Source organism: Deinococcus frigens DSM 12807 (assembly GCF_000701425.1).
GTDB classification, from domain to species: Bacteria; Deinococcota; Deinococci; order Deinococcales; family Deinococcaceae; genus Deinococcus; species Deinococcus frigens.
In genome coordinates this window covers 55,757-97,478 of the sequence record NZ_JNIW01000008.1, presented here as the reverse complement: position 1 = coordinate 97,478, position 41,722 = coordinate 55,757, and the positions used below count along the sequence as shown (strand labels likewise).

Here is a 41,722-nt window from a genome sequence, read left to right as displayed (position 1 = left end):
ACGTTTGTGGTGGAACTGATCAAGCCGATTGCCATGGAAGAGGGTCTGCGTTTCGCCATCCGTGAAGGTGGCCGCACCGTGGGCGCAGGCGTCGTCACCAAGGTTCTGGAGTAATAGCAATGGTTGCCCCGAAGATCCGTATCAAACTGCGTGGTTTCGACCACAAGGCGCTGGACCAGTCGGCGAGCAAGATCGTGGACACCGTCCGGCGCACCGGAGCGGACGTGAGCGGCCCAGTGCCGCTTCCGACCCGCATCCGCCGCTTCTGCGTGCTGCGCTCGCCCTTTGTCAACAAGGACAGCCGCGAGCACTTTGAAATCCGCACCCACAACCGTTTGGTGGACATCATGAACCCCACCAAGAAGACCATCGACTCCTTGATGACCCTGGACCTGCCCACCGGCGTGGACATTGAAATCAAGACGGTGGGAGGCCGCGCGTGAAGGGCCTGCTGGGAACCAAAATCGGCATGACCCAGATCTGGAAGGGCGACCGCGCCGTTCCGGTCACTGTGGTGCTGGCTGGCCCCTGCCCCGTCGTGCAGCGCAAGACCGCCCAGACCGACGGCTACGAGGCCGTGCAGATCGGCTTTGCCCCCAAGGCGGAGCGCAAGGTCAACCGCCCGGCGATGGGCCACTTCAAGAAGGCCGGGGTGTCCCCTGTGCGCTTCCTGCGTGAATTCCGCGACTTTGCCCCCGAGGGTGACACGGTCAGCGTGGACATCTTCGCCGAGGGCGAGAAGATCGACGCCACCGGCACCAGCAAGGGCAAGGGCTTTCAGGGCGTCATCAAGAGATGGCACTTTGCCGGTGGCCCCGGCAGCCACGGCACCAAGAAGTGGCACCGCCGTCCCGGCTCCATCGGCCAGCGCAAGACGCCAGGCCGCGTGTACAAGGGCAAGAAGATGGCCGGACACATGGGCATGGACCGCGTGACCGTCCAGAACCTGGAAGTGGTGGAAGTGCGCGCCGGTGAAAACCTGATCCTGGTCAAGGGCGCGATTCCCGGTGCCAACGGCGGCCTCGTGATCCTGCGCGGCGCTGTGAAGATGCGCACCTCCAAGGGAGGCAAGTAAACATGGCGCAGATTAACGTCGTCGGACAGAACGGTGGTCGTCAGATCAGCCTGGACCTGCCCGAAGCCAATAAGCACGTGCTGCACGAGGTGGTCACCTGGCAGCTCGCCAGCCGCCGCCGTGGCACGGCCAGCACCAAGACCCGCGCGCAGGTCAGTGCCACTGGCAAGAAGATGTACGGTCAGAAGGGAACGGGCAACGCCCGCCACGGCGACCGCACGGTTCCGACCTTTGTGGGCGGCGGCGTGGCCTTTGGCCCCAAGCCCCGCAACTACGGCTACACCCTGCCACGCAAGGTGCGTCAGCTCGGCCTGGCGATGGCCCTCTCGGACCGTGAGCAGGAAGGCATGCTCACCGCCGTGGACGGCTTTGGTCTGGACGGCAAGACCAAGGGCTTTATCGCCTGGGCGACTGACAACGGCATGAGCGGCAGCGAGAGCGTGCTGCTGGTGACCGACGACGCCGTGGCCCGTCAGGCCGCGCGCAACGTGCCGTGGGTGACCGTGCTGCCCGTCGCGGGTCTGAACGCCTACGACATCCTGCGCCATGACCGCCTGGTGATTGACGCTGTGGCGCTGGAGCCTGCGCAGGACGAGCAGACTGAAGGAGAGGGTGCCGCATGAGCTACTACGACATCATCCACCAGCCGGTGATCAGCGAGAAGGCCTACGCGGGCATGGAGCGCGGCGTCTACTCGTTCTGGGTCAGCCCCAAGGCCACCAAGACCGAGATCAAGAGCGCCATCCAGCGCGCCTTTGATGTGTCCATCGTGGGCATCAGCACCATGAACGTGCGCGGCAAGCAGAAGCGCGTGGGCAAGTTCATGGGAACCCGCAACGACCGCAAGAAGGCCGTGGTCCGTCTCGCCGAGGGTCAGCGCATCGAGCAACTCGAAGGCCAGGCCTAGGGAGAGATTGAATATGGCCGTTAAAAAGTACCGTCCGTATACCCCGTCGCGCCGTCAGATGACGACCGCCGACTTCAGTGGGCTGACCAAGAAGCGCCCCGAAAAAGCGCTGACCGAGGGCATTTCCAAGTCCGGTGGGCGCAACAACCGGGGCCGTATCACCAGCCGCTTTATCGGCGGCGGGCACAAGCGTCTGTACCGCATCATCGACTTCAAGCGCCGCGACAAGTCCGGTGTGGTCGCCGTGGTCGCCGCGATTGAGTACGATCCCAACCGCAGCGCCCGCATCGCCCTGCTGCACTACGCCGACGGCGAGAAGCGCTACATCCTGGCCCCCGAGGGCCTGAAGGTGGGCGCAAAGGTCAACGCTGGCCCCGAGGCCGAACCCAAGCTGGGCCACGCCCTGCCGCTGCGTTTCGTGCCAGTCGGCGCGGTGGTGCACAGCGTGGAACTGGTTCCCGGCAAGGGCGCTCAGATGGCCCGCAGCGCAGGCACCAGCATTCAGGTGCAGGGCAAGGAAAGCGACTACGTGATCCTGCGTCTGCCCAGCGGCGAGCTGCGCCGCGTGCACAGCGAGTGCTACGCCACCATCGGCACCGTGGGCAACGCCGAACACAAGAACATCAACCTCGGCAAGGCCGGACGCAGCCGTTGGCTGGGCCGCAAGCCGCACCAGCGAGGCAGCGCCATGAACCCGGTGGATCACCCACACGGCGGTGGTGAGGGCCGCACCGGCGCAGGCCGCGTGCCCGTCTCCCCCTGGGGCCAGCCCAGCAAGGGCCTGAAGACCCGCCGCAAGCGCAAGGTCTCTGACCGCTTCATCATCACCCGCCGCGGCGGGAAGTAAGGAGGGCGAACCTTATGCCCCGTAGCCTCAAGAAAGGCCCGTTCGTGGACGGCCACCTGCTGCAAAAGGTGGACGCCCAGAACGAGAAGAAAGACAAGCGCGTGATTAAAACGTGGTCACGCCGCTCCACCGTGGTTCCCGAGATGATCGGCCACACCATCGCCGTGCATAACGGCAGGCAGCACATCCCGGTGTTCGTCAACGAGCAGATGATCGGCCACAAGCTCGGCGAGTTCTCGCCCACCCGCAGCTACCGGGGCCACGGCTCCGAGAAGAGCAGCAAGGGGAGCAAGAAGAAATGACCGCTGCCACCTCTTCCACTACTGCTCCCGAGCAGACCTACCGCAACAAGAAAGAGCGCAAGCAGCTCGTCAAGCTGCGCCGTCCCGGTTACGCCGTGGCCAAGTACGTCCGCATCAGCCCCCGCAAGGTGCGCCTGGTCGTCGACGTGATCCGGGGCAAGAGCGTGCGTGACGCCGAGGACCTGCTGCGCTTCATTCCGCGCGCGGCCTCCGAGCCGGTCAGCAAGGCCCTGAACAGCGCCAAGCACAACGCGCTGCACAACGATGAGATGCTCGAGGACCGTCTGGTCATCACGGCGGCCTACGTGGACGCAGGACCGACCCTCAAGCGGTTGATCCCCCGTGCACGCGGCAGCGCCAACATCCTCAAGAAGCGCACCAGCCACATCACCATCATCGTGGGCGAGGCCGAAACGGGCCGCACTGGAAACAAGGGGCGCAACTAATATGGGCAATAAAATCAACCCGAACGGCTTCCGCCTGGGCATCACCCGTGGCTGGAACAGCCGCTGGTACGCCGGCAAAAAGCAGTACGCCGGACTCTTGCGGGAAGACGAGAAGATCCGCAAGCTGATCGACAAGAAGCTGTCTGCCGCTGGCATCGCCCGCGTGGAGATCGAGCGCGCCGGTCAGCAGGTCAACGTGATCATCAGCGCCGCCAAACCCGGCATCGTGATCGGCAAGGGCGGGGACAGCATCAAGGGCCTGCGCGGCGACATCGAGCGTCTGGTCACTGCGGGCACGGTGGCAGTGAACGTCGCCGAGATCCCCAACCCCAACATCAGCGCGCCGCTGGTGGCCCTGCGGATCGCCGAGCAGATCGAGCGCCGTTTCGCCTTCCGCCGCGCCATGAAGCAGGCCGCACAGCGCGTGATGGAATCCGGCGCACGTGGCGTCAAGATCGTGCTCTCGGGCCGTCTGGGTGGGGCCGAGCAGGCGCGCACCGAGAAGGTCCTGGAAGGCCGTGTGCCGCTGCACACCCTGCGCGCCGACATCGACTACGGCACCGCGCTGGCCCGCACCTCATACGGCATCCTGGGCATCAAGGTACTGGTCTTCAACGGCGAGGTGATCGGGGGCAAGACCGAGACCCTGGCCCGCCCCAAGGGCCGCGATGACCGCCCCCGCCGCGAAGATGGGGACCGTCCCAACCGCCGCCGTCCCGCCGCAGGACGCCGCCGTCCCGGAGGTGAATGATGCTTCTTCCCAAGCGCACCAAGTACCGCAAGCAGCACCGTGGCCGGATGACCGGGGATGCCAAGGGCGGCGATTACGTGGCCTTTGGCGACTACGGCCTGATCGCCGTGGAACCCGCCTGGATCCGCAGCAACCAGATCGAGGCCTGCCGCATCGTCATGAGCCGTCATTTCCGGCGCGGCGGTAAGATCTACATCCGCATTTTCCCGGACAAGCCCGTCACCAAGAAGCCTGCCGAAACCCGAATGGGCAAGGGCAAGGGCGCAGTGGAGTTCTGGGTCAGCGTTGTGAAGCCGGGCCGCGTGATGTTCGAGGTCTCCGGCGTGACCGAGGCCCAGGCCAAGGAAGCCTTCCGTCTGGCCGGCCACAAGCTGCCCATCCAGACCAAGATGGTCAAGCGCGAGGTTTACGATGAAGTCCAGTGAGATGCGCGAGCTGGGGGCCACCCAATTCGCCTCCGAGATCGAGTCCCGCAAGAAAGAACTGATGGAGCTGCGCTTCCAGGCGGCCATGGGCAACCTGGAAAAGCCCCACCGCGTCACGCAGCTTCGCCGCGAAGTGGCCCAGCTCAATACCATCCGGCATCAGCAGGCCAGTAGCGGTGCCGCCAAGAGTGGGCAGGGAGAGCAGGCATGAAGAAGACCTTTACCGGCACCGTCGTCAGCGACAAGGCCGACAAGACGGTCAGCGTCAAGGTGGAGCGCCGCTTCGCCCACCCGCTGTACGGCAAGGTCGTTACGCGCAGCAACAAGTACGCCGCGCATGACGAGACCAACGAATACAAGCTAGGTGACCGCGTGGAGATCGTGGCGGTGCGCCCCATTTCCAAGACCAAGACCTGGAAGGTCACGCGCCTGATCGAGCGCCCGCGCGGCATTGAGACGACGGCTGTGGAAACCGAACTGGCCGGGGGTGAGGCATGATTCAGACCCAATCCCGTCTGGACGTGGCCGACAACAGCGGCGCGCGTGAAATCATGTGCATCCGCGTGCTGAATTCCAGCATCGGTGGCAAGGGCCTGACCACCGGCGGCGGCGGCAACAAGAAGTTTGCCAACGTCGGAGACATCATTGTCGCCAGCGTCAAGGACTCTGCGCCGCGCGGAGCCGTCAAGTCCGGCGACGTGGTGAAAGCCGTGATCGTCCGCACTGCGCACGCCATCAAGCGCGCCGACGGCAGCACCATCCGCTTCGACAAGAACGCTGCCGTCATCATCAACAACCAGGGCGAGCCTCGCGGCACCCGCGTCTTCGGGCCGGTGGCCCGTGAGCTGCGTGACCGCCGCTTTATGAAGATCGTATCCCTGGCCCCGGAGGTGCTGTAATGCCCCGCCCAAGCGCCGGAAGCCACCACAACGATAAGCTGCACGTCAAGAAGGGCGACAACGTTGTCGTCCTGAGCGGCAAGCACCGGGGCCAGACCGGCAAGGTTTTGTTGGCCCTGCCGCGTGACCAGAAGGTCGTCGTGGAAGGCGTGAACATGGTCACCAAGAACGTCAAGCCGAGTGCGGGCAACCCGAATGGTGGCCAGGAACAGCGCGAGCTGGCCCTGCACGCCAGCAAGGTGTCCATCGTGGACCCCGAAACCGGCAAGGCCACGCGCATTCGCCGCGCCATCGTGGACGGCAAGAAAGTCCGCGTGGCCGTGGCGAGCGGCAAGAACATCGACTGAATTCCAGGGTCACGCCACTGTGCGTGACCTGGGCGACCCGTCCGCCCGAAAGGTAGGCACATGCAACAGCTCAAAGCTAAATACAACGAAACGGTCAAGCCCGCGATGATGCAGCAGTTCAGCTACTCCTCCGTGATGGCCGTGCCGCGCATCGAGAAGATCGTGGTCAATGAGGGCCTGGGCAGCGCCAAGGAAGACAGCAAGGCCATCGACAAGGCGGCCAAGGAGCTGGGCCTGATCACGCTGCAAAAGCCGATTGTCACCAAGGCCAAAAAGAGCATCTCCAACTTCAAGCTGCGTCAGGGCATGCCGGTGGGCATCAAGGTCACGCTGCGCGGCGAGCGCATGTACGTGTTCCTGGAAAAGCTGATCAATATCGGCCTGCCCCGCATCCGCGATTTCCGTGGGATCAATCCCAACGCCTTCGATGGCCGGGGCAATTACAACCTGGGCATTAAAGAGCAACTGATTTTCCCCGAAATCACCTATGATATGGTCGACAAGGTGCGCGGCATGGACATCACTATTGTGACCTCCGCCAAGACCGACGAAGAAGCCCGCGCCCTGCTGCAAGGCATGGGCCTGCCCTTCCGCAAGTAAGGCGGGGGCAAAGGAAGTTATGGCGAATACCTCTAAAGTTGTCAAGGCGGCGCGCGGCCACAAGTTCAAAGTGCAGGATTACAGCCGCTGCTCGCGCTGTGGCCGTGCCCGCAGTTACTACCGCTTCTTCGGCATGTGCCGCATCTGCATCCGCGAGATGGCGCACAAGGGCGAGCTGCCCGGCGTGAAGAAAGCGAGCTGGTAATCAGCACCCACTATGAAGTAAAAAGAGACTCCCCGGTTGGGGGGTTTTTCTTTGGGCTTATTTCTGGGGTAGCTCCTGCGATTCAACCCGTCCGCCCCTCTGGGGCACCTCCCCTCAGAAGGGAGGCAAGGGATTTCTACGTAGCAGATGCATTGCGATTTCTGGCTCCCTTCAAGGGGAGTTGGCAGCGAAGTTGATTGAGTGGGGTCCGGCTTTCGGCTTGCTGCGCTTCCAATGCCTGAGTTTTTTTGCAGCCAGCGACTTGTGCCTGAGCGCCCACCATTGCCAACCCCCGCCCCCACCTGATACACTTCTTCCTTGCCGCACCCGTTGCGGTAATGTTCGTGCTGTACCCCTCTGGATACGAACCGTCCAATTTTGAATGGTGATCGTCCAGTGGAGGTTTCCCACCCAACAGAAGGATCGGCGGCAATTTTTCCGCCAAGCGTTCCAACGGGGAGAACCGCAGTCCATGTCATCTGACGTGGGCCGCACCTGCCGGGGCAGTGGCCAGCGCCGCGCCTCTGGAGGAGACACATGCTGAGTGATCCTATCGCTGACATGCTCACGCGCGTTCGCAACGCGACGCGCACATTTAAGGAGACCGTGGATATCCCGGCCTCCAAATTCAAGGAAGAACTGGCCAAGCTGCTGGTCAAGGAAGGCTACGTGGCTTCCTACGAGCGCCTGGTCCCCGAGGGCCAGAAGTTCGACGTGCTGCGCGTGACCCTCAAGTACGGTCAGAAGCGCGAGCAGGTCATCAAGCACATCGAGCGCATCTCGCGTCCGGGCCGCCGCGCCTACGTGAGCGCCGACAACCTGCCCCGCATCCAGCGCGGCCTGGGTGTGGCCGTGGTGTCGACATCCCGTGGTCTGTTGCCGGACCGGGAAGCCCGCAAGCAGGGCGTGGGCGGCGAAGTCGTCTGCGTTCTCTGGTGATCTGAGCTTTTTTAGCCTGAGCTGCTCGAAAACTGGTCAGGGGCCGCCCCCAAACCACAAATACCTGACCTCAGACTGAGATGCACTGCGTCCAGCACTGACTTAAGGCAAGGAGGACTTCATGTCCCGAATTGGTAAAACACCCATCCCCATGCCCAGCGGCGTGACCTACAGCGTCGATGGCGGCGTGTTCAAGGTCAAGGGGCCAAAAGGCGAACTCAGCGTTCCCTACAACACCGAGCTGACCATCAAGCAGGACGGCGATCAGATTCTGGTCGAGCGTCCCAGCGACGCCCAGCGCCACCGTGCGCTGCACGGCCTGACCCGCAGCCTGGTCTTTAACGCCGTCAAGGGCGTCAGCGACGGCTTCGTCATTAACCTGGAACTGCGTGGCGTCGGTTACCGCGCCAAGCTGGCCGGGCGGGCGCTGGAGATGACCATCGGTTATAGCCACCCCGTGGTGATTCAGCCGCCGGAGGGCGTGAGCTTCACCGTGCCCGAACCCACCAAGATCGACGTGAGCGGCATCGACAAGCAGCTCGTCGGCCAGGTGGCCGCCAACGTCCGCAAGGTCCGCAAGCCCGATGCCTACCACGGCAAGGGTGTGCGTTTCCTTGGCGAGAAGATTGCCCTGAAGGCCGGTAAAGCCGGTGCGACGGGCGGGAAAGGGAAGAAATAATGGCCGCTCAGAATACTGTCCGCCGCAAGCTGCGCGCGCGCCGCAAGGTCCGCGTTGCCGCCGGGGTACGCCCCCGCCTGAGCGTGTTCCGCTCCAGCAAGCACATCTACGCCCAGATCATCGACGACGCCAGTGGCACCACGCTGGCCGCCGCCAGCAGCGCCAAGCTGATGGGCGGCACCAAGTCCGAGACCGCCGCTGCCGTGGGCAAGGCCCTGGCCGAAGCTGCGTCCGAAAAGGGCGTCAAGCAGGTGGTTTTTGACCGTGGGCAGTACCGTTTCCACGGACGCGTGAAGGCGCTCGCAGACGCGGCGCGGGAGGGTGGCCTTGACTTTTAATCGTAGAAATGACCGCAACGCGGACCGCGAAAGCAGCGAATTTGAAGAAAAGATGCTGTTCGTCAACCGCACCTCCAAGACCTATCAGGGCGGACGCCGTTTCCGTTTTGCCGCGCTGGTGATTCTGGGTGACCGCAATGGCCGCGTGGGCATGGGCATCGGTAAGGCCAAGGAAGTGCCTGTGGCCATCGAGAAGGCCAAGAGCATCGCCAAGAAGAACATGATCATGGTGCCGGTCGAGAACGGCACCATTCCGCACGACATCGTGGGCGTCAACAGCACGTCTCAGGTGCTGCTCAAGCCCGCAGGCCCCGGTACGGGCGTGATCGCTGGGACCGTGCCGCGCTCGATTGCCGAACTCGCGGGCATCACGAACCTGCTGTCCAAGGAAATCGGCAGCCGCAACAAGATCAACGTGGCCTACGCCGTGTTTGACGGTCTGCGCAATCTGCGGACGGCCAAGCAGGTGCGTGCATTGCGCGGCACCGATGTGACCCGCACGGCCCAGCCCGTTCAGACCCCTGCTGCCCAGTCGGCCACCACCCAGGCGGGCGCGGCTGAAGCCGGAGGAGCGCAATAATGACTGTACAGCCAGAAGGTAAGGCCATCAGAATCACCCTGAGGCGCAGCGTGATCGGGCGTCCCCAGAATCAGGTAGACACCGTTAAGGCGCTGGGCCTCAGGCGCATCGGCGACAGCCGTGAGGTCAGCGACACCCCCGCCCTGCGCGGCATGGTACGCACCGTTCAGCACCTGCTGGAGGTGGAAGCATGAAGCTCCACGATCTGAAGCCCGCCGAGGGCAGCCGCAAGCCTAGGAAGCGCGTGGGCCGTGGCCCCGGCGGCACCGACAAGACCGCCGGACGTGGTCACAAGGGCCAGAAGTCGCGCAGCGGCGCTGGTAAAGGTTCGTTTTTCGAGGGTGGCCGCAGCACGCTGATCAGCCGCCTGCCCAAGCGCGGCTTCAACAACGTCGGCACCACCTACGAGGTCGTAAAGCTCTCGCAGCTCAACGAGATCGAGGGAGCCGACACCTTTGACCGCACGGTGCTGGAACTGGTTGGTCTGGTGCGCCGCAAGAACCGTCCGGTCAAGCTGCTTGCCAGCGGTGAGCTGACCCGCGCGGTGACCGTACATGTGGACGCCGCCAGTCAGGCCGCCATCAAGGCCGTCGAGGCGTCGGGCGGCAGCGTCGTGTTGCCCACCCCCAAGCCTGCGGCCCCCAACAAGGAAGAACGCGCCGCCGCCCGCGCCGCCGCAGCCAGGCAGGCCAGCTAACATGCTGCGCGCCTTCCGCGACGCGTTCCGGATTCCGGATCTCCAGCGGAAGATTGTCTTTACCCTGCTGCTGCTGGCGGTGTACCGCCTGGGAAGCACCATTCCCACCCCAGGCGTCAACACTGCCGCGCTGAGCAACGCCACCTCCGGCGGCCTGTTCGGTTTGATCAGCATGATCTCTGGGGGCAATCTCTCGCAGTTCTCCATTTTTGCGCTGGGGGTGCTGCCGTACATCACGGCCAGCATCGTGATCCAGCTCATGACCACCACCATCCCCGCCCTGGAAAAGCTGTCCAAGGAGGGGGAGGAAGGCCGTAAGAAGATCAACCAGTTCACCCGCTACTCGGCGGTGGGCCTGGGCGCGGTGCAGGCGCTGTTCTTTTCGCTGTTCGTGACCAGTAACGCGGCGTATGTCGCGGTGGGCTGGACGCCGGGTCTGTTCACGGTGCTGGTCATGGTGCTGACCCAGGTGGCGGGCATCGCCTTCACCATGTGGATCGGCGAGCGCATCACCGAGGTCGGCGTGGGCAACGGCATTTCGCTGATCATCACGGTGGGCATTATCTCGGCCTACCCACGTGAAATCGCCAACACCGCACAACTGTTCCGCTCCGATCAGGTGCAACTGCTGTCCTTGCTGGCCTTTATCGCCATCATTCTGGTGACCATTGCGGGCATCGTGTACGTGTATCAGGGCGAGCGGCGGGTGCCGGTCACTTACGCGCGTGCGCGGGGCGGCGCACCCACGGCGGCTGCCGGTTCGGCTTCTGCGGCAAAACAGCAGGGTGCGGGGCAGGCCACCTGGCTGCCCATCAAGGTCAACCAGGCCGGCGTGATCCCGGTGATCTTCGCCAGCGCCATGCTGATCATTCCCAACCTGATCGCCAGCGCCACGGCCACCCGCGCGCCGGGGGTGAGCGCCTGGCTCAACTCCAATCTGGTGTTCGGGCAGCCGCTGTACATCCTGCTGGAGGCCACGCTGATCTTTGGGTTCACGTACCTGTACAACAGCGTGCAGTTTGACCCCAAGCGGATTGCCGAGCAGCTCCGCGAGGCCGGGGGTTTCATTCCCGGCGTGCGGCCCGGCACACCCACCACCGAGTACCTGGGCGGCATCAGCAGCCGCCTGAGCCTGTGGGGCGCGATCTTCCTGGTGGTGCTGACCGTCATTCCGCAGATCGTGCAGCGCATCACCGGCATCACCACCTTCCAGTTCTCCGGCACGGGCCTGCTGATCATCGTGGGTGTGGCGCTGGAAACCCTCAAACAGTTGGAGGCCCAACTGACCGTGCGCCGCTATGACGGCTTCATCAGCAAGGGCCGGATTCGCGGACGTCTGAACAATTGAGCCGATAAGCGAGAAATGAGCCGCCTGCCTGTTCGGGGGCGGTTCTTCGTTTCACCCTGACCCCTTCCGTTACCCACGCGGGAACGCGGGTGGGCTGGGCAGGCGAGGGGCACAGGCGGGAAGCAGCCGCTAAACTGACCATTAACTTATGGAGGAACGCAGTGACTCAACCGAAAAACAAAGTTGTTATTTTTCTGGGGCCACCCGGTGCTGGAAAGGGCACGCAGGCCGAGCGGCTGGCCGCCGAGCAGCATCTGGTCAAGATCAGCACCGGTGATATTCTGCGCGATCATCAAGACCGCGGTACCGAGCTGGGCCAGCGGATCAAGCCCATCATGGACGCGGGCCAACTGGTCCCCGACGACATCCTGATTGCGCTGATCCGAGACCGCCTGGCCGATATGGAAGGCGTGCGCGTCATTTTCGACGGTTTTCCGCGCACCAGCGCGCAGGCCGAGGAACTGGATGTGCTGCTCGAAGAACTGGGCGCGCCTGTAAACCACGTTCCGCTGCTCGAAGTCCCCGACGAACTGCTGATCGAGCGTATCGTGGCGCGCGGGAAAAAGGCCGCCGAAGACGGTGGAACAGGCCGCAGCGACGACACCGAGGAAGTGGCCCGCAAACGCCAGGAGGTCTACCGCAAGCAGACCCAGCCGTTGATCGACTATTACGGCGCACGCGGTCAGTTAAAGCATATTGACGGGGTGGGCAGCATGGATGAGGTCTATGGGCGCATTCAGGACGGGATGAAATAAAAATCCACAGGTAAGGAGGAGGCCGGGGCGCGTGCGTTTACGGCCTTTTTTCTTGCACTGCTTTTCATGCACTGCTTTTCTTGCACTGCGCTAGGCTTGCCTCAGCAACGTGAAGCTGTTGCTCCTACCACATACGTCAAAAGCAGGATAAGGAGCGTAGGATTTGTCTCAGGCATCAGCATTCCAGACCGTCCTCGCCTTGGCTCCCGGTGCGGCCAGTACTCGCAAACTGGCCAACCCCGGCCAGTGGCCAACGCTGAATATCGTGAACGGGATGTGGTGGGGCGAATGTCAGGGCGGCGGCAAGACCCCTGACCTGACGGCGGTGGATTTAAGTGGTCCGGTGGCCCAATGCCCGTGCCTCAGCCGCAAGTTTCCCTGCAAGCACGGGCTGGAGCTATTGCTGCTCCGCGCCTTGCACGCCTCCAATTTTGGTCCCGAGGTGCCGTCCGGGAGCATTCAGACCTGGCTGGCCGGACACCAGAGCCGGGCCGAGAATGCCGAGGAAGTTGAGCAAGCCACTGAAATAGTTGCCAAACAGGAGGCCGATCCGGGGGCGCAGGCCAAGCGCCGCGCTGCCCTTGAGAGGAAGGTCACGGCAGGGCAGGTGGGTTTGCACCTACTCCTCAGGGAGCTGGTGCGGGACAGTCTGGCCACGGCGTTTTCGTGGCCCTCCGGCAACTGGCAGGCAGCGCGGGTGCTGGACGCACAGGCGGCGGGCGCGGCGCGGCGGGTGGCGCGCTTTCCCGAATTGCTGGGCAATCCCGCCGCGTTGCTGGTGCCTCTGGGAGAGCGGGCGCTGCTGGCCGAGTCCTGGGCCAACAGCGAGGGCCTGAGTCAGGCCGCGTCTCAGTACGCCACCCACAGCAAGAACTGGGACTGGAGCTACGTGCGCATCAATGTGCTGGAGCTGGCCTGGACCCGCGCCGCCCCGGATGCCCCGCGCCCCGCGCCGCTGCCCACCGACGCCCGCGATCACGCCCGGCAGACCCTCGCCAGCTTGGGGGCCAGGCTGCACCTGCGGGTACAGATTGGGTGCGACGTTCAGCAGGCCACACCATGAGCATTCGGCAGACTGTGGACTGGGCCTCGCCTGACGGCCAACTGCTGGCCGCCAGCGTGTACCGCCAGATGCAGCGCCGACTCTTGCGCGCCCCGCTGATTGCCCTGGTCCTGCTGACCGTGATCGGCATCCTGTGGGTGGTGTACTACCGTAGCGTTTTCTTTCTGCTGGCGGCAGCGCTGCTGGGACTGCTGGTGTGGTGGAACGCCCGCCGCAGCCTGACCCAGGTCCTGACTACGGCCCGCAACAACGGCGTGACCGAATTCCAGTTGGATCAGGAGACCGGCACGCTGCACATTGCCAACGCGCAGGGCAGCTCCCGCCTGCCGCTGACCAGGATGGGCCACGTGACCCGCTATCAGGGGGGGCTGAGCGTGCGCTATGGCGACGCCACCTTGATGATTCCCGACGGCCCGGTTCGCACGGCGCTGGAACGCTGATTTTTTTCTCACCCTCAAAGCGAAGGTACGACGGCCACCCCTGAAGTCCCGCGCCAGTATGCCGGCCAAGCCTATGGCCATGAACTGGCCGCTCCGGCTCAGAAGGATGCCTCGACCCGCACCACCCTGTTCCACCGCCTGCACCGGCTGGGCGTTCCCTGGGCGCAGCAGCGGTACATCAGCACCGCAGAGGACGCGGCACCTTCAAGCCAGCCTGGGTGCTGGCGTGGCAACCCAAATGCAGCGATCGTCTGGTGCAGGCGATGGGAGTCGCGCGGACTGGAACTTCACGATCTGAATTGATAACGCTGGAGGCTGTGCGCTACGCCGATCTGCCGGATGCTGTGCCCGTTGCGCTGGAGGCGCTGGACGCCCGCGCGGCGAGGGGGGTGGAGGTCGCGGACCTGGTCTCAGCCCTGGCTCCACTCGTCCGTCTGTCCCGCTGCGGCGATGTGCGCGGAACAGACGACGTGGCCGCCTGGGCGGGAACGCAGAGCATGGTGACTAGAGGTGGCGCGGCGGGGGAGGGGAGAGATCAGTCCAGAGAGGCTGACCAGCCGTCTGGTGTCACTTCGACTCTGGAGGCAGGGAGGCGGAGGCTGACGGTCTCCCTCTGAATGACCCAGCGCCCGTCCGCCAGCGTCGGCTCGGGCAGCGCGGCCAGCGTGATCCGGTTGGGCCTCAGCAGGTTCGGGCCGTGGGCCAGTGCCGGAGCGCCCAACAATTGGATCTCCGCCCCGTCTGTTCTCGCATTCAGGTAGCGCGTATGCAGGATGCGTCCGCCGCTCAATACATGCAGATTGACGGGATCGAAGCCGATGACCTGAAGGCGCTGACTGTGAATGACCAGCCGTTTGCCGGGCAGGGCGTCAAACCCCCGCGCAAGCTGCTCCAGTTGCTCCCGGTGGATCTGCGCCGCGATTTCTGCCGCTTCGAGCAGTGCGGGTAAGCCCGGGGGAGACCCGCCAGGCAAATCGGTGCTGTTGGGCAGCAACGCTGCGAGGGGAACGCCGCGCATCACCTCGTCCTGCCAGCCGGCCTCGCCGCGCGACAGGAGAAAGGCGTAGGACGCGCCGCTCAGGTACGCCCACTGGCGGCCACTCAGGCGGGCGGCTTCCTGCGGGTCAAGCGGGGGCAGCTCACCCAGAAAGCGCGATTCGACGTACTGTGCCAGTCCCTCCAGGGTTTCGGCGCGCTCCTCGTACTGCTGATGCGCGGCAGACAGCAGCGCATGCCTTGCCCCCCGCCAGGCCAGCGCACGGCGGGTGTGGACCGCGCAGTCCTGACTGCCCAGGGCGGCGGCCAGAGCCGCAGTTTCCTCCAGCCGGGCGTGCAGCACGTCGGCCCGGCCCGCCGGGTAGTTCAGGGCTGCCAATTCGTCGGCCTCCCAGGCCGCAGAGGGATGGCCCGCCTGCCAGACATGAAACGCCTCGTGGACCAGGATGGCGGCCAGCCGCTCAGGTAAAACCGAGTCCAGGCTGGGCAGCAGGACGCCCGCCGCCATGATCCCGCCCGGCAGGCTGACTGCCGTATTCGCCACCAGCGCCGGATGTCGCCCCGGCTAGGTCCAAACATGCGGCGCGGCTTGCCAGCCTGCTCCTTCAGGCGTCGCCCCGCTCAGCGAGGTGCGTTCCCCATCGAAAACCAGGGTTGGAATCGTCGCGGGCGCAAACCCCGGCCACAGGTCAGCGGGCGCTTTGCGCAGCAGTTCAAGGGCGTCGTGCAAGGGGTGCGCCGCTTCGTCCATAAACTATTATGGGTTCAAGGGCCGTCCCCCGCGTGATGCCGTCCCCCGCGTGATGGACTCAATCGAGGTTCAGCGGCCCATCCGCCCCGCCGCGCTCTCCCGCCTTCCGCTGGCCGGGACCAGTGTTCCAGCGCGCCCCAGCCCGAATTTCGGCATGTTCACGTACACCGTCTCGTACTGGCCGGGTTGAACGCGGTAAGTCTCGTGCCAGATGCCCACTGCGCCGTCCGAACTGCGGGCCTTCTGGTTAAATGCTCGCCAGGCGGGCAGGTGGACATTCTCCCTGGCCCTGGCGTAGGCGTTCAGATCTTCGGCGCTGCGCCAGAACTGGATCAGGCTGGGGCCGTGGAACTGACCGCCCAGCAATCCCAGATCGGGCCGCGCCTGTAATTCACGCAGCATCCGGGGCATGGCCAGAAAGACCGGCAGCCACGCGTCGATGCGCCACGGCTTGTTGACCCGCATCCCGATCATAAACACGACGAATTCTCCGTCCAGTTGGGCGGTCAGGCGGGTGGGTCCTCCGGTCATCTCGTGCCTCCAAAACCGTCTAACATACATGGTCTAATCTGGACGGTCTAGCGTGACTGTACACTGTAACCATGTCCGATGCAAGCCTTGGCCCCTCGTCCTACATCGTGCTGGGACTGATCGCGCAGTGTGGCGCGGCCACGTCCTATGACCTCAAGCGTCAAGCCGACGAATCGGTGGGCTACTTCTGGAATTTTCCGCGCTCTCAGCTCTATGCCGAACCGCAGCGCCTGGTGGGACTGGGCCTTTTGAGCGAGCAGCAGGAGGACGGCGGGCGACGCAGACGCACGTACGCCATGACCCCGGAAGGCCGTGCAGCTCTGCAACACTGGCTGGCCGCGCCTGCTGGAATGCCAGAGCTGCGTGATCCGGGGCTGCTCAAGTTGTTCTTCATCGATCAGGCCGGGAATGGAGCGCTGGAGGCGCTGGCCGCCGAGCAGCTCGCCCTGCACCGCGCCCGACTGTCCGAGTATCGGGAGCTGGAACAACAGCATGGTCCAGGGGGCATAGGGGCAACGCTGAAAATGGGGCATCTCTACGAGCGGGCCAGCATCGCTTTCTGGCTAGAGTTGTCAGAACCTGCCACTTGAAAACCAGACGTCCTGAATAGCCGAACGTTCGGAGATGCTGGCAGTTCAACCGTGAGCCACATCCACTTCCCAGCTTGTCCAGCCGCCCGCGCGCGTGATACCTTTACGTTTGGCTTGCATTGGGCCTGGAGGTTGCGTGGCGAGACGAAGAATGCCGGAACAGCGGGAAAAGAAGAAGAAGGAAGAGTCCGATACCGTGCGCGCCGAGGGCGTGGTGGAAGAGGCATTGCCCAATACCACTTTTCGCGTGAAGCTGGATACGGGACACGACATTCTGGCTTACATCAGCGGCAAGATGCGCATTCATTACATTCGTATCCTGCCCGGTGACCGCGTGGTTCTGGAAATCAGCCCGTATGACACGTCACGTGGGCGCATCGTCTATCGCCGCTAAAAGGGCCAGAGCATTACCACAGATCTAGTCCACGGGAGCGTGGGCCGGGGTCGAGCGCTGCTGATGCAACAGCAGGCGGCGCGAGGAGGAAGCATGAAAGTTCGCAGCAGTGTCAAGAAAATGTGCGACGGTTGCAAGGTGATTCGCCGTCACGGACGGGTGCTGATCATTTGCAGCAAGGAAGTCAAGCACAAGCAGAGGCAGGGCTAATGGCCCGCGTTGCAGGCGTCGACCTGCCCCGCGAAAAGCGCATCGAGATCGCGCTGACCTACATCTACGGCATCGGCCTGACCCGTAGCAAGGAAGTGCTGGCGCGTACCGGGATCAGCCCCGATATCCGCGTCAAGAACCTCAGTGAAGCGGACCAGTCCACCCTGCGTGAAGCGGTCGAGAAGACCTACAAGGTGGAAGGCGATCTGCGTTCCGAGGTCGGTCAGAACATCAAGCGTCTGATGGACATCGGCGCGTACCGTGGCCTGCGTCACCGCCGTGGTCTGCCCGTGCGTGGTCAGCGCACCAAGACTAACGCCCGCACCCGCAAGGGACCGCGCAAGACTGTGGCTGGTAAGAAAAAGGCCGCGAGGAAGTAAGCCATGGCGAAATCTACCAAGGGCAAGACCCCGCGCCGCGCCCGGCGCAACATCAGCGCTGGCCGCGCCTACGTGCATGCCAGCTACAACAACACGATTGTCACCATCACTGACCTGGACGGCAACTCTGTCGCCTGGAGCAGTGGCGGGACGATTGGCTACAAGGGCAGCAAGAAGGGTACGCCCTACGCTGCACAGCTTGCCGCCGCCGACGCCGTAAAAAAGGCCCAGCAGACCTTTGGCATGAATATCGTCGACGTGGTGGTGCGGGGCAGTGGCTCGGGCCGTGAACAGGCCATCCGCGCCATTCAGGCCAGCGGCATCGAAGTGAAGTCCATCATGGACGACACCCCCGTGCCGCACAACGGCTGCCGCCCCAAGAAAAAGTTCCGCGCCTAAGTGCGGGGCTAGCGCCATCGCGCGCGCCCACCTGTCCCGCCGCCGCCGCTTCTTTGCATTTTTGTTAAGGAGCTGAAGCTGCAACCACCAGCAAGGGCGGCGGGCACCAGAGGGCCGCAGACCTGGTTAACAATAACGTTGGCCGCACCAAGGAGATCAATAAATGGGTCGTTACCGTGGATCGATTACTAAATTAAGTCGCCGTGAGGGCATTAATCTCGCGGAAACAGAGAAAGTCCAGAAATATCTGGATAAGCGCCCCTACCCGCCGGGTCAGCACGGCCAGCGCCGTGGTCGCGGACGTCCCAGCGACTACAGCGTGCGCCTGCGTGAAAAGCAGAAGCTCTCCCGCCTGTACGGCATGGGCGAAAAGCAGTTCCGCAACCTGTTTACCGAAGCCGCCAGCGTTCCCGGCGTAACCGGCACCGTGTTCTTGCAACTGCTGGAGCGCCGCCTGGACAACGTCGTGTTCCGCATGGGCTTTGCCAGCACCCGCCGTCAGGCCCGGCAGTTCGTGGGCCACGGTCATATTTTCGTGAACGGCCAGAAGGTCGACGTCCCGAGCTACCGGGTCAAGGTCGGCGACGAAGTCGTCGTGGCCGAGGGCAGCCGCTCGATGGGCTTTATCCAGGAAAACATGGAAGCGCAGAAGCGCCGCCGTGTGGCTCCCTGGGTCGAACTGAACCCCGAAACCTTCACCGGCACCTTCGCCCGCCTCCCGGCGCGTGAAGACCTGGCGCTGCCGATCAACGAAAACTTCATCATCGAGTACTACTCGCGTTAACGGAGGCCCCAGTGGATCAAAAGCGCCCTCAACTTAAAGCCCGCGTGGACGGCGATTATGGCGAATTCGTCCTGGAACCGCTCACGCGCGGTTACGGCGTCACCATCGGGAACCCCATCCGGCGCATCCTGATGTCCTCAATCCCCGGCACGGCTGTGACCAGCGTGTACGTCGAGGACGTGTTGCACGAATTTTCCACCATTCCCGGAGTCAAAGAGGACGTCATTCAGATGATCCTCAATCTCAAGGAACTGGTTGTGAAGTTCCATGCCCCTGGTCCCAAGACCCTGACCCTGCGCGCGCAGGGCGAGGGCGTGGTCAAGGCCAGCGCCTTCGAGGTTCCCAGCGACGCCGAGATCGTCAACCCCGATCTGGTGATCGCCACCCTGGCCGAGGATGGCAAGCTGGTCATGGAAGTGCGCGTGGAAGAAGGCGAGGGCTACGTTCCCGCTGACAAGCACGCCACCAAGGACCGCATCAACTCCATTCCGGTGGACGCGGTGTTTTCCCCGGTGCGCCGTGTGGCCTATCACGTCGAGAACACCCGCGTGGGTCAGCAGACCGATCTGGACCGCTTGATTTTGCGCGTCTGGACCGATGGCAGCACTGGCCCGCAGGACACCCTGGACAAGGCGGTGGAGATTCTGCGTGAGGAGCTGAACGTGTTCGGCAACGTGGAAAACCTGCCCGCCCTGACCCCGGAGTTCACGCAGCAGCCGGTGTACACCCCCAGTGCTCCCGTCATGCCGCAGACCGGCGTGTATGACCTGCCCCCCACCGCTCCCGCCACGTTAAATCTGAACCCTGGCGATTACCCCGCCGAGATGGATTCGCCGCGCGTGACGCTCGAAGGGCTGGGTCTGACCACCCGCGTGCTGCATTCCCTTAAGGAAGAGGGTATCGACAGCGTGGACGCGTTGTGTGCACTGAGTGACCGTGACCTGAAAAAGGTTCCCGGCATCGGCGAGCGCAGCTTGGACGAGATCAAGCAGCAGTTGGCCCAGTTTGGGCTTGCTCTGCGCGACTAAACCATTTTCCGGCCCCTGCATTCTGGGGGCCGCGTTTTGAAGGAGAACACCCATGCGCCACGGTAAAGCCGGACGCAAGCTCAACCGCAACAGCAGCGCCCGTACCGCTCTGGCCCGCGCCCAGGCGACGGCGCTGCTGCGCGAGGGCCGCATCCAGACGACCCTCACGAAGGCCAAAGAGCTGCGCCCCTATGTCGAAAAACTGATCACCACCGCCAAGGGCGGCGACCTGCACGCCCGCCGTCTGGTGGCCCGCGACATCCACGACAACGACGTTGTCCGCAAGATGATGGATGAGGTGGCCCCCAAGTACGCCGAGCGTCCCGGCGGCTACACCCGCATCCTGCGCATCGGCACCCGCCGGGGCGACGGCGTGACGATGGCTCTCATTGAACTGGTCTGAGTTCAGACTGGTTTTGAAGGCCCCCTGCCTTGTGCGGGGGGTTTTTGTTTTGGGTAGCGTTGGTGGAGGTCGAAAGGCCAGGGGATGTTCAATCTCACGGTCACCTTTTTCCTTGCTACCTTTTGCCCTATGACCCCTACTCTGATCATCGTGCCCGGCCTAGGCGGCGGCACCGAGCAGCACTGGTACAGTCTCTGGGAACGCAAATTTGGTGGCGTGCGTGCCGTGCAGGACGACTGGCACACGCCCACGCCGCAGAGCTGGTCTGACCGACTCCAGGAAACCATTGAGGCCACGCCCGGCGACGTGGTGCTGGTGGGCCATAGCTCCGGCGTGCTGACCATCGTGCATTGGGCGGCGCGAACGGGCGGGCACGCCAGGGTGCGGGGCGCATTGCTGGTCGGCCCCTCGGACGCGGAGGACGCCAGCGTTCAGGCGGAGTATCCGGCCATCGCGGCGCTGGCCCCGATCCTGCTGACTCCACTGCCGCTTCCTGCCCTGGTAATCGCCAGCGAGAATGACCCTTTCGTGACTTTTGCGCGCGCCGAGGCTTTTGCGGACGCATGGGACGCTGCATTGGTGTCGGCGGGAATGGTGGGCCACATCAACCCGGACAGCGGCCACGGCGACTGGCCGGACGGCGAGGTTTTGCTCTCCGAAGTTCTGCACGCCTGGACACCGCCGGATGTGGTGCGGTTCTAAAACCTGAAAAAGCCACCCGCAATCTGGGGTGGCTCTTGCTTGACTATGGATGTTTAACTATGGGTTTCAGTTGGCGCTGACGGTGTTGCTGTCGCTGCTGGCGGCTGCCGTGCCGATGTGCTTGTCCAGCAGGGTTTCAAAGGCCCGCTTGGGCTGCGCGCCCACCACGCCCTCCACCGGCTGGCCATCCTTGAACAGGATCAGGGTGGGAATGCTCATCACGCGGTACTGGCCTTGGGTCACGGGGTTCTCGTCCACGTTGACCTTGCCGATCTTGACGCGGCCCTCGTACTGTCCGGCCAGTTCCTCGATCACCGGGGCGATGATACGGCAGGGGCCACACCACGGTGCCCAGAAGTCCACCAGGGTCAATCCGCTGGCGGTCTCGTCGTTAAAATTGCTATCGGTCAGTTCCAGAGGCTTCATACGGGCAACTATACGCCGCACGGCTTACGCGTGGATTTGGCGGGCATGGGCAGGCGCTTAGGCGTCATTCATACGCAACGGTGGGGGATTTCCACGCGGGCGGGGTAGGCTGGGGGCATGCTCAGGGCCGCCCATCAGCAGGCGTTCGATGAAGGCGCTGGCCTGTTCAACCGGGGCCAGTGGTGGGAGGCCCATGAAGCCTGGGAGGGACCGTGGCTGGAGGCCGAGGGTCAGGACCGGGCCTTTTTGCAGTGCCTGATCCTGCTGGCAGCGGCCCTGCACAAGCGCTGGCATCACGGCAGCCTGACGCACCGCAACTTCGACAAGGCGCTCAAATATCTGGACGGTCTCCCAGAGGTGTACGGCGGCGTGAATCTGACCCGGCTGCGCTCAGAGGTCTGGGACGCCCTCCACACGCCGGACACCATTCCTCAGCTCCCGCGCGAGCGCTGAAAGCCGGTCATTGAGCCGCCCGCTGCCCGTCCGCTATCCTTTGGTGACGCTCCAGCACGCAGGCGGGAGCGGAGCACTCACGGGAATCGGGAGATGGATTGATGGAAGGACATACACCACGAATTGCACTTTTTATTGACGGGGCCAACGTTTATTCAGCGGCCAAGCGGCTGGGATGGAATTTCGATCACCGCAAGATTCTGGACCATTTCGCTGCGCAGGGCACGCTCTACAACGCCTTTTATTACACCGCCGTCCCCATGCCCATCGACGACAAGCAGCGCCGCTTCACCGACGCCCTGAGCTACATGGGCTATACCGTCCGCACCCGTCCGCTGCGCGAGAGCACCGACGAGAACGGAGATACCTTTCGCCGCGCCAGCCTGGACATCGAGATCGTGACCGATCTGCTGACCACCACGGCCCTGTACGACACCGCCGTGCTGCTGACCGGCGACGGCGATTTCGAGCGCCCGGTGGAAGTGCTGCGGGCGCGCGGCAAGCGGGTGGTCGTCGCCAGCATTCCCGAGATGACCAGCTACGAGCTGCGCAACGCCGCTGACCTGTACGTGGACCTGGGGGACCTGCGGGGGCAGATCGAGCGCCCCGGCTACCGCCTGCCCAGCGAGCAGCGCGGAGCGGAAACCAGGGCGGCGGAGACGCGTCCCTTTTACCTGACCGCCGCCCTGGCCGAGAATGATGAGCGCTGAGGCCGACTCCGCTCCTTTGCCCATCGCGCTGGACGCGGCGGGCGGGGACCACGGCGCAGCGCCCAATGTGGACGGCGCGGTCCAGGCGGCGCGGGCCGGGGTCCGGGTGCTGCTGGTGGGCGAACGGGTGGCCCTGCACGCCGAGCTGGGCAAGTTTCCGGGCAGCGCGGCCCTGCCGTTAGAGATCGTGGACGCCAATGACGTGATCGGCATGGACGAACACGCCGCTGGCGTTCGGGGCCGCACCGGGGCCAGCATCAACGTCTGCACCCGGCTGGTCAAGGAGGGACGGGCCGCCGCCGCCGTCAGCATGGGCCACAGCGGCGCGACGATGGCCTCGGCGCTGCTGACCTTCGGGCGCATCGGGGGCGTGGAGCGCCCGGCCATCCTGACCCACCTGCCTGCGCGCGGCGGCATGACCACGCTGCTGGACGCCGGTGCCAACGCCGACGTGAAGGCCAGTTATGTGGCGCAGTGGGCCAGGCTGGCCACCGTCTACCTGAAGGTGCTGGAGGACCAGGAAAACCCCACGGTGGGGCTGCTGTCCATCGGCGAGGAAGACCACAAGGGCAGCGCCCTGGTCATCGAGGCCCACGCCCTGCTGCGCGGACTGCACGGCCACGGCATCAACTTCCACGGCAACGTGGAGGGCCGCGACATCTTTCTGGGGACCACCGATATCGTCGTTACCGACGGCTTTACCGGCAACGTGGTCCTCAAGCTGGCCGAGGGCGAGGCCAGGGTCATGTTCGGCTGGATCAGGGAGGCCCTGAGCAGCGGCCTGAAAAGCAGGCTGGGCGGCCTGCTGGTGCGCGGCCCGCTGCGTGGCCTGGCCGAGCGGATGGACCCCAGCACCTACGGGGCCAGCATTCTCATCGGGGTCAGGGGACTGGCCTTTATCGGGCATGGCAGCGCCAACGCCACCGCCGTCAAGAACGCTCTGCTGCGCGCGGCCCGCGCCCACGAGGGCAAACTGCTGCCGCGTCTGGAAGCGGCCTTCGGGGCGCAGGCGGGGAAGATTCCGCAGTAGAGCCAGGCTGCGGACAGCACGAGATGGTGTCCGCCTCCAGAACCACCTTGCCCTGCCGCCGTCGCGGTTTGTGGTCTGTCTGTGCTGGCGCTTTGTCTGCGCCGTTCCTACCGCGTTCTAGCCACAGGTGGCCCGCAGGCCACTCCACCCCTTATCCTGCGGGGATCAAGCACGGTACATAAGGGGGACAGGGCGCATGAAATATGAGCCAGGCAACAGCTTTTTCGATGAGATGTACGCGGCGGACGGGCGGGTGCGTCCGCACTATCAGGGCCTCCAGGAATACATCGACCGGCTGGGCGTAAGCGAATTCCAGCGGCGGCACGGCATGCTGGACCTGGCCTTTCGCAACCAGGGCATCACCTTCACCGTCTACGGCGATTCCAAGGGCACTGAGCGGACCTTTCCCTTCGATCCGGTGCCGCGCGTGATTCCGGCCTCCGAGTGGGCGCACGTTGAGGCGGGGCTGACCCAACGCGTGGGGGCGCTGAATTTCTTTCTGAACGACATCTACGGCGACGCGCAGATTCTGAATGACGACGTGATCCCCAGCGAGCTGGTGTATACCTCCACCCACTTCCGGCGCGAGGTCCACGGCGTCACGCCCCCCGGCAAGCTGTACACCCACATCGTCGGCACGGACCTGATCCGCGATGAGAAGGGCGAGTATCTGGTGCTGGAGGACAACCTGCGCTCGCCCAGCGGCGTGTCGTACCTGCTGTCCAACCGCGACGCCATGCGCCGCATTTACCCCAAGATGTTCGAGGGCCAGGGCGTGCGCTCGGTGCAGCATTACGCCACCTCGCTGCTCTCGCTGTTGCAGTCGGTCAGCCCGCGCGACAACGGCACGGTGGTGGTCCTGACGCCCGGCATGTACAACAGCGCGTACTTTGAGCACGCCTACCTGGCGCAGCAGATGGGCGTGGAACTCGTCGAGGGCCGCGACCTGTTCGTGGACGCAGGCCGGGTCTGGATGCGGACCACCGGGGGCCGTCAGCAGGTGGACGTGATCTACCGCCGCATCGACGACGATTTCATCGATCCGCTGACCTTTCGCCGTGACAGCGCGCTGGGCGTCTCGGGGCTGATTGAGGTCTACCGCCAGGGCCGGGTCGCCATCGCCAACGCGGTGGGCACCGGGGTGGCCGACGACAAGGCCGTCTATGCCTACGTGCCTGACATGATCAAGTACTACCTGAACGAAGAGCCGATCCTGAACAACGTCCCCACCTTTCTGGGCAGTGACTCGGACCATCTGGAACACATCGTGGGCAACGCCGCCAACATGGTCATCAAGGCGGTGGGCGAGGCGGGCGGCTACGGCATGTTGATCGGCCCCTCGGCCACCGAGGAGGAGGTGGCCGAGTTTCTGGTCAAGGTCAGGGCCAATCCGCGCGACTTTATCGGCCAGCCGGTGGTGGGGTTGTCGCGCCACCCCACCTTCTACGAGGACAGCAGCGCCTTCGAGGGCGCGCATATCGACCTGCGCCCCTACATCCTGTGCGGCAAGGACGAGGTCACCATCGTGCCCGGCGGCCTGACCCGCGTGGCACTGCGGCGTGGCAGCCTGGTGGTCAATTCCTCGCAGGGCGGCGGCAGCAAGGACACCTGGGTACTGGACCACGACGGCCCGGTGACCCCGCAGGGCCAGAGCCAGTTTATGCACGGCCACGTGGGCGGCGGGCTGTCCCAGGGCCAGACCCAGTTCCAGGGCGGCTTCGGCGCGGTTCCCATCGACACGCCTGCCGGGGAGGGGGGCGCGGAAGAGGTTATGCCAGGCGTCGATCCCGCGCTGGCCGGCATCCGCGAACAGGTGGCCGAGGAGGCGCAGATCGGCGCGTATGTCCAGAGTCAGGAGCAGGAACCGGTTGACCCCGGTGACACCCATTCCGTCCCGACTGCGGGTGAGGAGTCTCAGGCGGCAGAAACGGGAGACCTGGACCCGGCGCTGGGGGCCGTCGGCGAACAGGTGGCCCAGGACGTTGACTCTCAGATCGGCGTGTATGTGGAAGACCCAGGCAGCGGCGAGCAGGTTCCGCAGCAACGCCAGTCGCAGGAACAATCCGGCAGCGGCTCACCGACGCAGCGGCAGTCTCAATCGCAGTCGCAATCCCAGAAGTCGTACCAGCAGGAACTGGAAAAAAATGAGCTGGGGGGAGACAAATAATGCTGCTCCTCTCCCGCCTGGCCGAGAGTCTGTTCTGGATCGGGCGTTACATGGAGCGCGCCGAGAACACCGCCCGGTTGCTGAACGTCAACTATTACGCGGGCCTGGAAGTCTCGGGCCGCGCACGCGAGTACTGGACGCCGCTGCTGGAACTGACTGGCGGCGAGGCGCAATTGCGCGCCAAGTATGGCCGCCTGGACGCCCGCAGCGTCAGCTCCTGGATGGCCTTTGACCGTGACAACCCGTCCAGCATCGCCAGCAGCCTGGCCCGCGCCCGCGAGAACGCCCGTGGCCTGCGCGACCGCCTGCCCAGCGAGATGTGGGAGACGCTCAACCGCTCGTACCTGACACTGTGTTTCGAGAACGGCGACGTGCTGGACCGCGACGGGCTGTTCGAGTACTGCGCCGCCGCGCGGGACGCCTCCCAGTTCTTTTTCGGCATTGCCTTCGCCACCCTGCCACGCGACGAGGGCTGGTCTTTTATGCGCGCCGGGCAGACCCTGGAACGCGGCGACAACACCCTGCGCGTGCTGCAAAGCCGCTTCAAGGACGCCGACGCCCTGGCCGCGCGCGGCGATCCGGCAGGCCGCGCCCTGCAAGACCAGCGTTGGGTCAGTACCCTCAAGGGGGCCAGCGCCAACGAGGCGTACCGCAAGCGCGTCCACACCGGCATCACCCCGATGCGCGTCACCGAATTTCTGCTGCTGGACGAGTATTTCCCGCGCAGCGTGCGGCACAGCGCCATGAACCTCAGCGAGGCGCTGGAGCAGATTGGCCGCTTCCATCCCGGCGCGCACCCGGAGATCCTGCGCCTGTCGCGCTGGCTGGTGGCGCGGCTGCAATACGCCCGGGTGGCCGACATCATCGATGGGGAGGACCCCGGCATCGAAACGCTGCTGGAGGACTTTAACCGGGTGGGCGCGGCGATCACCGCCGCCTACTTCGAGGAGGAATGAGGCAGCTCCCGGTTCCAGATTCGTCTGCCCCGCGCCGCTTTACCTCTGCCCAGACATGTCAGACTGCCCGGCAGAACCGCTAGAGGGTTCCCCCATTTATGCGCTGCGAAATCCGGCATACCACCGAGTACCACTACCCCAGGCCCGCCTGGGATTCCTTTAACCAGGTCCGCCTGCATCCTTCCAACGAGACGCGCCAGAGCGTGCGGCTGTTTCACCTGAACGTGACCCCCGACGCCGAGGTCACCTCGCACAAGGACTACTTCGGGGCCATCGTCCACCACGTCCATGTCCATGAACACCACCGCCACCTGCTGATCGAGGCGCAGGCCATCGTGGACACGCACGCCGTCACGCTGCCCATCCACACCCCATTTTCCGAACTGCGGCCCGAGCGTGGGCGCAACTCCGAGTTCCTGGTGCCCAGCCCGCGCGTCCCCAGCGGCAAATGGCCGGAGTTGTTCGGCGTGGCGCGCCCTGGTCCCAGTGATGATCTGCCTGCCTTTCTGGTGGACCTGACGGGGCACCTGCGCCGCCGCTTCACCTACGATCCGGCGGCCACCGACGTTCGCACCCCGCTGGCCGAGTTCGCGCAGACCGGGCACGGCGTGTGCCAGGACTTCACGCACGCCATGCTGGGCATCACCCGGCAACTGGGCATTCCAGCCCGCTACGTCAGCGGCTACCTGTACAGCGGCGGCGAGATGCGCGGCGCAGAGGCCACCCACGCCTGGGTGGAATGCCTGATTCCCGGTTACGGCTGGCTGGGCTACGATCCCACCAACGACTGCCTGGCGCTGGAAAAACACATCAAGATCGGCCACGGGCGCGAGTACAGCGATGTGTCCCCGGTGCGGGGCACGTATTTTGGCGGCGGCCAGGGCAAATTAGAGGTGGCGGTGCATGTGTACGCAGATCAGTAACGATTCGGCAAGAAAGAGGGGCGAAGTCGTTGTGACCCCGCCCCTTTTACCGCGTTAACGTTGGGTTGGCTGTTGAAATTGAGGGGACGGTTAAAACAGCCCAGCCTAAAACAGCCCAGCCAAGACACTGCCCACGGCCAGATAGGCAATACCAGACAGGACCAGCGTGGCGATAGCCGGGATCTGTTCGCGTAGATTCATGCTGGACTGCACGGCCAGATAGCCGAAATACACCAGGACAATGCTGATCAGCACGGACACCAGCCATCCCAGAATAGGAATGATGCCGAGGAAGGTCCCGATGATGCTCAGCGGTACGAAGAACAGCGCAAAGGTGTAAGCCACCTCCGGATAGGTGCCAGTGCCTTTGAAGAGGCTGCCGCCGATCAGATAAACGGCCCCGGTAAAGATTAGGAACTGGATGGGGATGGTAATCAGGCGCGAGAAAAGTTGCCCAAAGAAAGTCACGTCCGAATGGAAGAACGAGAACAGAGCGGCGATCAACGCCGAGACAACGGCGGCCACCATGACATAAATCAGGGCGCTCTGAAGACCGCCGCGCTTCTCGTAACGCTCGAAGGTGGCCACGCTGGGCTGGGTGATCACGGCAGTACTCTGCGCGAACATGTCCTGAAGACTCACTTCAGGGCCGGAAGTAACGGGGCCTCTCATGCCTTACAGTACGCGGCGGACGTCATGGCCGTTGCTTTGATTAAATCTTAATCCTGTGAATGTGCGGTTGATTGAACCATCCAGTGGCTGTCTGTGGGCGCGGCTCCTCACGCCAGAGGGCTTTATCCTGAAGAGATGATCCACCCGACATCCACCGCCCTGATCACTGGGGCCAGCAGCGGCATCGGCGAGGCCATGGCCCGGCGACTGGCCGCCCACGGCGCGAATCTGATTCTGGTGGCCCGCAGCGAGGGTAGACTGCGGGCGCTGGCCGAAGAACTCTCGCGCCAGCATGGGGTTCAGGCGACAGTGATCGCCGCCGATCTGTCTCGACCCCATGCGGGTAAACTGCTTCAGGATGAGGTTGAGGTGCGTGGCCTGGCTGTGGACCTGCTGATCAACAACGCCGGCTTCGGCGGCTTCAGCGAATTTGCCCGCCAGGATCAGACGGAAATTGGCGAGATGATCGCGGTGAATGTCACGGCCCTGACCGATCTGACGCGGCGCTTCCTGCCCGCCATGCTGGAGCGCGGGCGGGGCAGGGTGCTGAATGTTGCCAGCACCGCAGCCTTCATCCCCGGTCCCCTGATGGCCGTGTACTACGCCACCAAAGCCTACGTGCTCTCCTTCAGCGAGGCCGTCAATGAGGAACTGCGCGGCAGCGGCCTGAGCGTCACGGCGCTGTGCCCAGGCCCAGTTGATACTGGCTTTCAGGACGCGGCCACTCTGAAAGAGAGCCGATTGATGTCCGGCGTCACCCGCCTGGCGCTGCTGGACGTGGACACGGTGGCCCGCATCGGGGTGGACGCCATGCTGCGCGGGCAGGCGGTGGCGGTGGCAGGAGCCGCCAACAAGGTGCAGGTCTCGGCGTTCCGGCTGCTGCCCCGTGGCGTTGCCGCCCGGATGATCGCGGGCGTGCAGGCGCGGCGGGAGGAATAGCTTCGGCTTCCGCAACGCTCCTGGCTCAGCTTCGGAATCCAGGCGTGGCCCGTCCAGCTCGGCCCCTCTGGCCCTTTGGGCGTGGCTTCCCTCATTAGGGAGGCAAAGGACGCTGGAGTGCCCGTGCAATCACGCTTCTCGGCTCCCCCTGAGGATGCTGGCCGCGCAGCCGACCGAGGGGGTTGCGGTCCAGCGCCGTATACGCTTGGCCCCCCGCACCTTCCTTTTGCCCCCGGCGGGGCGTGAGACAATGCTGGGAGATGACCGATTCCTTTTTCCCACCCGATCCAGTCGAGGACTCGCCCTCGCACGATGCCACCTCCACCGACACCCAGGCCCAGGACACCCGCTCCGGGTTCGTGGCGATTGTCGGCAAGCCCAACGTGGGCAAGAGCACGCTGCTCAACTCGTTCCTGAACACCAAAGTCGCGCCGACCAGCCCGCGCCCGCAGACCACCCGGCGCGGCGTGCGCGGCATCCACACCACCGACACCCACCAGATCGTCTTCGTGGACACCCCTGGTCTGCACAGGGCCAAGGACGCCCTGGGCAAGTACATGAACCACGAGGTCCACAGCGCCCTGAGCGACGTGGACGCGATCCTGTGGGTGGTGGACCTGCGCCATCCGCCCGGCGACGAGGATCAGCTCGTGGCCCGCCAGATCCGCGACCTGCCCAAGCCGCTGTTCCTGGTGGGCAACAAGCTCGACGTCTCCAAATACCCAGAAGAGGCCATGAAGCTGTACCGCGCGCTGCTGGAAGGCCGCACCGCCCAGACGGGCGAGATCATGCTCAGCGCACAGAACCAGCCCGAGGCCGTTTCTACCCTGCGCGAGCAGATTCTGGACGTGCTGCCCGAGAACCCCTTCTTCTACCCGCGCGGCGCGGCCAGTGACCAGACCCGTGAGATGTGGGCCGCCGAGATCATCCGTGAGGAGGCCATGAAAAAGCTGCGCGACGAGCTGCCCTACGCCGTCGCCACCCGCGTCAACCGCTGGACCGAGCGCGAGGACGGCCTGCAACGCATTGAGGGCGAGATCGTCGTGGAAAAGAACGCCCACAAGGGCATGGTCATCGGCGCGGGCGGCAAGCAACTGCGCGAAATTGGCCAGGCGGCCCGCAAGCAACTGGAAGTCTTCCTGAACCGCAAGGTCTTTCTGGGCCTGGAAGTGATCGTGATCAACGGCTGGCGCGAGGACCCCGAGGCGCTGCGGGAACTGGGGTACGAGTAACCGCCGACCTGACTCGATTGAACTCCATCGAATCAGAGTGCCTGACCGGCCCCCTCCTCCTTTGCGGGAGAGGAACGTTGCGGCACAAGGGGGTCAGGGGCCACCGCGCAGGGCAGAAATTCGGCCAGTTGCAATCGCCTCCATCCGACCCAGACAACAAAAACGCCCCAGCCGCAATCCAGCCGGGGCGTTTCTTCGTCTCGCGCTTATTCTGCCATCGCCGTAATCGTCTCCTGCACGGGCGGCTCGGCGGCTTTCTCGGACGCGCCGCCGCTGCGGATGGCGTTGGTCACGCGGACGCGGATTTCCTCTGCCAGTTCGGGGCGCTCGGCGAGGTAGGCAATCGCCTTTTCCTTGCCCTGGCCGATGCGCTCGTCGCCGTAGCTGTAAAAGCTCCCGGCCTTCTTGACAATGTCCATATCGGCAGCCAGTCCCACCAGGTCCGCCATCTGGTCAAAGCCCTTGCCGAAGACCAGCGCCAGCTCCACTTCCTTGAAGGGCGCGGCGACCTTGTTCTTGACCGTTTTGATCTTGACCGTGTTCGCCACTGCGTCGTTGCCCACCTTGATGGGCTGGCCGATCTTGCGGACATCCAGACGTACGGTGGAATAGAACTTCAGTGCGCGGCCCCCGGTGGTGGTCTCGGGGTTGCCGTACATCACGCCAATCTTCTCGCGCACCTGATTGATGAAAATGGCGGCGGTGCCGGTCTTGGACAGCACGCCGGTCAGCTTGCGCAGCGCCTGGCTCATCAGGCGGGCCTGCAAACCGGGCAGGCTGTCGCCCATCTCGCCCTCGATTTCCGCGCGCGGGGTCAGGGCGGCCACGCTGTCCACCACCACCACGTCGATTGCGCCGCTACGCACCAGCAGTTCCATGATCTCCAGCGCCTGCTCGCCGTTGTCGGGCTGAGACACCAGCAGTTCGTCGGTGTTGCAGCCCAGCGCACGGGCATACACCGGGTCCAGCGCGTGTTCGGCGTCAATAAAGGCGCACGTTCCCCCGGCCTTCTGCGCCTGCGCCACGATGCTCAGGGCCAGCGTAGTCTTGCCCCCGGCTTCGGGGCCGTAGATCTCGGTCACGCGCCCGCGCGGAATGCCACCCACGCCCAGCGCGAGGTCCAGCGACAGGCTGCCAGTGGAGATCACCTGAATGTCCAGCTTGCTCTCCGCGCCCAGCTTCATGATGCTGCCCTTGCCAAACGCCTTTTCGATCTGGCTCATGGCCGTCTCAATGGCCTTCTGGCGCTCCTTGCTGTCGCTGGGGGCGGCACTGATTTCTTTCGGGTTCTCTTTGCTCATGATGGCTCCTGTGCTTGTGCCTGCTGTGTGGGAGAGGGCGGATTGTCGGTGTGAGGTTGAGGTGAGGCTGTTTCGCTTGGCGGCGCTGTGGGCTGCCCCCCGGCCTGAAAACGGAAGGTGCTGACCTGCTCGTAGACCGGCCCCGTTTTCTGAAGGTGAGAGCGCTGCAACGTCGCCCCGCCCGCCGTCCAGCCCAGCTCGAAATTCATGGGCGGCACGCGCGGCGCGGGGCCTTTCCGGCGCGCCAGGGTGATGTGCGCCTTGAAGCCCTGCTCCTCGGTGTCGATGCCCAGCGCCTGTACCCCGTCGCGCAGGGCGGCGGCCAGGTTGTCGAGTCCCTCGGCCTCCACCTTGACGAACCACACGCGCGGGCTGCCCTCGTTGGGAAAGTAGCCGGTGCCGCGCAGGCGTACGTCCATCGGTCCCAGGTCTTGCGTCAGGCGGGTGCCCAGCGCCTTCAGTTCGGCTACGCGGGCGAGCGGCACGGACGGCAGATAACACAGCGTGACGTGCATCTGCTCCCGCGTGGTGGTGCGCCAGTTGCCCTTCAGTTTGCGCTGCGCCTCGGACAGTGGTCCGGTGACGCTGGCCGGGACCTTCAGGGCATAGAAGAAGCGGCCAGTGGTGGGCGTGTGCTGCTCGGGGGCGGGTCTGCCCCGGCTGCCCTTCGGGGGCCGATCTTCCTGGCGCGCCCTGAAGTCCGCCGAGGCTTTCTGTTCCTGAGCCTTGCGGGGTGCAGGCTTCGCTGTCTCCTCCCGCCGCTCCTGGGTTGCGGGCACTGCCTTTGAAGTCCGCGTTACAACGGGGGGCAGCTCGGCCTCTGCCGTTATTTTCAAGGCGGCGGCCAGATCGGACCCACGCAGCTTCTCCACTTTTTGCTTGGTCTGTGATTTTCTGATCTTCATGCCAACTCCCCGCCCGCCCGGAGTGCGCGGTAGGCCAGCGCCAATGCGGTCACGGCGGCGCGTTCCCGGATCTGCGCGGCGTCGCCGGGCCAGTTCACGCCCGCAGCCTTGTGGCCCTTCTCGCCATGAATGGCAGCGTAGACCTGCCCGGCGTTCTCACCCTCCACGCTGACCACCACAGCCAGCCCCACATCGGCTCCCAGATGTTCGCGCGCTCCGGCGGCCAGCTCCAGCGCGGCCTCCTCGCTGACCAGCCCGGCGTCGCGCAGGGTCACGGGGGTCAGGCCCAGCGTGATCAGCCGGGCGTGGTCCTGGGTCACGGCGGCGTCCAGAAAACCCGCCGCGTCGGCCAGCAGCGTGGACAGACCGCCCGCGCTGCCCGCCTCGATCACGCCCAGGCTGCGGCCCGAGAGTGCGGCGTCCAGCGCCCCGGCCAGCGTCTGAGAATCCTCGCCCCAGGTCCAGCGCGACAGGTGGGCGCGCACGGTGTCCAGCAGCGGAGCCAGCAGCTCGCGCGCCCCCGCCTCGGTCGCGGCGCTGGCGGCCACGCGCACATCCACGCCGGTCTTGCGGGCGTAGGTGGCGACGCTGGGATTGGCGTTCTGGGTCAGTCCGGTCAGCAGCTCGGCCACATTGCTCTCGCCGATGCCCTGGGTGTGAATGGTGGTGGAAACCAGCGCGTGATCCGGCAGCGGGAGGCGGGGCAAGACCTGCTCACGCCACATCCGCTGCATCTCGCGTGGCGGGCCAGGCAGGGCCACCACAAATTTTCCTCCGGTCCGCACAAACCACCCCGGCGCGGTTCCCACGGGGTTGGGCAAGGCCTCGGCGCTGGGAATCAGCCACGTTTGCTTGCGGTTCACCCCCGGCATCGCGCGCCCACGCGCGGCGTACAAGCCCTCCAGCCACGCCAGCAGTTCCGGGTCCTCGGCGGGCGTTTCTCCCAGCGCGTCGGCAATGGATTCACGGGTCAGGTCGTCGTCCGTCGGCCCCAGCCCGCCGCCCAGGATCACCAGATCGGCGCGCGACAGGGCCAGCTCAATCGCCTCGCTGACGCGCCCCAGGTTGTCGCCCAGCACCGTTTTGCGGTGCAGGATGACGCCCCGCGCGCCCAGCTCGCGTGCCAGGAACGCAGCGTTGCTGTCCACAATCTCGCCGAACAGCAGTTCCGTCCCCACGCTGATGATTTCTGCTAGCAACATAACAACACCGCCGGAGTATAGGCGAAAGCGAAACTGGCGTCCAGTCCTGAAGGGCGGATCAAGGTCATCCCTAAAGTGTATGTCGGAGGCTGATAAAATCCGGTCCATCTCTGAACAGCAAAGGAATGATGGCCGCCGTGCGCGTTGCGGCACACTCCCGCCATCACTCCAGCAGTCTCCTTTCCGCAGAATGCCGCCCGCCTGCTGCTGGGCGCGGCCCTCGCGTTTGCGGGCAGCGGCCACCTGACCTTTTTGCACCAGGATTTTCAGGCGCAGGTTCCCGACAGCCTGCGGCTGGGCTGGATCATGGCCGCCTTCTCTGTGGTGGTGTTTCCCGGCAATATCTTGCAGGACCTGACCCACCGCGACGCCTCCGGGCTGAACTCGGACCGCGCCCGTCTAACAAGGCTGTTCTTTCAGCCAGCGTTGGTGGCGTGGGCGCTGGAGTACCGGGGCGTGGGCAGCGCGGAAGCACAGGGGTTGAAAATCTGGAGCGTGCCGATGCTCGCGCCTCAGCCGCTTCTGCCAATAGAATGAGATAAATATAAAGCCTCCTTTAATTTTCCACTGACTTTCGGCAGTGGGCAACTGGGGTGCCGAAGCCTAAGCTCTGATCAGTTCCACAGTTCGGTTCTTTCGCAACAGCTCCACCGCAGCCCCATCACAGTCGCGTTCAGTCGCCGCTGTTGGGAGGCGAGAGACTGTCGGATCCTTGCCCCGCCTTGCACTTCAGCATGGCCCCCAGCTCTGTTCCAGGAGGTTCCACCATGAAATACCCCGGGATTCATTTCGGACTCGGTTCTGTGTTGCTGGGCGCGCTGGTGCTGACCTCCTGCGGATCACAGGGGGGAACGGCCAGCACGCCGCCTGTCCCTGTGGCCATCACCGAAGCGGTGGCCACGGCAGGACCGTCGGTGGCCGAGCAGATCGCCGAGTTCGCCGCGCGCCCCGAACTGCAAGACGCCGAGAGCCAGGCCATCCTGAAGGAATATGCCAACGATCCACTGCTGCTCCAGGGTCTGAAAGAAGCCTACGGTTTGCCCAACGAGGGACTGAACGCCGAGGCGCTGGCCCTTCAGGCTGGTCCGGCAGAGGGCCTGAGCGCACAGGCCACCGGCAAGGCGGGATATGCCCAGAGCGTCGCCTGGGGCAGCATCAGCCATTATTTCGCCGAGCGGCGCTCGCCCAACTACAGCGGCCTGGACTGGAACTACGACGGCTGTAGCGCCCCCAAGGGTCTGGGCCTGGGCTACAACACCTTTTTCCGTAACGCCTGTAACGTGCATGATTTTGGCTACCGCAATCTGCCCAAGCTCCGTCCTGTTGCCTACTGGCCCTACAACAAGGCCATGACCGATTCGGCCTTCCTGAGGAATATGCGCTCCCTGTGCAACACCAAGAGCTGGTATGCCCGCCCTGGCTGCTACGCCGCCGCGCAGGCCTATTACAGCGCGGTCAATAGTGCGTTCGGCTGGCTCAAGTGGCACCGCTAGGCACTCGGTAAGCCGTGGGCCACGGTTTCATTCTGCGGCTTCATTCTGCGCCGCCCCCGCGATTCGGGACCCATTTCATCTGTCCAGTCCGTGCCTAGAGACCCCTCTGTACAAAGCTTCTCTGGCGCGTCCAGACCGTCTGTGCCCCATGTTTCCAGCTCAGGGAGGTTGATCTTCGTCCAGATACCCGCGTCAGCCAACTGACTTTTGTGGTGATTTCCTCTGCTTCCGCCGTCCCCCTCACGTCATTCCCGGAAGCGCTTCTTCTCTCCCGGCGCGCAGCGCTCGTCTGACCCGCGCGCCCGTCATTCCCGGAGGCCCACCATGTTCCATTCCACTGTCCCCGTCCGCCGCAGCGCCACCGCCGCCTTTCTGTCCCTGATGATCACCCTGAGCGCCTGTGGTCAGACCCCGCTGACCAGCGCGCCGGCCCCGGCCCCGGCGGCTGCCGAAACAGCCGAAATCCCGGCCACCCTGACGCTGTCGCCGGACGCGCAGGCCAACCAGGACCGCACGCTGGGCGTCGCGGCGGCGCGTGGTCTGAGTGTCCTCTCGCAGGTCACCCTGGAAGAGGCGGGCGTGCCCACCAGCTATCTGGAGGCCACCACTGCGGCAGGCGAGCCGGTCATGCTGCTGGGGACCGTCGAGGCGGGCGCACCCCGCTACGCCGAACTGCGGACCCTTCCCGCAGGCCAGAGCGGCAACGGCGGCGCGCCGTTCGTGATCACGGGCCTGACTGCTCAGGGAACGGTGGCCACGGGTCTGGCGGCCCAGGGTGTCAGCGACTGGGTGTTCAACAAGCTGGTGTACCTGATCAACAAATACAAGCACTCTCCGCGCTGGCTCAAGGCCGCCCTGAAAGGTCCGATCCGGGGTGTGATCAAACTGATCATCGGTGAGGCGATTTCCAGGGGCTGCACCTACGCCTTCAATACGCTGGCCAGGAAACTGCACGCCTCGGGCCGCTGGGTGCCGTTGAGCCGCGATCTGCTGTGCGAGATCATCGTCTAGCACAAAGGTACGGACGTGGGTGGCCAGCGCGGATCCGTTCTGGCCGCTCCTCTCTTTGAACCCGGTGCAGACAGGGGCAGCAGGCAGGTGCCGCCCGCGTACAGTACGGTGTCTTCCCCCTCAATTCACCCGCTTCCCTCGCACCTGATCCCCGGGACCTGATGTTGCCGCTTCTGGCCGTCCCCGTTGCCCCTGGGCCGGTGTTTCCGGCCACGATCCTTCCTCCTTCCTCCCTGCCGAGGCCACCATGACTGTTCTGCTTCCTCCTCCGGTTGCTCCGTCCAGCTCCCCGACAGGCCAGGTCAAGCGTGCTGCACGGCGCTGGTTTTCGCTCATAGGTGCCCCGGCAGCGCCCCCCCTTCCCGCCGCGCCGCTGGCCGAGATCCGGCGCGGTATTCGCTGGACTGGCGTGCTGCTGTGGACGGTGCTGCTGGCGCATTCGCTGCTGGCCCCGCCCAGCCGGGAGGGACTGACCCAGGGGGAACTGCTGCCCTGGGTGCTGGTCATGCTGGGTTTTCTGGTGGTGTTCGTCACGGCGACCTCATTGCCGGATGGCCTGAAATGGCAGCGGCTGGCGCTGTCTCTGGCAGCGCTGGAATCGGTGCTGGCGCTGCTGGGCAACGAACTGCTGGACGGCAACAGCGTGCTGGCCGGGCTGCTGCTGGTGATCGCGGCCCAGGTGGCGGTAATCGTCCCGGTGCGCTGGGCGCTGGTGTGGGTGGCCGCCCAGACCGTGGGGCTGATGACCATCTACCTGACGTACTGGAGTGCGCCGGACGCGTGGTCCTACGGGACCGGCTACCTGTGCTTTCAACTGTTTGCCGTGACCACCGCGCAGACCGCCGTGCGCGAGATCAGGGCCAGGCGGCAACTGGCCGAGGTGGTGGATGAACTGCGGGCCACGCGCGCGCTGCTGGCCGAAGCCAGCCGTCAGGCCGAACGCCTTCAGATCTCGCGCGAGCTGCACGACCTGATGGGCCACCACCTGACCGCGCTGGGGATGAACCTGCAAGTGGCGCTGCATCTGCTGCCGCCCAGCCCGGCCCGGGGGCATGTGGAGCAGGCCGGAACGCTGGCCCGCACGCTGCTGGGAGACGTGCGCACCGCTGTACGCGGCATGCGGGAGGCTGCCCCCTGTGATGTCCGGGCCGAGATCGAGGCGCTGGCCCGCGCGGCGTCCCTGCCCTTCCACCTGAGTTTCTCGCCCGGCTTCAGCGTGCCGTGTCCGGTGCAGTCGCAGGTGCTGCTGCGGACCGTGCAGGAGGGCCTGACCAACGCCGTGCGGCATGCCGGGGCGCGGCAGGTGTGGCTGGACTTTGCCTGCGTCGCGGACCGTGACGGCGGGGCACGGAGTCTGACTCTGCATACCCGCGACGACGGACACGGCACCCGCAACCTGCAACCCGGCTGCGGCCTGAGCGGCATGCGCGAGCGCCTGGAGAGCGTGGGCGGCAGCCTGGAGGTGCGCGCCATTCCTGGCCAGCCGCTGGAACTGCTGGTGCGCCTGCCGTTGCCCGGCCCGGTAGCGGCGGCAGGCTCCGTGTTTGCCCAGGGTTCAGGCCCAGCTACTGAAGGAGGGAAAACGCCGTGATCCGGATCTGCATCGTGGAAGACCAGACGCTGGTGCGCCAGGGCCTGTGCAGCATGCTGGCCCTGGCCGGGGACATGACGGTGGTGGCCGAGGCCGAGGACGGCGAGCAGGCCCTAACCACCGTGCCGGATGCCCGCCCCGACGTGCTGCTGCTGGATTACCGGATGCCCCGCCTGGACGGCCTGGGGGTGTTGCGGGCGCTCGCCGCAGCGGCACAGGCGCGGGGCGTTCCGCTGGTGCCCACCCTGATCCTGACCACCTTTGAGGACGACGAGTTGTTGCTGGCCGCCGTGCAACTGGGGGCCAAAGGGTATCTGCTCAAGGACGTGTCGCTGCCGGTGCTGCTGGAGGCCATCCGCACGGTGGCGGGCGGCGGGCGCTGGCTGCAACCCACCCTGACGGCGCAGCTCCAGCGCGGCCTGAATGAACTGCGCCCTGCCCGCGAGCAAGGCCACCGGGACCACATAGACCGTATGGACCCCGTTGCTCTGACGGGCCGTGAAAAGGAGGTGTTGCGCCTGATGGCGGGCGGCTTCAGCAACCGCGAGATCGCCGGGCTGATCACCACCACCGAGGGAACCATCAAGGGCTACGTCTCCAGCATCCTGTCCAAGATGGGCGTCCGCGACCGCACCCGCGCCGTCCTCAAGGCGGTGGAGTGCCGCATGCTATAGCGCCCCGAAAAAGAAGGCCCCCGCTATAAACAAGCCCTCTCCGCAGGAAGTGGATCTGGCGAGAAGTCTTGTGGCAAGTCAACAGCAGGCATTTGTCGCATGCTTCAGCCGTCCCGCGCCCCGCTGGACTCATACGGACTCCGAAATGCCGCAATTTCCTTCGCCTTGCGGGCGCGGTCAGCGTCCAGATGGGATTGAGACTGGGGGCCTCGTCCGGCACGTTGTACCCGGCTCCCGCACCGATTGCCGCACGGCAGCATGGCGGCACGTAAGGACATCAAGCTGGCCCGCTCGGTGGCGGCGAGGTTGACGCTGGCGCTCGGCAGCCCCCGCAAGCCGTGCTCCACCCGCCCTACTGGCCTCGTGGGTTAGACCTCCACAGGAATGGAGAGTTCCGGCCTGCGCGTCTCGTCGCTGGTGCCAATCACGGTCGTCACAACCTGAGTGGCGTTCGTCAGCGCCGGATCATGGGTCACGCTGGCCTGCTCCGTCGCCAGGTTCACGGCGGCGTCCGCACGCCGTCTGCCTTTTGCAGCCCGCGTTCTATCCAGCCCACGCAGGCAGCGCAGGTCATCCTGGCAATGTCCAGACCGACAGTCTTCCCCGTCATAATATCTCCACACCCCCCTGGGGAGGATAAGGCAGGAGGATTGGCAACCCATTGAAGACAGCCGATGAAGGCAGACCCTTCCAAAGGTCTAGGAGCAACAGTTAATTGAGATTTCTGCTTTTGGTTCCCTTGCCCTTTAGACCTCTCTACTTGACCCTCCTCCCCCCTGGGGTCTACTATTGACCCATGACTACTCCCATGACCACCGAACTGAAAGTTGACGGCATGACCTGCGGCCACTGCGTGGGGGCTGTGGAAAAGGCCCTGAAGGGCGTAACGGGTGTGCATGACGTGCAGGTTGATCTGGAGGGCGGCAAGGCCACCGTCCACGGCGACGCCGATACCGGGGCCATGATCAGTGCCGTGGCCGAGGAAGGCTACGCCGCGCAGGTGGCGAACGGGTGACCAGCGCCGGGGCAATTGCGAACGCCCCACACTGCGCCGCCTGGGGCAAACTGTGCATGCCGGAGGACGCCCGCAAACGCGCCCGCCGCCGCCTGAGCATCGCGCGCGGCCACCTGGACAGCATCGTGCGGATGCTGGATGATCCGGAGGTCTACTGCGTGGACGTGCTGCGGCAGATCAAGGCCGTGCAGGGCGCGCTGAGCGGTGCGGGCGACGTGGTGCTGCGCGGTCATCTGGAAGCGCATGTGGCGACGTCCGCCGAACGCGGTGACAGCGTGGAATTGGTCGAAGAGGTGATGGAAGCGCTGCGCTACCGCTAACGCCGTCAAAAATTCTGAAGGTCAGAACGCAGCATTTCTTCTGGTGTTCTGGCCTCCAGACTTTTAGACCTGCCGACCCGCGTCATCCCAGCGGCACTGCCTGCCAGTCGGCTTCCTGGGTGTCGTTGGTCCTGTGCTGGCCTGTGGTTCCCACGCTGCGGCAGATAAAGCTCATCAGCGGGAGGGTTTTGCTGCCTGCGATCAGGGTGTAGGTACCGTGTTCGGCGGCGTCATGGGTCCGGCCCGCGCTGTGGCCGAAGGTGACCTCGGCGTTGGTGCCCTTGCGCAGGCCGGGCAGATCAGAGCGGACAATCTTGCCCTTGAAGACCCGGCCAGGCTCATTCGTCTGGCCGTGCCATGCCCCGTGGATGGTGATGATCTGCTCGCTCGTATGAACCATGCGGTTCAGCATACGGCTCCGGCGTGAAGGGCACGGGCGGAGGAGGTCGGCAGGTCTGTACGAATTCTCAACATTCTGGGTGCAGCGGCAACCATACCGTCCTGCGGTCATTCCCAGACATTCGGGACCGCCACCGAGTGTACGTTCATTGCCGCGAGGTAGTGTTTTTCGCCATTTGCTCCGCTCGGATTCGGCCTCGACCTTTCGCAATTTGGGGTCAGGCCGCAGATCAGAACAGACAAAATCAGGTCAGAAAGAGCCGGTACGCCGGGTTGTGCGTCATTTCGGTGGACGGATAGCCCAGGCCGCGCACAAAGGCGGCGAAGTCGTGCTCATCGCCGTCTGGCACCTGCACGCCCGCCAGCACCCGCCCGTGGGCGCTGCCGTGGTTGCGGTAATGGAACAGGCTGATGTTCCAGCGCCCGTGCAGGTGCGTCAGAAATTCCAGCAGCGCGCCGGGGCGTTCCGGGAAGGTGAACGAATAGACGCGTTCGCCCGTGGCCTCCGGGGCGCGGCCCCCCACCATGTGCCGCACGTGGACCTTGGCCAGCTCGTCGTCGGTCAGGTCCAGGACGGCGTAGCCGCGCGCCGTCAGAGTGTCCACCAGTTCCCCGCGCTGCCCGGCAGAGGCCAGTTGCACACCCACAAAGATCTGCGCCTCGGCGCGCGGGGCGTAGCGGTAATTGAACTCGGTCACGGCCCGCGCGCCGATCACCTCGATAAATTCGCGGAAGGCTCCGGGGCGCTCCGGAATGGTCACGGCCAGAATCGCCTCGCGCTGCTCTCCAATCTCGGCCCGCTCCGAGACGTGGCGCAGACGATCGAAGTTGACGTTTGCGCCGCAGGTCAGGGCCACCAGTGTTTCGTCCGTCAGTGCCTGTTCCGTCGCGTATTTCTTGAGACCCGCCACCGCCAGTGCCCCGGCGGGTTCCATCACGGCGCGGGTGTCGTCGAACACGTCCTTGATGGCCGCGCAGACCTGATCGGTGTTGACGCGCACCCAGTCGTCCACGTAGCGGCGGGTCAGGTCAAAGGTGTAGGCCCCCACCTGCTTGACCGCCACCCCATCCACGAAGATGCCCACCGAGTCCAGGCGCACCCGCGCGTCCGCCTGCAAGCTCTGGTACATGGCGTCGCTGTCGTCCGGCTCCACGCCCACCACCTTGACATCGGGACGCAGCGCCTTGATCACGCTGGCCACGCCCGCGATCAATCCGCCGCCGCCCACCGGCACGAAGACCGTATACCCGTTGCCCGTTTCCACCTGCCGCAGCAACTCCAGCGCCACCGTGCCCTGTCCGGCCAGCACCAGCGGATCGTCGAAGGGATGCACGAAGGTCAGGTCCAGTTCCTTTTGCAGCGCGTAGGCGTGCGTTTCGGCGTCGGAAAAGCTGTCGCCGTGCAACACCACCTCGGCCCCACGGGCGCGGCAGCCCTCGATCTTGATCTCGGGTGTCGTCGCGGGCATCACGATCACCGCGCGCATCTTCA

At 64.9% G+C, this 41,722-nt stretch carries 64 protein-coding genes (1 of these 64 only partly in view); 51 read left to right on the top strand and 13 right to left on the bottom strand.

The window, feature by feature from the left end; all coding sequences use genetic code 11:
* The 27 genes from Q322_RS22220 to Q322_RS24935 all read left to right on the top strand — a co-directional run.
* On the top strand, positions 1 to 114 hold a 114-nt coding region (locus Q322_RS22220; protein ID WP_156952889.1), incomplete at its 5' end, for an EF-Tu C-terminal domain-related protein.
* A 5-nt stretch (positions 115 to 119) separates the two neighbouring features.
* The gene (rpsJ, locus tag Q322_RS0104870) at positions 120 to 443 is read left to right on the top strand and encodes a 30S ribosomal protein S10 (RefSeq protein ID WP_014685998.1); all 324 of its coding nucleotides are present in this window, start codon (positions 120 to 122) and stop codon (positions 441 to 443) included.
* A complete protein-coding gene (rplC, locus tag Q322_RS0104865; protein ID WP_029476486.1) occupies positions 440 to 1,075 on the top strand; it encodes a 50S ribosomal protein L3 in 636 nt (211 codons plus the stop codon). The genes rpsJ and rplC overlap by 4 nt, the downstream gene beginning before the upstream one ends.
* A 2-nt stretch (positions 1,076 to 1,077) precedes the next feature.
* Positions 1,078 to 1,698 carry a 50S ribosomal protein L4 gene (gene rplD / locus Q322_RS0104860; protein ID WP_029476484.1) on the top strand — a complete coding sequence of 207 codons (621 nt, stop codon included), beginning with the start codon at positions 1,078 to 1,080 and terminating at the stop codon, positions 1,696 to 1,698.
* The gene (locus Q322_RS0104855; protein WP_029476482.1) at positions 1,695 to 1,982 is read left to right on the top strand and encodes a 50S ribosomal protein L23; all 288 of its coding nucleotides are present in this window, start codon (positions 1,695 to 1,697) and stop codon (positions 1,980 to 1,982) included. The genes rplD and Q322_RS0104855 overlap by 4 nt, the downstream gene beginning before the upstream one ends.
* A gap of 13 nt (positions 1,983 to 1,995) precedes the next feature.
* Positions 1,996 to 2,829 (top strand): 50S ribosomal protein L2, encoded by an 834-nt coding sequence (gene rplB, locus Q322_RS0104850; RefSeq protein WP_029476480.1) that lies wholly within the window; start codon positions 1,996 to 1,998, stop codon positions 2,827 to 2,829.
* Between the two features lie 14 nt (positions 2,830 to 2,843).
* Positions 2,844 to 3,131, top strand: a complete 288-nt coding sequence (gene rpsS, locus Q322_RS0104845) for a 30S ribosomal protein S19 (RefSeq protein WP_029476479.1) — start codon at positions 2,844 to 2,846, stop codon at positions 3,129 to 3,131.
* Positions 3,128 to 3,577 carry a 50S ribosomal protein L22 gene (gene rplV / locus Q322_RS0104840; protein ID WP_084147795.1) on the top strand — a complete coding sequence of 150 codons (450 nt, stop codon included), beginning with the start codon at positions 3,128 to 3,130 and terminating at the stop codon, positions 3,575 to 3,577. The genes rpsS and rplV overlap by 4 nt, the downstream gene beginning before the upstream one ends.
* 1 nt (position 3,578) lies before the next feature.
* Positions 3,579 to 4,328, top strand: coding sequence for a 30S ribosomal protein S3 (gene rpsC, locus Q322_RS0104835; protein WP_029476475.1), 750 nt, complete (start codon positions 3,579 to 3,581; stop codon positions 4,326 to 4,328).
* Positions 4,328 to 4,753 carry a 50S ribosomal protein L16 gene (gene rplP / locus Q322_RS0104830; RefSeq protein ID WP_029476473.1) on the top strand — a complete coding sequence of 142 codons (426 nt, stop codon included), beginning with the start codon at positions 4,328 to 4,330 and terminating at the stop codon, positions 4,751 to 4,753. The genes rpsC and rplP overlap by 1 nt, the downstream gene beginning before the upstream one ends.
* Entirely contained in the window at positions 4,740 to 4,964 is a 225-nt protein-coding gene (gene rpmC / locus Q322_RS0104825; RefSeq protein ID WP_029476472.1) for a 50S ribosomal protein L29, read from the top strand. Before rplP ends, rpmC begins: the two co-directional genes overlap by 14 nt.
* Positions 4,961 to 5,251 carry a 30S ribosomal protein S17 gene (gene rpsQ, locus Q322_RS0104820; protein ID WP_029476470.1) on the top strand — a complete coding sequence of 97 codons (291 nt, stop codon included), beginning with the start codon at positions 4,961 to 4,963 and terminating at the stop codon, positions 5,249 to 5,251. The genes rpmC and rpsQ overlap by 4 nt, the downstream gene beginning before the upstream one ends.
* Entirely contained in the window at positions 5,248 to 5,652 is a 405-nt protein-coding gene (rplN, locus tag Q322_RS0104815) for a 50S ribosomal protein L14 (protein ID WP_029476468.1), read from the top strand. The genes rpsQ and rplN overlap by 4 nt, the downstream gene beginning before the upstream one ends.
* The gene (rplX, locus tag Q322_RS0104810; RefSeq protein ID WP_029476466.1) at positions 5,652 to 5,999 is read left to right on the top strand and encodes a 50S ribosomal protein L24; all 348 of its coding nucleotides are present in this window, start codon (positions 5,652 to 5,654) and stop codon (positions 5,997 to 5,999) included. The genes rplN and rplX overlap by 1 nt, the downstream gene beginning before the upstream one ends.
* A 60-nt stretch (positions 6,000 to 6,059) precedes the next feature.
* Positions 6,060 to 6,599: a 50S ribosomal protein L5 gene (rplE, locus tag Q322_RS0104805; RefSeq protein ID WP_029476465.1), complete on the top strand. Its 540-nt coding sequence runs from the start codon at positions 6,060 to 6,062 to the stop codon at positions 6,597 to 6,599.
* A 19-nt stretch (positions 6,600 to 6,618) separates the two neighbouring features.
* Positions 6,619 to 6,804: a type Z 30S ribosomal protein S14 gene (locus Q322_RS0104800; protein ID WP_029476463.1), complete on the top strand. Its 186-nt coding sequence runs from the start codon at positions 6,619 to 6,621 to the stop codon at positions 6,802 to 6,804.
* Between the two features lie 537 nt (positions 6,805 to 7,341).
* On the top strand, positions 7,342 to 7,743 hold the full coding sequence (rpsH, locus tag Q322_RS0104795; protein WP_029476461.1) for a 30S ribosomal protein S8: 402 nt from the start codon (positions 7,342 to 7,344) through the stop codon (positions 7,741 to 7,743).
* A gap of 121 nt (positions 7,744 to 7,864) precedes the next feature.
* Complete coding sequence (gene rplF / locus Q322_RS0104790; RefSeq protein ID WP_029476458.1) at positions 7,865 to 8,422, top strand: 50S ribosomal protein L6; 558 nt, start codon at positions 7,865 to 7,867, stop codon at positions 8,420 to 8,422.
* Positions 8,422 to 8,760, top strand: coding sequence for a 50S ribosomal protein L18 (gene rplR, locus Q322_RS0104785; protein WP_029476456.1), 339 nt, complete (start codon positions 8,422 to 8,424; stop codon positions 8,758 to 8,760). The genes rplF and rplR overlap by 1 nt, the downstream gene beginning before the upstream one ends.
* Positions 8,750 to 9,340 (top strand): 30S ribosomal protein S5, encoded by a 591-nt coding sequence (gene rpsE, locus Q322_RS0104780; RefSeq protein ID WP_034417624.1) that lies wholly within the window; start codon positions 8,750 to 8,752, stop codon positions 9,338 to 9,340. Before rplR ends, rpsE begins: the two co-directional genes overlap by 11 nt.
* Before the next feature lie 26 nt (positions 9,341 to 9,366).
* Positions 9,367 to 9,534: a 50S ribosomal protein L30 gene (gene rpmD / locus Q322_RS0104775; RefSeq protein ID WP_029476453.1), complete on the top strand. Its 168-nt coding sequence runs from the start codon at positions 9,367 to 9,369 to the stop codon at positions 9,532 to 9,534.
* Entirely contained in the window at positions 9,531 to 10,037 is a 507-nt protein-coding gene (gene rplO / locus Q322_RS0104770; RefSeq protein WP_034417600.1) for a 50S ribosomal protein L15, read from the top strand. Before rpmD ends, rplO begins: the two co-directional genes overlap by 4 nt.
* Position 10,038: 1 nt before the next feature.
* Positions 10,039 to 11,385 (top strand): preprotein translocase subunit SecY, encoded by a 1,347-nt coding sequence (gene secY / locus Q322_RS0104765; protein WP_029476450.1) that lies wholly within the window; start codon positions 10,039 to 10,041, stop codon positions 11,383 to 11,385.
* A 161-nt stretch (positions 11,386 to 11,546) separates the two neighbouring features.
* Entirely contained in the window at positions 11,547 to 12,140 is a 594-nt protein-coding gene (locus Q322_RS0104760) for an adenylate kinase (RefSeq protein WP_029476448.1), read from the top strand.
* Between the two features lie 163 nt (positions 12,141 to 12,303).
* Entirely contained in the window at positions 12,304 to 13,203 is a 900-nt protein-coding gene (locus tag Q322_RS0104755; protein ID WP_156952887.1) for a hypothetical protein, read from the top strand.
* Positions 13,200 to 13,643: a hypothetical protein gene (locus Q322_RS0104750; RefSeq protein ID WP_029476444.1), complete on the top strand. Its 444-nt coding sequence runs from the start codon at positions 13,200 to 13,202 to the stop codon at positions 13,641 to 13,643. The genes Q322_RS0104755 and Q322_RS0104750 overlap by 4 nt, the downstream gene beginning before the upstream one ends.
* A 218-nt stretch (positions 13,644 to 13,861) precedes the next feature.
* On the top strand, positions 13,862 to 14,260 hold the full coding sequence (locus Q322_RS24935) for a DUF5682 family protein (protein ID WP_415831095.1): 399 nt from the start codon (positions 13,862 to 13,864) through the stop codon (positions 14,258 to 14,260).
* On the opposite strand, the gene Q322_RS0104745 is transcribed toward Q322_RS24935, so the two are convergent.
* The 3 genes from Q322_RS0104745 to Q322_RS0104735 form a co-directional block, all read right to left on the bottom strand.
* Positions 14,179 to 15,183, bottom strand: a complete 1,005-nt coding sequence (locus Q322_RS0104745) for a hypothetical protein (RefSeq protein ID WP_029476442.1) — start codon at positions 15,181 to 15,183, stop codon at positions 14,179 to 14,181. The two genes, Q322_RS24935 and Q322_RS0104745, sit on opposite strands and share 82 nt — an antisense overlap.
* Positions 15,184 to 15,204: 21 nt before the next feature.
* Positions 15,205 to 15,390 (bottom strand): hypothetical protein, encoded by a 186-nt coding sequence (locus tag Q322_RS23095; RefSeq protein ID WP_029476441.1) that lies wholly within the window; start codon positions 15,388 to 15,390, stop codon positions 15,205 to 15,207.
* A gap of 69 nt (positions 15,391 to 15,459) precedes the next feature.
* The gene (locus Q322_RS0104735; RefSeq protein WP_029476439.1) at positions 15,460 to 15,921 is read right to left on the bottom strand and encodes a DUF4188 domain-containing protein; all 462 of its coding nucleotides are present in this window, start codon (positions 15,919 to 15,921) and stop codon (positions 15,460 to 15,462) included.
* A 71-nt stretch (positions 15,922 to 15,992) separates the two neighbouring features.
* Between Q322_RS0104735 and Q322_RS0104730 the strand changes: the two genes are divergently transcribed.
* The 9 genes from Q322_RS0104730 to Q322_RS0104690 all read left to right on the top strand — a co-directional run bounded on the left by Q322_RS0104730 (position 15,993) and on the right by Q322_RS0104690 (position 20,811).
* A complete protein-coding gene (locus Q322_RS0104730; protein WP_029476437.1) occupies positions 15,993 to 16,511 on the top strand; it encodes a PadR family transcriptional regulator in 519 nt (172 codons plus the stop codon).
* A 151-nt stretch (positions 16,512 to 16,662) separates the two neighbouring features.
* Positions 16,663 to 16,905, top strand: a complete 243-nt coding sequence (gene infA, locus Q322_RS0104725; protein ID WP_029476435.1) for a translation initiation factor IF-1 — start codon at positions 16,663 to 16,665, stop codon at positions 16,903 to 16,905.
* Positions 16,906 to 16,998: 93 nt separating this feature from the next.
* Positions 16,999 to 17,115, top strand: a complete 117-nt coding sequence (gene rpmJ, locus Q322_RS0104720) for a 50S ribosomal protein L36 (RefSeq protein ID WP_029476433.1) — start codon at positions 16,999 to 17,001, stop codon at positions 17,113 to 17,115.
* Positions 17,115 to 17,495: a 30S ribosomal protein S13 gene (gene rpsM / locus Q322_RS0104715; protein ID WP_029476432.1), complete on the top strand. Its 381-nt coding sequence runs from the start codon at positions 17,115 to 17,117 to the stop codon at positions 17,493 to 17,495. The genes rpmJ and rpsM overlap by 1 nt, the downstream gene beginning before the upstream one ends.
* Before the next feature lie 3 nt (positions 17,496 to 17,498).
* Positions 17,499 to 17,894, top strand: coding sequence for a 30S ribosomal protein S11 (gene rpsK / locus Q322_RS0104710; protein WP_029476431.1), 396 nt, complete (start codon positions 17,499 to 17,501; stop codon positions 17,892 to 17,894).
* Between the two features lie 163 nt (positions 17,895 to 18,057).
* Positions 18,058 to 18,678, top strand: coding sequence for a 30S ribosomal protein S4 (gene rpsD / locus Q322_RS0104705; protein WP_029476429.1), 621 nt, complete (start codon positions 18,058 to 18,060; stop codon positions 18,676 to 18,678).
* 11 nt (positions 18,679 to 18,689) lie between these two features.
* A complete protein-coding gene (locus Q322_RS0104700; RefSeq protein WP_029476427.1) occupies positions 18,690 to 19,706 on the top strand; it encodes a DNA-directed RNA polymerase subunit alpha in 1,017 nt (338 codons plus the stop codon).
* A 52-nt stretch (positions 19,707 to 19,758) separates the two neighbouring features.
* A complete protein-coding gene (gene rplQ, locus Q322_RS0104695) occupies positions 19,759 to 20,109 on the top strand; it encodes a 50S ribosomal protein L17 (protein ID WP_029476425.1) in 351 nt (116 codons plus the stop codon).
* A gap of 129 nt (positions 20,110 to 20,238) precedes the next feature.
* Positions 20,239 to 20,811, top strand: coding sequence for an RBBP9/YdeN family alpha/beta hydrolase (locus Q322_RS0104690; protein WP_029476423.1), 573 nt, complete (start codon positions 20,239 to 20,241; stop codon positions 20,809 to 20,811).
* Between the two features lie 66 nt (positions 20,812 to 20,877).
* On the opposite strand, the gene trxA is transcribed toward Q322_RS0104690, so the two are convergent.
* Positions 20,878 to 21,237, bottom strand: coding sequence for a thioredoxin (gene trxA, locus Q322_RS0104685; protein ID WP_029476421.1), 360 nt, complete (start codon positions 21,235 to 21,237; stop codon positions 20,878 to 20,880).
* A gap of 117 nt (positions 21,238 to 21,354) precedes the next feature.
* Here trxA and Q322_RS0104680 point away from each other — a divergent pair, with 117 nt between their 5' ends.
* From Q322_RS0104680 to Q322_RS0104655, 6 genes are all read left to right on the top strand, one after another.
* Positions 21,355 to 21,690 carry a DUF309 domain-containing protein gene (locus tag Q322_RS0104680; RefSeq protein ID WP_029476420.1) on the top strand — a complete coding sequence of 112 codons (336 nt, stop codon included), beginning with the start codon at positions 21,355 to 21,357 and terminating at the stop codon, positions 21,688 to 21,690.
* A 101-nt stretch (positions 21,691 to 21,791) separates the two neighbouring features.
* Positions 21,792 to 22,400 (top strand): LabA-like NYN domain-containing protein, encoded by a 609-nt coding sequence (locus tag Q322_RS0104675; protein ID WP_029476418.1) that lies wholly within the window; start codon positions 21,792 to 21,794, stop codon positions 22,398 to 22,400.
* A complete protein-coding gene (gene plsX / locus Q322_RS0104670) occupies positions 22,390 to 23,430 on the top strand; it encodes a phosphate acyltransferase PlsX (RefSeq protein ID WP_029476415.1) in 1,041 nt (346 codons plus the stop codon). Before Q322_RS0104675 ends, plsX begins: the two co-directional genes overlap by 11 nt.
* 196 nt (positions 23,431 to 23,626) lie before the next feature.
* Positions 23,627 to 25,597 carry a circularly permuted type 2 ATP-grasp protein gene (locus Q322_RS0104665; RefSeq protein WP_029476413.1) on the top strand — a complete coding sequence of 657 codons (1,971 nt, stop codon included), beginning with the start codon at positions 23,627 to 23,629 and terminating at the stop codon, positions 25,595 to 25,597.
* Entirely contained in the window at positions 25,597 to 26,553 is a 957-nt protein-coding gene (locus Q322_RS0104660; protein ID WP_029476411.1) for an alpha-E domain-containing protein, read from the top strand. Before Q322_RS0104665 ends, Q322_RS0104660 begins: the two co-directional genes overlap by 1 nt.
* A 98-nt stretch (positions 26,554 to 26,651) precedes the next feature.
* Positions 26,652 to 27,476: a transglutaminase family protein gene (locus Q322_RS0104655; protein ID WP_029476409.1), complete on the top strand. Its 825-nt coding sequence runs from the start codon at positions 26,652 to 26,654 to the stop codon at positions 27,474 to 27,476.
* Positions 27,477 to 27,581: 105 nt separating this feature from the next.
* Here Q322_RS0104655 and Q322_RS0104650 read toward each other — a convergent pair whose 3' ends face one another.
* A complete protein-coding gene (locus Q322_RS0104650; RefSeq protein ID WP_029476408.1) occupies positions 27,582 to 28,148 on the bottom strand; it encodes a YIP1 family protein in 567 nt (188 codons plus the stop codon).
* Between the two features lie 135 nt (positions 28,149 to 28,283).
* On the opposite strand from Q322_RS0104650, the gene Q322_RS0104645 reads away from it, so the two are divergent.
* Positions 28,284 to 29,087, top strand: coding sequence for an SDR family NAD(P)-dependent oxidoreductase (locus tag Q322_RS0104645; protein WP_034417595.1), 804 nt, complete (start codon positions 28,284 to 28,286; stop codon positions 29,085 to 29,087).
* A 260-nt stretch (positions 29,088 to 29,347) separates the two neighbouring features.
* Positions 29,348 to 30,319, top strand: a complete 972-nt coding sequence (gene era / locus Q322_RS0104640) for a GTPase Era (protein ID WP_029476404.1) — start codon at positions 29,348 to 29,350, stop codon at positions 30,317 to 30,319.
* Positions 30,320 to 30,525: 206 nt separating this feature from the next.
* Here the strand turns inward: era and recA are convergent, their stop codons facing one another.
* The 3 genes from recA to Q322_RS0104625 are packed head-to-tail and all read right to left on the bottom strand — an operon-like array spanning position 30,526 to position 33,727.
* The gene (recA, locus tag Q322_RS0104635; RefSeq protein WP_029476403.1) at positions 30,526 to 31,620 is read right to left on the bottom strand and encodes a recombinase RecA; all 1,095 of its coding nucleotides are present in this window, start codon (positions 31,618 to 31,620) and stop codon (positions 30,526 to 30,528) included.
* A complete protein-coding gene (gene thpR, locus Q322_RS20615) occupies positions 31,617 to 32,525 on the bottom strand; it encodes an RNA 2',3'-cyclic phosphodiesterase (protein ID WP_084147793.1) in 909 nt (302 codons plus the stop codon). The genes recA and thpR overlap by 4 nt, the downstream gene beginning before the upstream one ends.
* Positions 32,522 to 33,727 (bottom strand): CinA family nicotinamide mononucleotide deamidase-related protein, encoded by a 1,206-nt coding sequence (locus Q322_RS0104625; RefSeq protein ID WP_029476400.1) that lies wholly within the window; start codon positions 33,725 to 33,727, stop codon positions 32,522 to 32,524. Before Q322_RS0104625 ends, thpR begins: the two co-directional genes overlap by 4 nt.
* A gap of 144 nt (positions 33,728 to 33,871) precedes the next feature.
* Between Q322_RS0104625 and Q322_RS20610 the strand changes: the two genes are divergently transcribed.
* The 5 genes from Q322_RS20610 to Q322_RS0104600 all read left to right on the top strand — a co-directional run bounded on the left by Q322_RS20610 (position 33,872) and on the right by Q322_RS0104600 (position 38,496).
* The gene (locus Q322_RS20610) at positions 33,872 to 34,264 is read left to right on the top strand and encodes a DoxX family protein (protein WP_245593137.1); all 393 of its coding nucleotides are present in this window, start codon (positions 33,872 to 33,874) and stop codon (positions 34,262 to 34,264) included.
* A gap of 230 nt (positions 34,265 to 34,494) precedes the next feature.
* Positions 34,495 to 35,220 (top strand): phospholipase A2, encoded by a 726-nt coding sequence (locus Q322_RS0104615; protein WP_051668197.1) that lies wholly within the window; start codon positions 34,495 to 34,497, stop codon positions 35,218 to 35,220.
* Between the two features lie 324 nt (positions 35,221 to 35,544).
* Complete coding sequence (locus Q322_RS0104610) at positions 35,545 to 36,231, top strand: hypothetical protein (RefSeq protein ID WP_029476396.1); 687 nt, start codon at positions 35,545 to 35,547, stop codon at positions 36,229 to 36,231.
* Positions 36,232 to 36,478: 247 nt separating this feature from the next.
* Positions 36,479 to 37,822 carry a sensor histidine kinase gene (locus tag Q322_RS0104605; RefSeq protein ID WP_156952885.1) on the top strand — a complete coding sequence of 448 codons (1,344 nt, stop codon included), beginning with the start codon at positions 36,479 to 36,481 and terminating at the stop codon, positions 37,820 to 37,822.
* The gene (locus tag Q322_RS0104600; RefSeq protein WP_029476392.1) at positions 37,819 to 38,496 is read left to right on the top strand and encodes a response regulator; all 678 of its coding nucleotides are present in this window, start codon (positions 37,819 to 37,821) and stop codon (positions 38,494 to 38,496) included. The genes Q322_RS0104605 and Q322_RS0104600 overlap by 4 nt, the downstream gene beginning before the upstream one ends.
* Before the next feature lie 104 nt (positions 38,497 to 38,600).
* Here Q322_RS0104600 and Q322_RS23085 read toward each other — a convergent pair whose 3' ends face one another.
* Genes Q322_RS23085 through Q322_RS23080 form a run of 3 tightly spaced genes read right to left on the bottom strand, consistent with a single transcriptional unit; the run spans position 38,601 to position 39,106 of the window.
* Complete coding sequence (locus tag Q322_RS23085; protein WP_156952884.1) at positions 38,601 to 38,831, bottom strand: hypothetical protein; 231 nt, start codon at positions 38,829 to 38,831, stop codon at positions 38,601 to 38,603.
* A gap of 33 nt (positions 38,832 to 38,864) precedes the next feature.
* Entirely contained in the window at positions 38,865 to 38,999 is a 135-nt protein-coding gene (locus Q322_RS24755; RefSeq protein ID WP_281173616.1) for a hypothetical protein, read from the bottom strand.
* A complete protein-coding gene (locus tag Q322_RS23080; protein WP_211248867.1) occupies positions 38,996 to 39,106 on the bottom strand; it encodes a heavy metal-associated domain-containing protein in 111 nt (36 codons plus the stop codon). Before Q322_RS23080 ends, Q322_RS24755 begins: the two co-directional genes overlap by 4 nt.
* Positions 39,107 to 39,292: 186 nt before the next feature.
* Between Q322_RS23080 and Q322_RS0104590 the strand changes: the two genes are divergently transcribed.
* Both Q322_RS0104590 and Q322_RS0104585 read left to right on the top strand, forming a co-directional pair.
* The gene (locus Q322_RS0104590) at positions 39,293 to 39,511 is read left to right on the top strand and encodes a CopZ family metallochaperone (protein WP_415831096.1); all 219 of its coding nucleotides are present in this window, start codon (positions 39,293 to 39,295) and stop codon (positions 39,509 to 39,511) included.
* 56 nt (positions 39,512 to 39,567) lie between these two features.
* Complete coding sequence (locus Q322_RS0104585) at positions 39,568 to 39,831, top strand: metal-sensitive transcriptional regulator (protein WP_029476388.1); 264 nt, start codon at positions 39,568 to 39,570, stop codon at positions 39,829 to 39,831.
* Between the two features lie 82 nt (positions 39,832 to 39,913).
* Here Q322_RS0104585 and Q322_RS0104580 read toward each other — a convergent pair whose 3' ends face one another.
* Both Q322_RS0104580 and ilvA read right to left on the bottom strand, forming a co-directional pair.
* Complete coding sequence (locus Q322_RS0104580; protein WP_245593136.1) at positions 39,914 to 40,231, bottom strand: hypothetical protein; 318 nt, start codon at positions 40,229 to 40,231, stop codon at positions 39,914 to 39,916.
* A 244-nt stretch (positions 40,232 to 40,475) separates the two neighbouring features.
* Positions 40,476 to 41,722, bottom strand: the 3' portion of a protein-coding gene (gene ilvA / locus Q322_RS0104575) for a threonine ammonia-lyase, biosynthetic (protein ID WP_029476383.1). It continues 304 nt past the right edge of the window; the window shows 1,247 of its 1,551 coding nt (coding positions 305-1,551); its start codon lies beyond the right edge, outside the window; it ends in the stop codon at positions 40,476 to 40,478.

Bases quoted from the DNA above. Each gene is read 5' to 3' on its own strand.
- rpsJ (WP_014685998.1), top strand. From the start codon at position 120: ATGGTTGCCCCGAAGATCCGTATCAAACTGCGTGGTTTCGACCACAAG.
- rplD (WP_029476484.1), top strand. From the start codon at position 1,078: ATGGCGCAGATTAACGTCGTCGGACAGAACGGTGGTCGTCAGATCAGC.
- Q322_RS0104855 (WP_029476482.1), top strand. From the start codon at position 1,695: ATGAGCTACTACGACATCATCCACCAGCCGGTGATCAGCGAGAAGGCC.
- rplB (WP_029476480.1), top strand. From the start codon at position 1,996: ATGGCCGTTAAAAAGTACCGTCCGTATACCCCGTCGCGCCGTCAGATG.
- rpsS (WP_029476479.1), top strand. From the start codon at position 2,844: ATGCCCCGTAGCCTCAAGAAAGGCCCGTTCGTGGACGGCCACCTGCTG.
- rplV (WP_084147795.1), top strand. From the start codon at position 3,128: ATGACCGCTGCCACCTCTTCCACTACTGCTCCCGAGCAGACCTACCGC.
- rpsC (WP_029476475.1), top strand. From the start codon at position 3,579: ATGGGCAATAAAATCAACCCGAACGGCTTCCGCCTGGGCATCACCCGT.
- rplP (WP_029476473.1), top strand. From the start codon at position 4,328: ATGCTTCTTCCCAAGCGCACCAAGTACCGCAAGCAGCACCGTGGCCGG.
- rpmC (WP_029476472.1), top strand. From the start codon at position 4,740: ATGAAGTCCAGTGAGATGCGCGAGCTGGGGGCCACCCAATTCGCCTCC.
- rpsQ (WP_029476470.1), top strand. From the start codon at position 4,961: ATGAAGAAGACCTTTACCGGCACCGTCGTCAGCGACAAGGCCGACAAG.
- rplN (WP_029476468.1), top strand. From the start codon at position 5,248: ATGATTCAGACCCAATCCCGTCTGGACGTGGCCGACAACAGCGGCGCG.
- rplX (WP_029476466.1), top strand. From the start codon at position 5,652: ATGCCCCGCCCAAGCGCCGGAAGCCACCACAACGATAAGCTGCACGTC.
- rplE (WP_029476465.1), top strand. From the start codon at position 6,060: ATGCAACAGCTCAAAGCTAAATACAACGAAACGGTCAAGCCCGCGATG.
- Q322_RS0104800 (WP_029476463.1), top strand. From the start codon at position 6,619: ATGGCGAATACCTCTAAAGTTGTCAAGGCGGCGCGCGGCCACAAGTTC.
- rpsH (WP_029476461.1), top strand. From the start codon at position 7,342: ATGCTGAGTGATCCTATCGCTGACATGCTCACGCGCGTTCGCAACGCG.
- rplF (WP_029476458.1), top strand. From the start codon at position 7,865: ATGTCCCGAATTGGTAAAACACCCATCCCCATGCCCAGCGGCGTGACC.
- rplR (WP_029476456.1), top strand. From the start codon at position 8,422: ATGGCCGCTCAGAATACTGTCCGCCGCAAGCTGCGCGCGCGCCGCAAG.
- rplO (WP_034417600.1), top strand. From the start codon at position 9,531: ATGAAGCTCCACGATCTGAAGCCCGCCGAGGGCAGCCGCAAGCCTAGG.
- secY (WP_029476450.1), top strand. From the start codon at position 10,039: ATGCTGCGCGCCTTCCGCGACGCGTTCCGGATTCCGGATCTCCAGCGG.
- Q322_RS0104750 (WP_029476444.1), top strand. From the start codon at position 13,200: ATGAGCATTCGGCAGACTGTGGACTGGGCCTCGCCTGACGGCCAACTG.
- Q322_RS23095 (WP_029476441.1), bottom strand. From the start codon at position 15,390: ATGGACGAAGCGGCGCACCCCTTGCACGACGCCCTTGAACTGCTGCGC.
- Q322_RS0104735 (WP_029476439.1), bottom strand. From the start codon at position 15,921: ATGACCGGAGGACCCACCCGCCTGACCGCCCAACTGGACGGAGAATTC.
- Q322_RS0104730 (WP_029476437.1), top strand. From the start codon at position 15,993: ATGTCCGATGCAAGCCTTGGCCCCTCGTCCTACATCGTGCTGGGACTG.
- infA (WP_029476435.1), top strand. From the start codon at position 16,663: ATGCCGGAACAGCGGGAAAAGAAGAAGAAGGAAGAGTCCGATACCGTG.
- rpmJ (WP_029476433.1), top strand. From the start codon at position 16,999: ATGAAAGTTCGCAGCAGTGTCAAGAAAATGTGCGACGGTTGCAAGGTG.
- rpsM (WP_029476432.1), top strand. From the start codon at position 17,115: ATGGCCCGCGTTGCAGGCGTCGACCTGCCCCGCGAAAAGCGCATCGAG.
- rpsK (WP_029476431.1), top strand. From the start codon at position 17,499: ATGGCGAAATCTACCAAGGGCAAGACCCCGCGCCGCGCCCGGCGCAAC.
- rpsD (WP_029476429.1), top strand. From the start codon at position 18,058: ATGGGTCGTTACCGTGGATCGATTACTAAATTAAGTCGCCGTGAGGGC.
- rplQ (WP_029476425.1), top strand. From the start codon at position 19,759: ATGCGCCACGGTAAAGCCGGACGCAAGCTCAACCGCAACAGCAGCGCC.
- Q322_RS0104690 (WP_029476423.1), top strand. From the start codon at position 20,239: ATGACCCCTACTCTGATCATCGTGCCCGGCCTAGGCGGCGGCACCGAG.
- trxA (WP_029476421.1), bottom strand. From the start codon at position 21,237: ATGAAGCCTCTGGAACTGACCGATAGCAATTTTAACGACGAGACCGCC.
- Q322_RS0104680 (WP_029476420.1), top strand. From the start codon at position 21,355: ATGCTCAGGGCCGCCCATCAGCAGGCGTTCGATGAAGGCGCTGGCCTG.
- Q322_RS0104675 (WP_029476418.1), top strand. From the start codon at position 21,792: ATGGAAGGACATACACCACGAATTGCACTTTTTATTGACGGGGCCAAC.
- plsX (WP_029476415.1), top strand. From the start codon at position 22,390: ATGAGCGCTGAGGCCGACTCCGCTCCTTTGCCCATCGCGCTGGACGCG.
- Q322_RS0104665 (WP_029476413.1), top strand. From the start codon at position 23,627: ATGAAATATGAGCCAGGCAACAGCTTTTTCGATGAGATGTACGCGGCG.
- Q322_RS0104660 (WP_029476411.1), top strand. From the start codon at position 25,597: ATGCTGCTCCTCTCCCGCCTGGCCGAGAGTCTGTTCTGGATCGGGCGT.
- Q322_RS0104655 (WP_029476409.1), top strand. From the start codon at position 26,652: ATGCGCTGCGAAATCCGGCATACCACCGAGTACCACTACCCCAGGCCC.
- Q322_RS0104650 (WP_029476408.1), bottom strand. From the start codon at position 28,148: ATGAGAGGCCCCGTTACTTCCGGCCCTGAAGTGAGTCTTCAGGACATG.
- Q322_RS0104645 (WP_034417595.1), top strand. From the start codon at position 28,284: ATGATCCACCCGACATCCACCGCCCTGATCACTGGGGCCAGCAGCGGC.
- era (WP_029476404.1), top strand. From the start codon at position 29,348: ATGACCGATTCCTTTTTCCCACCCGATCCAGTCGAGGACTCGCCCTCG.
- recA (WP_029476403.1), bottom strand. From the start codon at position 31,620: ATGAGCAAAGAGAACCCGAAAGAAATCAGTGCCGCCCCCAGCGACAGC.
- thpR (WP_084147793.1), bottom strand. From the start codon at position 32,525: ATGAAGATCAGAAAATCACAGACCAAGCAAAAAGTGGAGAAGCTGCGT.
- Q322_RS0104625 (WP_029476400.1), bottom strand. From the start codon at position 33,727: ATGTTGCTAGCAGAAATCATCAGCGTGGGGACGGAACTGCTGTTCGGC.
- Q322_RS0104615 (WP_051668197.1), top strand. From the start codon at position 34,495: ATGAAATACCCCGGGATTCATTTCGGACTCGGTTCTGTGTTGCTGGGC.
- Q322_RS0104610 (WP_029476396.1), top strand. From the start codon at position 35,545: ATGTTCCATTCCACTGTCCCCGTCCGCCGCAGCGCCACCGCCGCCTTT.
- Q322_RS0104605 (WP_156952885.1), top strand. From the start codon at position 36,479: ATGACTGTTCTGCTTCCTCCTCCGGTTGCTCCGTCCAGCTCCCCGACA.
- Q322_RS23080 (WP_211248867.1), bottom strand. From the start codon at position 39,106: ATGACGGGGAAGACTGTCGGTCTGGACATTGCCAGGATGACCTGCGCT.
- Q322_RS0104590 (WP_415831096.1), top strand. From the start codon at position 39,293: ATGACTACTCCCATGACCACCGAACTGAAAGTTGACGGCATGACCTGC.
- Q322_RS0104585 (WP_029476388.1), top strand. From the start codon at position 39,568: ATGCCGGAGGACGCCCGCAAACGCGCCCGCCGCCGCCTGAGCATCGCG.
- Q322_RS0104580 (WP_245593136.1), bottom strand. From the start codon at position 40,231: ATGGTTCATACGAGCGAGCAGATCATCACCATCCACGGGGCATGGCAC.